General features: G+C 57.5%; 60 protein-coding genes, 1 tRNA gene, 2 other RNA genes, 1 pseudogene and 1 riboswitch (1 of these 65 only partly in view). Of the genes and pseudogenes, 36 read left to right on the top strand and 28 right to left on the bottom strand.

The features are described 5' to 3' along the window. The 3 genes and pseudogenes from RV1423_RS16110 to RV1423_RS16120 form a co-directional block, all read left to right on the top strand. A pseudogene (locus tag RV1423_RS16110) lies at nt 1-155 on the top strand (ABC transporter ATP-binding protein); the annotation flags it as partial. An 87-nt stretch (nt 156-242) separates the two neighbouring features. Then, complete coding sequence (locus tag RV1423_RS16115) at nt 243-968, top strand: ABC transporter ATP-binding protein (RefSeq protein ID WP_034298506.1); 726 nt, start codon at nt 243-245, stop codon at nt 966-968. Nucleotides 969-1,051: 83 nt separating this feature from the next. Further along, a complete protein-coding gene (locus RV1423_RS16120; protein WP_034298508.1) occupies nt 1,052-1,621 on the top strand; it encodes an NADPH-dependent FMN reductase in 570 nt (189 codons plus the stop codon). A 65-nt stretch (nt 1,622-1,686) separates the two neighbouring features. On the opposite strand, the gene RV1423_RS16125 is transcribed toward RV1423_RS16120, so the two are convergent. Beyond that, on the bottom strand, nt 1,687-2,151 hold the full coding sequence (locus RV1423_RS16125; protein WP_034298702.1) for a PA2169 family four-helix-bundle protein: 465 nt from the start codon (nt 2,149-2,151) through the stop codon (nt 1,687-1,689). Between the two features lie 71 nt (nt 2,152-2,222). Further along, entirely contained in the window at nt 2,223-2,420 is a 198-nt protein-coding gene (locus RV1423_RS29875; RefSeq protein WP_155835128.1) for a hypothetical protein, read from the bottom strand. Between the two features lie 232 nt (nt 2,421-2,652). On the opposite strand from RV1423_RS29875, the gene RV1423_RS16130 reads away from it, so the two are divergent. The 12 genes from RV1423_RS16130 (at nt 2,653) to RV1423_RS16185 (ending at nt 10,061) form a co-directional block, all read left to right on the top strand. Next, nucleotides 2,653-2,847 carry a hypothetical protein gene (locus RV1423_RS16130; RefSeq protein ID WP_034298510.1) on the top strand — a complete coding sequence of 65 codons (195 nt, stop codon included), beginning with the start codon at nt 2,653-2,655 and terminating at the stop codon, nt 2,845-2,847. Between the two features lie 33 nt (nt 2,848-2,880). Beyond that, nucleotides 2,881-3,096 carry a hypothetical protein gene (locus RV1423_RS16135; protein WP_034298511.1) on the top strand — a complete coding sequence of 72 codons (216 nt, stop codon included), beginning with the start codon at nt 2,881-2,883 and terminating at the stop codon, nt 3,094-3,096. A gap of 286 nt (nt 3,097-3,382) precedes the next feature. Continuing rightward, nucleotides 3,383-3,694 (top strand): YqjD family protein, encoded by a 312-nt coding sequence (locus RV1423_RS16140; RefSeq protein WP_034298512.1) that lies wholly within the window; start codon nt 3,383-3,385, stop codon nt 3,692-3,694. Between the two features lie 58 nt (nt 3,695-3,752). Next, nucleotides 3,753-4,307 (top strand): ferritin-like domain-containing protein, encoded by a 555-nt coding sequence (locus RV1423_RS16145; protein ID WP_034298705.1) that lies wholly within the window; start codon nt 3,753-3,755, stop codon nt 4,305-4,307. Nucleotides 4,308-4,446: 139 nt separating this feature from the next. Then, on the top strand, nt 4,447-4,824 hold the full coding sequence (locus RV1423_RS16150) for a hypothetical protein (RefSeq protein WP_034298513.1): 378 nt from the start codon (nt 4,447-4,449) through the stop codon (nt 4,822-4,824). 107 nt (nt 4,825-4,931) lie between these two features. Then, a complete protein-coding gene (locus RV1423_RS16155) occupies nt 4,932-5,249 on the top strand; it encodes a BON domain-containing protein (RefSeq protein ID WP_034298707.1) in 318 nt (105 codons plus the stop codon). 221 nt (nt 5,250-5,470) lie between these two features. Then, nucleotides 5,471-6,100, top strand: a complete 630-nt coding sequence (locus tag RV1423_RS16160; RefSeq protein WP_034298516.1) for a response regulator transcription factor — start codon at nt 5,471-5,473, stop codon at nt 6,098-6,100. 96 nt (nt 6,101-6,196) lie between these two features. Then, the gene (locus RV1423_RS16165) at nt 6,197-6,670 is read left to right on the top strand and encodes a response regulator (RefSeq protein WP_034298518.1); all 474 of its coding nucleotides are present in this window, start codon (nt 6,197-6,199) and stop codon (nt 6,668-6,670) included. A gap of 131 nt (nt 6,671-6,801) precedes the next feature. Continuing rightward, on the top strand, nt 6,802-8,814 hold the full coding sequence (locus RV1423_RS16170) for a PAS domain-containing protein (RefSeq protein ID WP_373419967.1): 2,013 nt from the start codon (nt 6,802-6,804) through the stop codon (nt 8,812-8,814). Nucleotides 8,815-9,020: 206 nt separating this feature from the next. After that, entirely contained in the window at nt 9,021-9,194 is a 174-nt protein-coding gene (locus RV1423_RS16175; RefSeq protein WP_034298522.1) for a CsbD family protein, read from the top strand. Between the two features lie 230 nt (nt 9,195-9,424). Beyond that, nucleotides 9,425-9,736 (top strand): hypothetical protein, encoded by a 312-nt coding sequence (locus tag RV1423_RS16180; RefSeq protein ID WP_034298523.1) that lies wholly within the window; start codon nt 9,425-9,427, stop codon nt 9,734-9,736. Between the two features lie 109 nt (nt 9,737-9,845). After that, entirely contained in the window at nt 9,846-10,061 is a 216-nt protein-coding gene (locus RV1423_RS16185) for a glycine zipper 2TM domain-containing protein (protein ID WP_034298526.1), read from the top strand. 151 nt (nt 10,062-10,212) lie between these two features. On the opposite strand, the gene RV1423_RS16190 is transcribed toward RV1423_RS16185, so the two are convergent. Both RV1423_RS16190 and RV1423_RS29095 read right to left on the bottom strand, forming a co-directional pair. Beyond that, on the bottom strand, nt 10,213-10,536 hold the full coding sequence (locus RV1423_RS16190; protein WP_231502321.1) for a hypothetical protein: 324 nt from the start codon (nt 10,534-10,536) through the stop codon (nt 10,213-10,215). 108 nt (nt 10,537-10,644) lie between these two features. Beyond that, on the bottom strand, nt 10,645-10,803 hold the full coding sequence (locus tag RV1423_RS29095) for a DUF3309 family protein (RefSeq protein WP_034298528.1): 159 nt from the start codon (nt 10,801-10,803) through the stop codon (nt 10,645-10,647). Between the two features lie 475 nt (nt 10,804-11,278). On the opposite strand from RV1423_RS29095, the gene RV1423_RS16200 reads away from it, so the two are divergent. The 9 genes from RV1423_RS16200 to RV1423_RS16240 all read left to right on the top strand — a co-directional run bounded on the left by RV1423_RS16200 (nt 11,279) and on the right by RV1423_RS16240 (nt 21,153). Continuing rightward, nucleotides 11,279-11,902 (top strand): ANTAR domain-containing response regulator, encoded by a 624-nt coding sequence (locus RV1423_RS16200; protein WP_034298531.1) that lies wholly within the window; start codon nt 11,279-11,281, stop codon nt 11,900-11,902. Between the two features lie 438 nt (nt 11,903-12,340). Continuing rightward, nucleotides 12,341-13,513, top strand: coding sequence for a CmpA/NrtA family ABC transporter substrate-binding protein (locus RV1423_RS16205; RefSeq protein WP_034298712.1), 1,173 nt, complete (start codon nt 12,341-12,343; stop codon nt 13,511-13,513). A gap of 35 nt (nt 13,514-13,548) precedes the next feature. Next, a complete protein-coding gene (gene ntrB, locus RV1423_RS16210; RefSeq protein ID WP_034298534.1) occupies nt 13,549-14,454 on the top strand; it encodes a nitrate ABC transporter permease in 906 nt (301 codons plus the stop codon). Between the two features lie 55 nt (nt 14,455-14,509). Next, a complete protein-coding gene (locus RV1423_RS16215; RefSeq protein ID WP_034298536.1) occupies nt 14,510-15,319 on the top strand; it encodes an ABC transporter ATP-binding protein in 810 nt (269 codons plus the stop codon). Between the two features lie 51 nt (nt 15,320-15,370). Continuing rightward, a complete protein-coding gene (locus tag RV1423_RS16220; RefSeq protein WP_051516721.1) occupies nt 15,371-16,051 on the top strand; it encodes a methyl-accepting chemotaxis protein in 681 nt (226 codons plus the stop codon). A 104-nt stretch (nt 16,052-16,155) separates the two neighbouring features. Then, nucleotides 16,156-17,070, top strand: a complete 915-nt coding sequence (locus RV1423_RS16225; protein ID WP_034298540.1) for a LysR family transcriptional regulator — start codon at nt 16,156-16,158, stop codon at nt 17,068-17,070. 119 nt (nt 17,071-17,189) lie between these two features. Next, nucleotides 17,190-18,056 carry an NAD(P)-dependent oxidoreductase gene (locus RV1423_RS16230; protein ID WP_034298542.1) on the top strand — a complete coding sequence of 289 codons (867 nt, stop codon included), beginning with the start codon at nt 17,190-17,192 and terminating at the stop codon, nt 18,054-18,056. Nucleotides 18,057-18,083: 27 nt separating this feature from the next. Continuing rightward, nucleotides 18,084-19,595, top strand: a complete 1,512-nt coding sequence (locus tag RV1423_RS16235) for an aldehyde dehydrogenase family protein (RefSeq protein ID WP_034298544.1) — start codon at nt 18,084-18,086, stop codon at nt 19,593-19,595. Between the two features lie 232 nt (nt 19,596-19,827). Next, complete coding sequence (locus tag RV1423_RS16240) at nt 19,828-21,153, top strand: DUF3100 domain-containing protein (protein ID WP_034298547.1); 1,326 nt, start codon at nt 19,828-19,830, stop codon at nt 21,151-21,153. Nucleotides 21,154-21,234: 81 nt separating this feature from the next. Here RV1423_RS16240 and RV1423_RS16245 read toward each other — a convergent pair whose 3' ends face one another. The 3 genes from RV1423_RS16245 to RV1423_RS16255 form a co-directional block, all read right to left on the bottom strand. Beyond that, nucleotides 21,235-21,609: a DUF423 domain-containing protein gene (locus RV1423_RS16245; protein ID WP_034298550.1), complete on the bottom strand. Its 375-nt coding sequence runs from the start codon at nt 21,607-21,609 to the stop codon at nt 21,235-21,237. 91 nt (nt 21,610-21,700) lie between these two features. Next, nucleotides 21,701-22,696 (bottom strand): ChuX/HutX family heme-like substrate-binding protein, encoded by a 996-nt coding sequence (locus tag RV1423_RS16250; RefSeq protein ID WP_034298552.1) that lies wholly within the window; start codon nt 22,694-22,696, stop codon nt 21,701-21,703. A gap of 547 nt (nt 22,697-23,243) precedes the next feature. Beyond that, nucleotides 23,244-25,775, bottom strand: a complete 2,532-nt coding sequence (locus tag RV1423_RS16255) for an EAL domain-containing protein (protein ID WP_034298554.1) — start codon at nt 25,773-25,775, stop codon at nt 23,244-23,246. Nucleotides 25,776-26,081: 306 nt separating this feature from the next. Between RV1423_RS16255 and RV1423_RS16260 the strand changes: the two genes are divergently transcribed. The 6 genes from RV1423_RS16260 to RV1423_RS16285 are packed head-to-tail and all read left to right on the top strand — an operon-like array spanning nt 26,082 to nt 32,291. After that, entirely contained in the window at nt 26,082-27,380 is a 1,299-nt protein-coding gene (locus RV1423_RS16260; RefSeq protein ID WP_034298557.1) for an ATP-binding protein, read from the top strand. Between the two features lie 45 nt (nt 27,381-27,425). Next, on the top strand, nt 27,426-28,775 hold the full coding sequence (locus tag RV1423_RS16265; protein WP_034298559.1) for an HD domain-containing phosphohydrolase: 1,350 nt from the start codon (nt 27,426-27,428) through the stop codon (nt 28,773-28,775). 43 nt (nt 28,776-28,818) lie between these two features. Further along, nucleotides 28,819-29,637 carry a response regulator gene (locus tag RV1423_RS16270; RefSeq protein ID WP_051516722.1) on the top strand — a complete coding sequence of 273 codons (819 nt, stop codon included), beginning with the start codon at nt 28,819-28,821 and terminating at the stop codon, nt 29,635-29,637. Nucleotides 29,638-29,643: 6 nt separating this feature from the next. After that, the gene (locus RV1423_RS16275; protein ID WP_034298561.1) at nt 29,644-29,967 is read left to right on the top strand and encodes a hypothetical protein; all 324 of its coding nucleotides are present in this window, start codon (nt 29,644-29,646) and stop codon (nt 29,965-29,967) included. Continuing rightward, nucleotides 29,964-30,818 carry an HDOD domain-containing protein gene (locus tag RV1423_RS16280; RefSeq protein ID WP_034298563.1) on the top strand — a complete coding sequence of 285 codons (855 nt, stop codon included), beginning with the start codon at nt 29,964-29,966 and terminating at the stop codon, nt 30,816-30,818. Before RV1423_RS16275 ends, RV1423_RS16280 begins: the two co-directional genes overlap by 4 nt. 30 nt (nt 30,819-30,848) lie before the next feature. Then, on the top strand, nt 30,849-32,291 hold the full coding sequence (locus RV1423_RS16285; RefSeq protein WP_081768850.1) for an ATP-binding protein: 1,443 nt from the start codon (nt 30,849-30,851) through the stop codon (nt 32,289-32,291). A gap of 165 nt (nt 32,292-32,456) precedes the next feature. Here the strand turns inward: RV1423_RS16285 and RV1423_RS16290 are convergent, their stop codons facing one another. The 11 genes from RV1423_RS16290 to RV1423_RS16340 all read right to left on the bottom strand — a co-directional run bounded on the left by RV1423_RS16290 (nt 32,457) and on the right by RV1423_RS16340 (nt 41,334). Further along, the gene (locus RV1423_RS16290; protein ID WP_231502326.1) at nt 32,457-33,644 is read right to left on the bottom strand and encodes a Tat pathway signal protein; all 1,188 of its coding nucleotides are present in this window, start codon (nt 33,642-33,644) and stop codon (nt 32,457-32,459) included. 177 nt (nt 33,645-33,821) lie between these two features. Beyond that, nucleotides 33,822-34,553, bottom strand: a complete 732-nt coding sequence (locus RV1423_RS16295) for a DUF2076 domain-containing protein (protein ID WP_034298567.1) — start codon at nt 34,551-34,553, stop codon at nt 33,822-33,824. Between the two features lie 596 nt (nt 34,554-35,149). Beyond that, nucleotides 35,150-35,225: transfer RNA gene (locus RV1423_RS16300), tRNA-Lys, on the bottom strand. A gap of 54 nt (nt 35,226-35,279) precedes the next feature. Further along, complete coding sequence (gene ybgF / locus RV1423_RS16305; protein ID WP_034298570.1) at nt 35,280-36,041, bottom strand: tol-pal system protein YbgF; 762 nt, start codon at nt 36,039-36,041, stop codon at nt 35,280-35,282. 5 nt (nt 36,042-36,046) lie between these two features. After that, nucleotides 36,047-36,571: a peptidoglycan-associated lipoprotein Pal gene (gene pal / locus RV1423_RS16310; protein ID WP_034298572.1), complete on the bottom strand. Its 525-nt coding sequence runs from the start codon at nt 36,569-36,571 to the stop codon at nt 36,047-36,049. Nucleotides 36,572-36,607: 36 nt separating this feature from the next. Further along, nucleotides 36,608-37,909, bottom strand: a complete 1,302-nt coding sequence (tolB, locus tag RV1423_RS16315; RefSeq protein ID WP_373419968.1) for a Tol-Pal system beta propeller repeat protein TolB — start codon at nt 37,907-37,909, stop codon at nt 36,608-36,610. Between the two features lie 3 nt (nt 37,910-37,912). Continuing rightward, a complete protein-coding gene (gene tolA / locus RV1423_RS16320) occupies nt 37,913-38,839 on the bottom strand; it encodes a cell envelope integrity protein TolA (protein ID WP_034298574.1) in 927 nt (308 codons plus the stop codon). A gap of 1 nt (nt 38,840) precedes the next feature. Next, nucleotides 38,841-39,269, bottom strand: coding sequence for an ExbD/TolR family protein (locus tag RV1423_RS16325; protein WP_034298576.1), 429 nt, complete (start codon nt 39,267-39,269; stop codon nt 38,841-38,843). Next, on the bottom strand, nt 39,269-39,970 hold the full coding sequence (gene tolQ, locus RV1423_RS16330; protein WP_034298578.1) for a protein TolQ: 702 nt from the start codon (nt 39,968-39,970) through the stop codon (nt 39,269-39,271). Before tolQ ends, RV1423_RS16325 begins: the two co-directional genes overlap by 1 nt. 123 nt (nt 39,971-40,093) lie before the next feature. Next, entirely contained in the window at nt 40,094-40,573 is a 480-nt protein-coding gene (gene ybgC, locus RV1423_RS16335; protein WP_034298581.1) for a tol-pal system-associated acyl-CoA thioesterase, read from the bottom strand. 11 nt (nt 40,574-40,584) lie between these two features. Next, on the bottom strand, nt 40,585-41,334 hold the full coding sequence (locus RV1423_RS16340) for an SDR family oxidoreductase (RefSeq protein WP_034298583.1): 750 nt from the start codon (nt 41,332-41,334) through the stop codon (nt 40,585-40,587). Nucleotides 41,335-41,491: 157 nt separating this feature from the next. Continuing rightward, nucleotides 41,492-41,595, top strand: a riboswitch (ZMP/ZTP riboswitch). 157 nt (nt 41,596-41,752) lie between these two features. On the opposite strand from RV1423_RS16340, the gene glyA reads away from it, so the two are divergent. Then, nucleotides 41,753-43,000 carry a serine hydroxymethyltransferase gene (gene glyA / locus RV1423_RS16345; RefSeq protein WP_034298585.1) on the top strand — a complete coding sequence of 416 codons (1,248 nt, stop codon included), beginning with the start codon at nt 41,753-41,755 and terminating at the stop codon, nt 42,998-43,000. A 119-nt stretch (nt 43,001-43,119) separates the two neighbouring features. Beyond that, the gene (gene nrdR / locus RV1423_RS16350; RefSeq protein WP_034298588.1) at nt 43,120-43,602 is read left to right on the top strand and encodes a transcriptional regulator NrdR; all 483 of its coding nucleotides are present in this window, start codon (nt 43,120-43,122) and stop codon (nt 43,600-43,602) included. Nucleotides 43,603-43,722: 120 nt separating this feature from the next. On the opposite strand, the gene ssrS is transcribed toward nrdR, so the two are convergent. From ssrS to RV1423_RS16365, 4 genes are all read right to left on the bottom strand, one after another. Next, nucleotides 43,723-43,901, bottom strand: a non-coding RNA gene (gene ssrS, locus RV1423_RS29100) — 6S RNA. Between the two features lie 182 nt (nt 43,902-44,083). Beyond that, a complete protein-coding gene (locus RV1423_RS16355) occupies nt 44,084-44,392 on the bottom strand; it encodes a cell division protein ZapA (RefSeq protein ID WP_197034951.1) in 309 nt (102 codons plus the stop codon). Beyond that, on the bottom strand, nt 44,392-44,616 hold the full coding sequence (locus RV1423_RS16360; protein WP_034298593.1) for a BRLZ domain containing protein: 225 nt from the start codon (nt 44,614-44,616) through the stop codon (nt 44,392-44,394). The genes RV1423_RS16355 and RV1423_RS16360 overlap by 1 nt, the downstream gene beginning before the upstream one ends. 163 nt (nt 44,617-44,779) lie before the next feature. Continuing rightward, nucleotides 44,780-45,697: a DNA-3-methyladenine glycosylase gene (locus RV1423_RS16365; RefSeq protein WP_373419969.1), complete on the bottom strand. Its 918-nt coding sequence runs from the start codon at nt 45,695-45,697 to the stop codon at nt 44,780-44,782. A gap of 148 nt (nt 45,698-45,845) precedes the next feature. On the opposite strand from RV1423_RS16365, the gene RV1423_RS16370 reads away from it, so the two are divergent. From RV1423_RS16370 to RV1423_RS29890, 4 genes are all read left to right on the top strand, one after another. Then, complete coding sequence (locus tag RV1423_RS16370) at nt 45,846-46,418, top strand: methylated-DNA--[protein]-cysteine S-methyltransferase (RefSeq protein ID WP_081768851.1); 573 nt, start codon at nt 45,846-45,848, stop codon at nt 46,416-46,418. A gap of 83 nt (nt 46,419-46,501) precedes the next feature. Next, nucleotides 46,502-46,681 (top strand): hypothetical protein, encoded by a 180-nt coding sequence (locus RV1423_RS29885; protein ID WP_155835130.1) that lies wholly within the window; start codon nt 46,502-46,504, stop codon nt 46,679-46,681. A 394-nt stretch (nt 46,682-47,075) separates the two neighbouring features. Continuing rightward, nucleotides 47,076-48,155 (top strand): HD-GYP domain-containing protein, encoded by a 1,080-nt coding sequence (locus tag RV1423_RS16375; protein WP_051516717.1) that lies wholly within the window; start codon nt 47,076-47,078, stop codon nt 48,153-48,155. Nucleotides 48,156-48,293: 138 nt separating this feature from the next. After that, nucleotides 48,294-48,503, top strand: coding sequence for a hypothetical protein (locus RV1423_RS29890; RefSeq protein WP_155835131.1), 210 nt, complete (start codon nt 48,294-48,296; stop codon nt 48,501-48,503). Nucleotides 48,504-48,888: 385 nt separating this feature from the next. Here the strand turns inward: RV1423_RS29890 and RV1423_RS16385 are convergent, their stop codons facing one another. The 6 genes from RV1423_RS16385 to RV1423_RS16405 all read right to left on the bottom strand — a co-directional run. Beyond that, nucleotides 48,889-49,545, bottom strand: a complete 657-nt coding sequence (locus RV1423_RS16385) for an ABC-type transport auxiliary lipoprotein family protein (RefSeq protein WP_231502328.1) — start codon at nt 49,543-49,545, stop codon at nt 48,889-48,891. Then, entirely contained in the window at nt 49,542-50,459 is a 918-nt protein-coding gene (locus RV1423_RS16390; protein ID WP_034298601.1) for an MlaD family protein, read from the bottom strand. Before RV1423_RS16390 ends, RV1423_RS16385 begins: the two co-directional genes overlap by 4 nt. A 2-nt stretch (nt 50,460-50,461) precedes the next feature. After that, nucleotides 50,462-51,256 carry an ABC transporter ATP-binding protein gene (locus tag RV1423_RS16395; RefSeq protein ID WP_034298603.1) on the bottom strand — a complete coding sequence of 265 codons (795 nt, stop codon included), beginning with the start codon at nt 51,254-51,256 and terminating at the stop codon, nt 50,462-50,464. After that, entirely contained in the window at nt 51,250-52,320 is a 1,071-nt protein-coding gene (locus tag RV1423_RS16400; protein WP_081768856.1) for an ABC transporter permease, read from the bottom strand. The genes RV1423_RS16395 and RV1423_RS16400 overlap by 7 nt, the downstream gene beginning before the upstream one ends. A gap of 458 nt (nt 52,321-52,778) precedes the next feature. Next, nucleotides 52,779-53,139, bottom strand: a transfer-messenger RNA (tmRNA) gene (ssrA, locus tag RV1423_RS29105). A 72-nt stretch (nt 53,140-53,211) separates the two neighbouring features. Further along, nucleotides 53,212-55,320: the 3' portion of a DUF748 domain-containing protein gene (locus RV1423_RS16405; protein ID WP_034298606.1), read on the bottom strand. 1,620 nt of this gene lie beyond the right edge of the window; only the last 2,109 of its 3,729 coding nucleotides appear in the window; the start codon falls outside the window, past its right edge; its stop codon occupies nt 53,212-53,214.

A 55,320-nucleotide genomic window follows, 5' to 3' on the forward strand; every position in this document is an offset into this window, starting at 1 on the left:
CCATCCTGCTGATCGAACACGACGTCAAACTCATGATGGGGCTGTGCAACCGCTTGACGGTGCTGGACTACGGCAAGCCGATCGCCGAAGGAGTGCCGGCCGACGTGCAAAAGAACCCGGCGGTGATCGAGGCGTATCTGGGCGCCAGCCACTAAATCGCGATCCGTCGTCCCGACCCAAGCCGGGACCCAGCGTGCGCTGGAACGACACCCTAATTGATGAAGCGAGTTCAAGAAACCACCATGACAACGAACATCTTAAAAATCGACGACCTCAGCGTGGCCTATGGCGGCATCCAGGCGGTCAAGGGCGCGAGCCTGGAAGTCAACGAAGGCGAACTGGTGACCCTGATCGGGGCCAACGGCGCCGGCAAGACCACCACCCTGAAAGCCATCACCGGCACCTTGCCCAACTGCAAGGTGCAAGGCCACATCAGCTACCTGGGCCAGGCCCTGAAGGGGCAGAGCTCGTTCCACCTGGTGCAGCAAAAGCTGGCGATGGTGCCGGAAGGGCGGGGCGTCTTTACGCGCATGAGCATTCATGAAAACCTGCTCATGGGGGCCTACACCAGCGACGACAAGGCGCAGATCCAGCAAGACATCGAACACTGGTTCACGGTGTTTCCGCGGTTGAAGGAGCGGGCCAGCCAGATGGCGGGGACCCTGTCGGGCGGGGAGCAGCAGATGCTGGCGATGGCGCGGGCCCTGATGAGCCACCCGAAGCTGCTGTTGCTGGATGAACCGTCGATGGGTTTGTCGCCGATCATGGTGGAGAAGATCTTCGAGGTGATCCGCACGGTGTCGGCGCAGGGGATCACGATCCTGCTGGTGGAGCAGAACGCCAAGCTGGCGCTGGAGGCGGCGCATCGCGGCTATGTGATGGAGTCGGGCTTGATCACCATGACCGGCAATGCCAGGGAGATGCTTAATGATCCGCGCGTCAAGGCGGCTTATCTGGGCGAGGGGTAGAGGGGGAATGCGCAAGTCTGGTGTAGCATGGGCTAGTATTTCCGCTGTTTTGCAGATTCAAATCCATCATAAAGGACATTGAAATGAGCGATACCCCGATCACCATTCTTGGCATTTCCGGCAGTCTGCGCGCAGGTTCTTACAATACCGCAGCCCTGCACGCGGCAGCCGAGTTGCTGCCGACCGGCGTGCGCCTGATACAGGCTGATATCTCTGATATTCCGCTTTACAACGACGATGTGCGCGCCAAGGGATGGCCACCTTCCGTCGAGCGCCTTCGCAAACAGATCGCCGAAGCCGACGCCATCCTGTTTTCGACACCCGAGTACAACTATTCGATTCCCGGTTTGCTGAAAAACGCCATCGACTGGGCTTCGCGTCCGCCGGAACAGCCGTTCGCCGGCAAGGCTGCGGCGATCATGGGAGCCAGTCCGGGCGCCATCGGCACCGCACGCGCGCAATATCACTTGCGCCAGATCGGCGTCTTCCTCGATCTCAAATTTCTCAACAAGCCGGAAGTCATGATAGGCGGCGCCGGCGACCGCTTCGACGCCAGCGGCAAGCTCACGCACGAGCCGACGCGCGAGTTCATCAAGACCTTGCTGACGGCGTTGCAGGAACTGGCGTTGCAACTCAAACAGTACAAGAAGTAGCCATATGGAGCTCGAAGAAAAAGCGGCCCGCAGGCCGCTTTTTCTATTGCGTCGGAAGTAAAGGCTTATGCTGCTTTCCTGGCCCGTACCTGATCGCGCAATGCGTGGACACGATCGTGGTTAACTATCACACCTTGGTACTGGCGTTCGATGATCAGGCGCACATCGCTCGGCAAGTCTTCCGCCAACGCTTTGCGATACGCATCGACGGCGGCATCTTCTCCACGTTCGCATTCGTTCAGGATGACCTCATCGTCCTTGCCCATGATCGCCGTCCTCAGGTTCAGCCACTGGCGGTGCAAGGCGCCGCTGACGCTGCTGTGGGTAACAGGATCGCCGCCAAGCGCGCGCACCATATTCTGCAATTCCAGCACGGTCTGGCCGCAGGCCTGCGAGCGTTCCAGGAATTGATTCTTGTAGTAGACCTGGCGCTCGGAAGCATCTTCGGCGCAGACGCGGAAACCTTCTTCGCCATCCCGGGAAATCTGAATCAGATCGTTCAGCGTGTCTATCAGTCTGTCGTTTTTCATCATGTGCCTTTCAGTGGAATTGAGGAAAAAAGAAAATGTTTTTCTTTTTCTTCTCATGCATCAGTGCACGCTCAGTGAGCAAAAAGATAGATCAGCACCAGCGCGAATGCCGGAACGCCGAGTATCCAGGCAAGGAAATATTTACCCATGACTTGCTTCTCCAAAATAAGGTAGGTCAACAAGGTGACCGGGTAGACGCGCATGCGGGTGCAATCTGCGGGCCTTTTGCCATCAGGTAATGGCATCGAACCACTACCCGATGTTTTCATCGTAGCGGCAGCAGCACGGCGCTTCCATCAGACTTATGCCGAACTTGTTGTAGGAGGGGAAGGGAAGAAGTCCGTAAGGAGCGCCATCGTGACCCATTGAAAGCCTTTGCCGGAGCGGCTTCTCATCTTGTCCTACAAGACAATTGGCGGGCGTCCTATACCTCTTTCCTGAGTGCATTGTTACGATACGTTTCAATGCTTCATCCCTGCCCGAATCAACAAGGAGCGCGCCATGAACAAAGATCAATTGCTTGGAAACATGAAGATATTCCTGGGGCGCCTGCATGAAAACCTGGCGCGCCTGACCGGCAGTCAGATGCGCCACCGCGATGCGCTGCAATTGCAGGAAGCCGGCAAGGTACAGCGCACATTGGGGGAGGCGCGCCGGATCATCAAGCGTTCAATCAAGCAGCAGATGTCGGTTTGACACGGCAGCGATGCAACAGGAACAGGAGCAACCATGTTGAACAAGCGAAATCTCTTGCTGGCGCTGGGATTGTCCGGCGCGGCCGTCATCGCGGTCCTGAACGTCTGCGCCAATCGCTTGCAGAACAAGGATGCGCGCCTCCAGCGCAAAGCGCTGCAACGTTGGGAAGGCGAGGGCGGCAATGTCGTGGCGCCGACCATGCCGACGGTCGCCGTCAAGGACGACTTGTCCCAGGACGCCACGCCTTGACCCTTAACTTAACGTTTGACGTGCATTGGCAGTTAGCGCCCTTGTCCTACAAGGCAATCAGCAGCAGTCCTATCGCTGTCGCAGCGGGCTGTCGGTATCGTTAAACCCCAAACAGAGACAACGCGGTTCGTTTCATCACACAAAAATACCGAAACGGGTGCAACCATGGAAAAACGGGTGATTTGCTGGTTATTGGGCATGCCCATGCTGATGCTGCTTATCCTTCAGTACCTCCTGTATTGAGCAGGTATTGACGCGGCCAACGAACAAGGAAGGAAAGAGAAAAATGCACGAAGAAAAATTACGAACCGTCCGCAGCGACGTACAGGCGCTGCTGCAGGAAGCGCAGGAACTGTTCACCGAGGCGGCTGTGGCGACCGGCAAGAAGGCGGAAGACCTGCGCGCCCAGGGAGAGGAAGTCCTGGACCGCGCCTTCATCAAGGCACAGAGCATCCAATCCTATGTGGTCCAGGCCGGCAAGGAAATCGTCGCCTCGACCGACGATTATGTGCAATCCAATCCCTGGCGCGCCATCGTCATCTCCACCGGTATCGGCTTGCTGATCGGCCTGTGCGCGTCGCGCAGTTGCGGACGATGAGAGTGCCGAATCTCCTATCTCCAGCCATATAGCCAACGGATAAAAGAGGAACATGATCATGCAAAGCAAACCATCGACGGTTCGTCGCATTGCAGACAAGCCGTTTCATATCGACCGAGAGCAGGTGCGCGAGGCAGCAAAGAAATTGAGCGACGGCGCCGTTACGCAGGGCTACAAGGGCAACCGCGAGGAAGTCGTGTCCATGCTCAACGATGCGCTGGCGACCGAACTGGTCTGCGTGCTGCGCTATAAACGCCACTATTTCACTGCGTCGGGGTTGGAGAATGAGCCTATCAAGGCCGAGTTTCTGCAACACGCGATGGAAGAAGAGGGACACGCCAACCAGATCGCCGAACGTATCGTCCAGCTCAACGGCGAACCGGACTTCAATCCGCGTCGGCTTTCCGAGCGCAGCCATGCGGACTATGACGATTCGAGCGACATCAAATCGATGATCCGCGCCAATCTGCTGGCCGAGCGTATTGCCATCGAAGCCTACCGCCAGATGATAGAACGCATCGGCGACGATGATCCGACCACGCGTCATCTGCTCATTTCCATCATGGCGAAGGAAGAGGAACACGCCAACGACATGAGCGACCTGCTGGATTGACTGCGCCAGTTCGGCGCGTAGCCGCAATTTTTTGAAGAGCGCAACAAGGATTGGCGCACTGATTGCGCCGCTTCCATTGCTGCATGGATGACGGGGTGCGCCATGGGCGATCCCCTTTTTTTAAACCAAGGGAGTTTCAATGAAAAAATTCATCGCCACCTGCATTTTCGCCTCCGCCGCTCTGGGCGCACACGGCATGGCCGGTGCGGCCGATGCCGTCAAGGCTCAATACAAGGCAGATGTTGCAGCGGCCGATGCGGATTACAAGGCCGCCAAGGCCAAGTGCAAGCCGCTCAAGGGCAATGAGCAGGATGTGTGCCGGAAGGAAGCAAAGGCGGCCCACGAAACAGCGGTGGCCGATGCCAAGGCCAAGCGCAAAACCACCGATGCCCGCAAGGACGCTTCCAAGACTTCCAATGACGCCGAATACCAGGTCGCCAAGGAAAAATGCGACGCCCTGAGCGGCGCGGAAAAGGATCGGTGCCAGACAGCAGCAAAATCTCAATACGGCAAGTAATTGCCTCCATGTATCTGTAGCTGCAAGGTCATGGAGAGGTAGCGATGCTTCTCCATAAAAACAATCGTAAGCAATCTGTCGTCGAATTTACCAACAAGGAGATCATCATGACTTTATCTTTGACCAAACGTTTTATGGGCCTTTTCCTCGCGCTGATGATGGTATCGCTGGTCGGCTGCGCTTCCGGGCCGAACAAGGAAGGCACCGGCGAATATGTCGATGACGCCGTCATCACCACCAAAGTGAAATCCGCCATCTTCCAGGAACCCAACCTGAAGTCGGCCGAGATCAATGTGGAAACCTACAAGGGCGTGGTCCAACTGAGCGGTTTTGTCAGTTCTGCAACGGCTTCGAGCCGCGCCACCGAATTGGCGCGCGGCGTCCAGGGTGTAAAGTCGGTCAAGAATGACCTGCGCCTGAAATAACGCAGCAAGGGCGGCGGTTGCGGCCGTCGCCCGAAAGGCGTCCGAATGGAAATCGGGAATCGTATTAATGTATAGTTAGCCGCGGAAGGCATCCGGAACTCCGGATCACTCGAACAGATGACAAGAAGGCTGTAGAAAAACAGACAGGAAATAACGCAGTTCGACTGCATTTGTCCGATCAAAAAAGAGATGCAGCATTGTTTTGGTGCTCGTAAAAAACTATGACAAAAATATTGGTAGTCGATGATCACGCAGTCGTGCGCGCCGGAGTCCAGCATTTCATTGCGGACATTCCGAATATGGAAGTCGGCGGCGAAGCCAGTACTGCGGAAGAAGCGATCCGCCTGGTGCGTACTCAGGAGTGGGATATTGTCCTGCTCGATATTGCGATGCCGGACAAGAGCGGCGTCGAAGTGCTGAAACAGATCAAGCGCGAGAAGCCGGCCTTGCCGGTCCTGATGCTGAGCATGCATCCTGAAAGCCGCTATGCGGTACAGGTATTGCGCAGCGGCGCCAGCGGATATGTGCAGAAGGAAGCGCTCGCGACCGACCTGGTCAGCGCCATCAACACCATCCTGCGCGGTCACAAATATATCAGTTACGGCGTGGCGGAGTTGCTGACAACGGATCCGGTGGATTCCGAAAAGCCGCTCCACGAGACGCTGTCGCAGCGCGAATACGAAATTTTTTACAAGCTCGGCCAGGGACAGGGCGTGACGCAGATTGCCGACGAACTGTGCCTGAGCGTAAAAACGGTCAGCACCTATCGCTCGCGCGTGCTGCAGAAGATGAATATGGCGAACAATGCAGACATCATTTATTACGCCATCAAGAACAATCTGATTGATTGATTGGCGGTTGCCGGGCGGCGCCCGGCAGGCGAGCACGGGTAGTGCCTGAGAAGGCGGCAACATGCCGATTCATTCGTGGCGTTTTGGATAGTTATCATGGAACATGTGCGGCAGGAATTAGCGAAGATGAGGGAAGATGCACCGGATGTGCCGTTGAAGATATTTCTCGTCGAAGATTCGGCGGACGTGCGCGACCTTATCATGGAGAGCCTGGCTGAAATCCCCGGCGTCGTGCTGGCCGGCTATTCGGACACGGAGCAGGATGCCATGGCGCGGTTGGAGAACGAAAACTATGACGTATTGATCCTCGACATCCAGCTCAGGCAGGGCAACGGCATGAACCTTCTGCAGGGGCTTGCGCGCTCCGGCAATCGCCGCCATGACGAACTCAAGATCATTTTCAGCAACCATGTCAGCTCGACTTACCGCCGTGTCGGTTTGCAGTACGGCGTGCAGTTCTTCTTTGACAAGTCTTCCGAATTCACCAAATTGCGCAGCCTGATCGAAAAGCTCGGCGGCAGAGGGGTCTTCCCAAAAAATGGCCCACCGCCAGGCCTTGCTCCGGCATAAGCTGTCGCCGTCTGCAACGCGGCCCTGAGATTCGCACAATGCGCCGGCGCAGTTCAATATAATGTGACTGCATGCGGTTGCGCGCCTGTTTGCGCAGTCAACGAAAAAATCAGGGATCCCAGCACATGCAAATGACGGCAGTACGAAACGATATCGGCGAGAGTTCTTCGTTGGAACATTACGTCGCCACGCAAGCGAATTTCGCCAGCATCGTTACTGCCGCAATGGGCTTGGGGACCATCATCGTGTTGTTCGGCGTCGTGGTGCTGATCAGTTGTTATGCACAAGACGATTACCGCAAGATACTTTCCGACCTGATCGCCGTGCAGGGCAGCACGGCGGCCGGTTTCATTCTTGCGGGAGTAACGCTGTACATACATTGCGTCAACGTCGGCAGGACCAGCCGCAAGCTGACTGTCGCCGCTCGTCTCACCGCCATGCTGCTGTTGCTGCTGGCCGCCGGTTTCTTGCTGCAGAACTTGTTCGGCGTGACGTTGCCGTCTGCCGCACTGCCGATTTTTTCGGCGACCGCCAGCGCGTTCGGCGCAGAGATCCATCCTCTGGCTGCGAGCTGTTTTCTCCTGATTGCATTCATCTTGCTGTTGCATGACCTGCGCATCCGCGGCGGCCATTATCCGGCCGAATATCTGGCTTTCGTGCTGATCGGACTGAGCGCCATTCCGCTGGTGGGTTATCTGTACGGCATCAGCAAATTGACCTTCCTGCGTTATTCCGCCGGTGTTCCGGTGTTGTCGGCGCTGGCATTCCTGTTGATGGGGGCGGCGCTGCTCATGGCGCGGCCGTCGCATCGGCTGATGTCCATCATCATCAGTCATGCGCCGGGAGGCAATATACTGCGCCGGCTGTTGCCGTCCATGCTGCTCCTGATCCTGATCCTCAATCTTCTTGTGGCCAAAGGCGCGGAACGCGGCCTGTATTCCGATCAGTTGATGCTGCCTTTTCTGACGCTCATCGACGGCGCCCTGGTCGTGTTCGCCTTCTGGCGTTTCGCCGGCAAGCTCGATCGCGAATATGGCGCGCGCATGCAAAGCGCCGCCAAGCTGGCCGAGACCAATTCGTTGCTGACCGCCGTCAGCGACAGCACGCGCGAACCGATTTTCGTCAAGAATCGCCAGGGCTTGCTGATCTTTGCCAATCCGGCCTTGCTGCAGCAGGTCGGCAAGACCTGGGAGGAGGCGATGTACCGCTCCAACCACGAATTGTTCCTGCCAGAAGACGTTGGCCAGATCGACGAGGATGACCGTCGCGTCATGGCGAGCGGCCTGCCGGAGACCATCGAGCAGACCTTGCATCTGCAGCATGGCGTGTTCACTTACCAATCCACGCGCGTGCCCTGGTTCGACAAGGCAGGCAATGTGCTTGGCGTGATCGGCATCAGCACTGACATTTCGGAACGCAAGCGCGCGGAAGATTCCCTGCGCGAACGCGAGACCCAACTGGAAAAAACCGTGATAGAACGCACCGCTTTGCTGCGCGAACTCACCAATCACCTGGAAACGGTGCGGGAAGAAGAAAAACGGGCGATCGCCCGCGAACTGCACGACAACATGGGAGCCTCGCTGACGGCGCTGAGCATGCATCTGGAGAGCGTCTACAAGATATTCCCCGACAACGACAGATGGCAGGAACGCAAGCCGCGCATGCAGGGATTGATGAATTCCCTGGTCAGCACCACGCGGCGCATACAGACGGAATTGCGTCCCAACATGCTCGATCTGTTCGGCCTCAAGGCGGCGATCACCGAGCAGCTCGACGAGCTTGCCGAGCGTACCGGCATGGCCTGCAAGGCCAGCCTGCCGGATGAAGACGTCGCCATTGGCCACGAGATGGAAATCGCCATCTACCGCATGCTGCAGGAGATGCTCAACAATGTCACCAAGCATGCCAAGGCAAGCAGGGTCGATGTCATCCTCGATGTCGACGAAGAGCAGGTGTCGCTCACGGTGCGCGACAACGGCGTCGGCATTCCGCAGGAACGCCAGGACAACAACAAGACGTACGGCTTGCGCGGGCTGCGCGAACGCGCCACGTTCTTCGGCGGCAATGTGGCGATCCGTTCCGTGCCTGGCGCAGGCGCGACCATCACCATCCGCTTGCCGCTGTCGCCTGCGACCGCAGCCTGATGTCCGACTCTGCCCCCTCGACCGCATCCGTTTCCGCTGACTGACTCCCTGTTTGCGCCTTGTCCTACGCTGCAAAGCGGGGCTGTCTTATGGTCGCTCGATCTCCTCCTCGTTAAGATGAATTATCGCGTTTTCGCTTGCGGAAACACGTGCAGTTGACTGTCCGAGACGACCGGTAGCTGCTCTCTCAACTTTCAGGAGCGATCATGAATAAAGATCAAGTTCAAGGCAAGGCAAAAGAGGTAGCGGGCAAGGTTCAGCAAAAGGCCGGAGAAATAGTCGGCAGCAAGAGCCAGCAAGTCAAGGGCGTTGCAAAACAAATGGACGGCAATGTCCAGAAAAGCTATGGCGATGCCAAGGAAACCCTGAAGGATCGCTGATCCGCAGATGAATAATGGGAGCCTGGGCTCCCATTTTTCCTTTCCCGAACATTGTTCCGTGTAGGAATTGTCTTACGGCAGAATCGGAAAAGCACGGCTGTCGAGCGGTACCTGATTTTGTCATGATGGGGCGGTACTTGGAACGTATTCCATCAATACAGGAACGTTTACTTGCTTATCAATTGAACATTCCCGCGTCGTGATGCGCACGGCATGCAGAGGGAGGGATCATGAAAAAAATATGTATCGTCGCTTCGATCGTATTGGCCGGCGCACTGGCGTGTTCTGCCGCCGTCGCCGACAGCGGGACAGCCTACGTTTCCCAAGCTGCAGCAAAGGGTAAGACGGGCGCGGGAAAATCGATAGTGGGAGCAATACGGGACAAGAAAAAATTCCTTTACCTCGACATGGTGCAGAGAAAACGTCCTGACGCCATCCGCAATGCCGTCATTGTGTACGAGCACATGCGGCCGAAAAAACGCGCATGCAATCCCGACGACGCGACAAGTGTAAGCGAATGTTTGCGCAGCCCGGCAGCGTGAAACTCTCCCAGCGGGCAAGGTCTAAAAAATATCTGCTCCTGATCGGGGCACGCGAAGAAATTGACTTGCTGCATTCGCAGCATCAACCATTTTTTAAAAAGGTGTCGTTATGAAAAAAATACATAAAACCGTGGTGACTTCGATCACTGTCTGTGCCCTGACGGTCCTGAGCGGTTGCAGCGGCATGTCGCAACGAGACAAGAATACGGCCATCGGCGCGGGTGTCGGCGCCGTGGGCGGCGCAGTCCTGACCGGCGGCAGCGGCATCGGTACCGCTGGCGGCGCGGCGGTCGGCGGCGTGATCGGTAATCAGATCGGCAAATAAGCGCGTCTGTCTCTGCGTCTGTGTCTGTCCGATGCAGCCAGAAGCAAAGGGGACCCAGGCGGTCCCCTTTGCTTTGTCCGCATTGCTTGTGCATGAGTCTGGTCGACGGACTCGATGCCTTGAGCACGGGCAGCGATGGTAAGGTGCCGCCCTATTCTGCGGCGGTTCTGGCCTTGAGGATGCGTTTTGCACGCGCCAGGTCGCTACGCATATGGTCGCGCGCTTCCTTGCGGCAGGCGCGGGCTGCACCGCCCTTGAGCGGTTTGCATTCCTGCAGTGCCTGGGCGCCGGCGGCGCGGGCTTCCTTCACCAGGTTCTGATAGTGCAGTTTTGCAGTGTCGTCGCTTTGATACCAGCGCTGTGGATCTTCTTTGGAAACGTCTTCTTCCGCGGCAAAGGCCGATGCATGGGCGGCAATGCCGACAGCCACCAAGAGCGGCAGTACAAGGCGTTTTTGGCGATTTTTTCTCATCATTGCGGGCTCCCATTCGATAGAAATGACAAGCGGCGCTGCACCTTGGTGATGCAACGCCGCTCATCATATCCTGTTTGCCGCCCGACGCGGCAGGAAAACCCGCCTCCTCTACAGTCGTCCCAGCAGTATCAGGACCAGCAGGATGACGACAACGACGCCGGCGATGCCGCTGGGGCCATAACCCCACGACCGGCTATGCGGCCAGGTCGGCAGGGCGCCGAGGAGGATCAGGATAAGGATAATCAGAAGTATGGTGCCGAGGGTCATGTTGTTCTCCTTGTTGTGCTGCGGGCATTGCAACGGTCGTCAACGCCATGCATCCCGCCGGGGCGTTGAACGCATGGCGCCGATGTCTGGAAACGCACTTTCGTTCTCCTGCGTGAATCGGAGATGACGCATGGATGTTAGCAGTCGTCATGGCCGGCGTAGATAGGCGTGCGCCTCGATTTCCTGTAAGAAAAGACGATTGCCGGAGTAGGGCATCCGGCATATTCTCGACGCTTGTGGGGCGTGGCTTCTGGTTTGATTTTTGCTTGCCGGATGTTGACTGATGTGTCGGAAATGCATCCCGGCGGTGCATTTGCAAATACCTCACAAAGTGATGGAAAGTGTCCTGCATTTCCAAATGGGTTACTATTCGCCCGGCTGCATCATGGAAATATTCGGGTGAACGTGCAGTCTCTCAGGCCCGTAACGAGTTCAGAATCGAATCACGATGTCCAGGCGAACATTGGAACCCCACATGCGCAATCTACGCATCGTCGTCGTCAACACCATTATCGACCATGCCGATGAGAGCGACGCTGTGCTGCAAGAGCAAGCCGAGCGCGGCAAGGCCTTGCGCATTGGTTTGCTGGAAGCGGGTTACGACATCGTCGCTTCGTTGCCGGCCGACCTCTATCTGCCTGAACGCATCGCCCAGTTGCAGCCCGACATGATCATCATCGACGCCGAGTCGGATGCGCGCGACGTGCTGGAGCACATCGTCATCGCCACGCGCGATGAACGCCGTCCCATCGTCATGTTTACCGAAGACGACGACACCAGTAGCATGGAAGCCGCCATGGAAGCTGGCGTCACCGCCTACATCGTGGCCGGCCTGCAGGCCGAGCGCATCAAGCCTGTGCTCGACGTTGCACTGGCGCGTTTCCGCCAGGAGCAGAAGCTGCGCGCCGAGCTGTCCGACACCAAGCACAAGCTGGCCGAGCGTAAGGTCATCGAGCGCGCCAAGGGGCTGCTGATGGCCAGGCACAAGCTTTCCGAAGACGAGGCTTACCAAAAGCTGCGCAGCATGGCCATGAACAAAAACCTCAAACTTTCCGAAATCGCCCAGCGCCTGCTGGATGTCGAAGACTTGCTCGGCTGACATTTTTCCGTCACAGCACACGGCATCTGCACCGCCAAATTGGTGCGTAGCACAAAGGCGGTGCGTCTGCGCTGCCGCTTTCTCCCTTGTTCCAGATATCTTTCCGAGGTCGCCGGAGACCTGTTTTTTCCTCTGGCGATGCGGCTTTTCAGGCTTTTCAAGCCGGCTTGGCATGTTCTTTGCTGAATGGTGGACATAGCGCAAGATTTGCGCAATGAACGATTCGGCCAATGGCGGTCGGATCATCCAAGACAAAGGCGTCTTTCGACATGACTCAGTGCATGCCGAAGGGACGCCTTTTTTATTTGCCGCTGAATAATGGGGAACGCGATGGAATTCAAAGAGCAACAATCGAACAAAGCCGTGGAAGCTGTCTGTGAAGTGGATTTCAAGCGTCGTCAATTGATTCAGACTGCAGGACTTGCAACGGGAGCGAGCATGTTGGGACTAGCCACGGGAGGCGCCTGGGCCGCCGGTTCGGACAAGCCGGAGAAGGAAGAAGTCAAGATCGGTTTTATTCCGCTGACCGATTGCGCTTCGGTGGTGATGGCCTCGGTGCTGGGCTTCGACAAAAAATACGGCATCAAAATCGTGCCCAGCAAGGAAGCTTCCTGGGCCGGCGTGCGCGACAAGCTGACCAACGGTGAGCTCGATGCGGCGCATGTCCTGTACGGGCTGATCTATGGCGTGCAGATGGGTATCGGCGGCCAGAAGAAAGACATGGCCGTGCTGATGAATCTCAACAATAACGGCCAGGCCATCACGCTGTCGAAGAAGATTGCCGACAAGGGCGGCGTCGACGGCCCGTCGCTGGCCAAGCTGATGCAAACCGACAAGCGAGAGTACACTTTCGCCCAGACTTTCCCGACCGGCACCCACGCCATGTGGCTGTATTACTGGCTGGCCGCCAACGGCATCAACCCGATGAAGGACGCCAAGGTCATCACCGTCCCGCCGCCGCAAATGGTCGCCAATATGCGCGTCGGCAACATGGACGGTTTCTGCGTCGGCGAACCGTGGGGCCATCGCGCCATCGTCGACGGCGTCGGCATCACCGCGACCACCACGCAGGATATCTGGAAGGACCATCCGGAAAAAGTCCTCGGCACCTCGCTCGACTTCGTCAAAAAATATCCGAACACCTGTCGCGCCATGATGGCGGCGATCCTCGATGCCAGCAAATGGATCGATGCATCGCTGGCCAACAAGAACAAGATGGCCGAAGTCATTGCCGACAAATCCTATGTCAACACCAGCAAGGATGTCATCGATCAACGCATCATGGGCCGCTATCAGAACGGCCTCGGCAAGACATGGGACGATCCGAACTACATGAAGTTCTACGGCGACGGCGCGGTCAACTTCCCTTACCTGTCGGACGGCATGTGGTTCATGACCCAACATCGCCGTTGGGGTTTGCTCAAGGATGATCCGGACTATCTGGCCGTGGCCAAGGCGGTCAATCAGATCGACTTGTACAAGGAAGCGGCAACCATGACGAAGACCAGCATTCCGAAGGATCCGATGCGCACTTCCAAGCTGATGGACGGCGCCGTCTGGGACGGCAAGAATCCGAAAGCCTATGCGGCATCGTTCAAGATCAAGGCCTGAGACAGTCGGCAGCAGCCCCAAGTGAAGGAATCGATATGAGCGCAGTCATGGAAACGACGATGAATGAGAATCTCAAGCCGGCGACGGCGACTACTACTGTTGCCGCCACTACTGCCGCCGCGCCTGTTCCGCCAAAGGTAAAGCAGGCGCGGAGAAAATTGCCGCTGGCCGGCTGGCTGATGAATGTGTTGCCGCCGCTGGCCGGCATCGCTTTCCTGGTGCTGGTATGGCAGATCATTGCGGCAAAGAACAGCAGTTTCCCGACGCCGCTGGTGACGTTCCAGGAAGCGCTGAAGCTGTTTTCCGATCCGTTCTACCGCACCGGTCCCAACGACCAGGGCATCGGCTGGAACGTGCTGGCGTCGCTGCAGCGCGTGGCGATCGGCTTCGGCCTGGCCGCGCTGGTCGGCATCCCGCTGGGCTTCATGATCGGCCGCATCCGCTTCCTGGCGGGCATGTTCGGTCCCATCATCAGCCTGCTGAAACCAGTGTCGCCATTGGCCTGGCTGCCGATCGGCCTGCTCGTGTTCAAGTCGGCCAACCCGGCGGCGATCTGGTCGATCTTCATCTGCTCGATCTGGCCCATGATCATCAACACCGCCGTCGGCGTGCAGCGCGTGCCGCAGGACTACATGAACGTGGCGCGCGTGCTGAACCTGTCCGAGTGGAAGATCCTCACCAAGATTCTGTTTCCATCGGTATTGCCTTACATGCTGACCGGCGTGCGCCTGGCCATCGGCACCGCGTGGCTGGTGATCGTGGCTGCGGAAATGCTCACCGGCGGCGTCGGTATCGGCTTCTGGGTCTGGGACGAATGGAACAACCTGAACGTGCCGCACATCATCATCGCGATCGTGGTGATCGGCGTGGTCGGCCTGATCCTCGAACAACTGCTGGTGGCGCTGGCCAAGGCCTTCACTTACGAGCAGGTCAGCAACTGAGTTCGATTTCAACCGAAACGACTTAACGCCTAACGAAGCAACCAGGGGGATTCTGATGGACATGCACAACAAGTTTATCGACATCAATGGCGTCGAAATGGTGTTCCACACCAAGAAGGGGGCTTTCCATGCGCTGCACGACATCAACCTGAGCGTGCAAAAGGGCGAGTTCATCACCCTGATCGGCCACTCCGGCTGCGGCAAGTCGACGCTGCTCAACCTGATTGCCGGTCTGCTCAAGCCGAGCGAAGGGCTGCTGCTGTGCGCCAATCGCGAAATCGCAGGGCCGTCGCCGGAACGCTCGGTGGTGTTCCAGAATCATTCGCTGCTGCCCTGGCTGACTTGCTACGAAAACATTTACCTCGGCGTGGAGCGCGTGTTCGGCGGCGCAGAAAGCCGCATCCAGTTGCGCGAACGCACCCGCGCGGCGCTGGCGCTGGTCGGCCTGACGGCGGCCGAAACCAAGCGTCCCAACGAAATTTCCGGCGGCATGAAACAACGCGTCGGCATCGCTCGCGCACTGGCCATGGAGCCCAAAGTCTTGCTGATGGACGAACCGTTCGGCGCGCTCGATGCGCTCACCCGCGCGCACCTGCAGGACGAGTTGCTGAAGATCGTCGCCAAGACCGGATCGACCGTCGTCATGGTCACGCATGACGTCGACGAAGCGGTGTTGCTGTCGGACCGCATCGTCATGATGACCAACGGTCCCGCGGCAACCATCGGCGAGATTCTCGACGTCGGGCTGGCCCGTCCGCGCGAGCGCGTGGCGCTGGCGCAGGATGCGCAATATGCCGGATACCGTACCGCGGTGCTCGAATTTCTTTACCGCAAACAGGCGCATCCGGCCAAAGAAGCGGCGTAAGGAAATCTTCCAGACTCAAGCGAAAGGAACACCATGGCGTCCGGGCACATCATGCTGCTGCAGAATGGCAAGACCGGCAAGGACGAAACCGCCGACGACACCAGGCCCTTGTCGGGCGAAGTGTTCGGTGCGCTGATCAATCTGTCGGGACGGCGTCGTTTCACGTCGCAGCGCCTGGTGCTGTATGCGGTGCTGGCTTCGCAACGCCACGAAGGCGCCGTGAAGATCGCGCGCGAAGCGCTGGGTCTGTTCCGCGGCGCGCACGCGGGACTGGTCAAGGGTTCCGACATCTTGCCCGGGATTTTTTGCGAAGAACTGCGCGAAGCCTATTTCGGCAAGCTCGACGGCGACGCGCAGATCGTCTATTTCATCGACCTGGCCGAACGCACGCTCAACGCCATCGAAGACGGCCTGCGCGATGCGCCGGCATTGCTCGAAGAACTGGTGCGCATCACCACGCCGTTATTGGGCATCCTGAACCAGATCACCACTGTGTACGAAGAGCAATCCAAGCGCCATGCCGTACTCATGAAGAAGCAATTGCGCGGCATCATGACCGACATCGAGACCATCGCCAAGCAGGCCAAGATGGTGTCTTTCAACGCTCGCATCGTGGCGGCGCGCGCCGGGCAGGCCGGCAAGGAATTCTCCGTGGTGGCCGGCGTGCTGTCGAACATCACCACCGAAATTGACGATCTCGTGCGGGTGGCGTTGAGCGGTGCCACAGCCTAGCGTTCGTTGCAGCCTGTATTACCACCTGAGGTTCGTCAATAAGGGAAAATTGAAAACTCTGTTCTAATTGAGGCAACTCAAAACAACACGGACAGGGAAGGGCAATGAAAAAGCTCAGCGAGCAGCGTCTCGTCTATTTCTTTGAAGCGGTCCAGTGCGGCAGCGTACGCGCGGCGGCCGACAAGCTCGATATCGCACCGTCGGCGGTGAGCCGCCAGATCGCGCTGCTCGAACAGGAAATCGCCATCCCTGTCATGGAACGGCACCGGCGCGGCGTGGTGCCGACCGAGGCGGGGCAGTTGCTGATCGATTACTACCGTGAGCAGGGCGCCCACCAGGCCGACCTGTTGTCCAAACTGCAAGGCTTGCGCGGCCTCAAGCGCGGCCATGTCAGCATCGTCATCGGCGAGGGTTTCGTGAGCGATTTCATGAGCCGGCCGATGGCCTATTTCTGCGAACGCCATCCGCAGATTTCCGTATCGCTGGATCTGGCCGGCACCAACGACGTGCTGCGCCTGGTGGCCGAAGATATTGCGGAAATCGGCCTGGTCTACAACCCGCCGACCGATCCCAAGATCGTCTCGCGCGCAGTGCAGCGGCAGCCGATGCTGGCCGTGGTCAGCACCGGCTCGCCGCTGCGCAACAGCAAGTCCTGCACCTTGCAGGAACTCAGCGAATATCCGATCGGGCTGATGCATTCCTCTTACGGCACGCGGCAATTGCTGGCATTGGCCGAGTATGCCGCGAAGGTCAAGCTCAATCCGGCGCTGACCACCAATTCCATCAATGTGCTCAAGCATTTCGTCAAATCGGGACTGGGCGTGACCCTGTTGCCGCGCTTTGCGGTGTCGACCGAACTGGCGGCGGGAGAGCTGTTCGCGATACCGCTCGAAGACGATGTGCTGACGCAGGCCGAAGTGCATCTGGTCACGCGTGTCGGCCGCAAGCTGTCGGTGGCGGCGAACCGTTTTGTGTCGTATGCGAGTTCGCTGATGCAGGCCTTTCAGGTCACCAGTTGATTCGCCGCGCATTTCCTGCGTTCTCTTAAATAGAACAAAGTCTGCTTTTCGATGTAATTGACGCTCGTTCACGCCGCTTGCACACTGGACCCGTCTGATTATTTTCAACGAGGAGCGGCATGAAGCATATCGGTGTGGCGGGTTTGGGCAATATGGGGCGCGGCATGGCGTTGTCGCTGCAGCGCGGCGGTTTTACGGTGTCGGGTTACGATCCGGCGGCGGTTGCGACCGAGGGCATCGCGCGCGAGGGCGTCGGGATCGTTGCGTCGGTGGCGGCGTTGGCGGCGGCCGTCGATGTGCTGATCCTGTCCTTGCCGACCTCGGATGTCGTCGAGGCCGTGGTGTTCGGCGCCGACGGTTTGCTGGCAGGCGCGAAACCGGGTTTGCTGGTCGTCGACACCACCACCGCCGATCCCGACAGTACGCGCAAAGTCGCGGCAGCCCTGGCGGACAAGGGCGTGCGCTTCATCGATGCGCCGGTCAGCGGCGGTCCCAAGGGCGCGGCGACAGGTTCCATGACCATGGTGCTGGGCGGCGCTGCAGAAGACATTGCTGCCGTGACGCCGGTGCTCGAAGCCATGAGCGCCAAGCGCATTCACGTCGGCCCGGTCGGCGCCGGCCACGTCACCAAGCTGCTCAACAACCTGATGTGCGGCGCGCACCTGATCGTCGCCGGCGAAGCGGCGCGCATCGCCGCCGCCGCCGGACTCGATCCGCAACAGATCTTCGAAGGCATCAATGCCGGCTCCGGCCGCAGCGGCGTCACCCAGGCCAATTATCCGACCTGGATTTCCAACGACGCCTTCAACTCTGGATTCACGATGAAGCTCATGCGCAAGGATTTGCGCCTGGCGATGGGTTTGCTGGCGGATCTGGGCATGTCCGCGCCGCTGTCCGGCGAAGTCGGCCGCTTGTGGGCCGCCAGCAGCGCGACCTTGGCCGATGGCGAGGATTTCAATCGCATCGTGCAATTCATTGAAAAATAAATCACCGAACATCGTCAGGAGCGTTATATGAAATTGAATGAAGCGGAACAATTGTTGGCGGCGTTTGCGCCGTTTTTTCAGGGCGCCGGATTTGTCGGCTCTTACGTCGGCGGCAAACTGGTGCAAGGCAGCGGCGACCTCATCGCCTTGCAGAACCCGGCCACCGGCGCGGCGACATTGAGCTACCGCGACGCCGGCGCCGAGATCGTGCAGCAGGCTGCCGAGGCCGCACTGGCGGCGCAGGTGGAATGGTGCAAGCTGACGCACGCGGCGCGCGGCCGCATCGTCTTCGCCATCGGGCAGAAAATCCGCGGCAACGCCGAAGCCCTGGCGCAACTGGAATCGCTCAGCGCCGGCAAGCCGATCCGCGATTGCCGCGGCGAAGTCGGCAAGGTCGCCGAGATGTTCGAGTACTACGCCGGCTGGAGCGACAAGTTCTACGGCGATGTGATTCCGGTGCCGAGTTCGCATCTCAACTACACGCGTCGCGAGCCGGTCGGCACGGTGCTGCAGATCACGCCGTGGAATGCGCCCATTTTCACCTGCGGCTGGCAGGTGGCGCCGGCGATCGCGATGGGCAACGCAGTGTTGCTGAAGCCTTCCGAACTGACGCCGTTCACCTCGCTGGCGGTGGCTGCGCTGGCCGAACAGGCCGGCGTGCCCAAGGGGCTGATCAACGTGCTGGCCGGTTACGGCCATACCGTCGGCCAAGCCGCCATCGATCATCGCACCATTAAAAAGGTGGTGTTCGTCGGTTCGCCGCAGACCGGCAAGAAGATCGCCGAAGCCGCCGCGCGCCGCCTGTTGCCATGCGTGCTGGAACTGGGCGGCAAGTCCGCCAATATCGTGTTTGAGGATGCCGACCTGAAGCGCGCCTGCCTCGGCGCGCAGGCGGCGATCTTTTCGTCGGCGGGACAGAGTTGCGTGGCCGGTTCGCGTTTGCTGGTCCAGCGCACCGTCTATCAGGAATTCGTCGCCATGCTGGCCAACGGCGCCGGCAGGATCAAGGTCGGTCAGCCGTCGGATGCGCAAACCGAAGTCGGTCCGATTTCCAATCGCAAGCAATATGAACACGTGCGCAGCATGATCGCCGACGGGCTGCGCGGCGGCGCGCGGCTGGCGACGGCGGAGCAGGACTTTGCCGAGCCGGGCTTTTTCATCAGACCGACCGTGCTGGCCGATGTCCGCAACGACATGGACGTGGCGCGCCGGGAAATTTTTGGCCCGGTGGTGGTGGTGATCCCCTTCGACACTGAGGAAGAGGCGGTGGGCATCGCCAACGACAGCGATTTCGGCCTGGCCGGGGCGGTGTGGACCAACGACGTCGCCCGCGCGCACCGCGTAGCGGCCGGCGTCAATGCCGGCACTTTCTGGATCAACGGCTACAAGACCATCAATGTCGCTTCACCGTTCGGTGGCTACGGGCAAAGCGGTTATGGCCGTTCCAGCGGCGTCGAGGCGCTGTATGAATACACGCAAACCAAGAGCGTGTGGGTGGAAACGGCCAAGGAACCGGTCGCGACTTTCGGTTACGTTTAAGCTGGAAAAGAGTGAGGAAAAGGGCGGCAGCCCTTTTCCTGCGATGAGAACGTTTGCATTTTTCATTGCGAAGGAACGGCGCGCAAGGCATTATTGACGCCGGGCAATAAGATCGCGGGAAAACCGCAAATAAATCGTTGTACAAGGAATAGACGCACCAGGGAGGGCCGCTCGACATGGCGGCTTGTTCATCGTCCTCATACAACACAGGACTCAAGATCCGGAGGGAAACATGCAAGCAGCATCCGCCACACCAGCACCTGTCATCCAGCCTGGCCTGTCCAGTTGGAAGTTATACGTTTATGCAATCGTGATCCTGGTGGTCGCTGAACTGATCGGTTCGGTGGCCTTCAAGGTGGGACCGGGAAAAGTTGTACTCCTGCCGATGGTCTGGGCGCTGATCATGGGGGCGGTCATCGGCAGCCTGCAATCCAGAATGGGACCGCTGGCGCTGACCCAGCCGTTGCAGTTCCGGGCGGCGGCGATCCTGCAGCCCGCTTTGCTGCTGTTCGTCGCCAAGCTGGGCCTGATGGTCGGCAGTTCGCTGCCCAAGATCATCGGCGCCGGCTGGGCGCTGGTATTCCAGGAGTTCGGCCACTTCGTCGGCACCATTCTGATTGGCTTGCCGCTGGCGCTGCTGCTGGGCATCAAGCGCGAGGCGATCGGCGCGACGTTTTCGGTGGGGCGCGAACCTAGCCTGGCGATCATTGGCGAGCGCTACGGCATGAACTCGCCGGAAGGGCGCGGCGTGCTTGCCGAATACATTACCGGCACCTTGTTCGGCGCGGTGTTCATCGCCATCTTCGCCGGCTTCATCACCAGCCTGAACATTTTTCATCCGGTTGCGCTGGCGATGGGGGCGGGCGTCGGTTCCGGCAGCATGATGGCGGCCGCAGCCGGCGCGATCGCGGCGCAGCAGACGCCGGAGATGGCCAAGGACGTGGCGACCTTTGCCGCTGCCAGCAACCTGATCACGACCACCATCGGCACCTATTTCACGCTGTTCATTTCGCTGCCGCTGGCGGTGTGGGGCTACCGCGTGCTGGAACCGATCATCGGCCGCACGACCGCATCGTCGACCATGCCGGACGACAACCTGCTGGCGCAGACGCACCATGAAGTCGCCGACCTCAACCTGGCCGGCCGCGTCGGCGCCTGGGTCTTTGCGGGCGTGCTGACCATCATCGCCAACTGGATCGCCTACAAGGTGGCGCCGCTGGAATCGGTGGGCTGCATCGTGATCATGATTGCCGCGGTGTTCGTCGGCGACCTGCTGTGCAACCTGACCGGCAAGAAGATCCCGGCGGTGTGCTGGGTCACGCTGGTGGCGATGTTCCTGACCTCGCCGGCCTGTCCGTGGGCGGAAGCCGTCGCGGCGATCACCGGCAAGATCAACTTCCTGGCGGTGATCACGCCGATGCTGACTTTCGCCGGCCTGTCGATTGCCAAGGATATTCCGGCGTTCCGCAAGCTGGGCTGGCGCATCGTGCTGGTGTCGTTTGCGGCGAACGCGGGGACCTTCATCGGCGCTACGCTGATCGCGGAATTCTTTCACTGACCTCCACTGATTGTTGGCGCAGGCACAATGCAAAACGGCCGGTGCATCAGCACCGGCCGTTTTCTTTTCTTGCTTCTGAATTCACTGCGCCTTGTAGGCCGCCCATGCCACCAGCAGCCACGACGCCAGGAAAGCCAGGCCGCCGATCGGCGTGATCGCGCCGAGGAAGCGGATGCCGCTCAGCGCCAGGAAGTACAGGCTGCCGCTAAAAATCACGATGCCGATGAACATCGCGCTGCCCGCCCAGCCAAGAACGGCCGGACCGAATTTCGGGATCAGCAGGGCTACCGCGAACATGCCCAGCGCATGCACCATCTGGTAGATGACGGCGGTCTGCCAGATCGCCAGCATGTCGGGATCGAGGATCTGCTTCAGGCCGTGTGCACCGAAGGCGCCGGCAGCGACGGCAATGAACATGTTGAGGCCGGCCAGGATGACGAGAAGACGTTCGCTCATGAGTGATTTCCGAAAAAAGAAGTGCGGCTATTCTAATGGTTTTGCCGCGACCGCTCGACAACGGGCGCGGGCCCGCCCTGTCCGCACCGGATCAGACGCCGAATATCGGCATCAGGCGCATGATGGCGTCGCGCCATTCGCGCGGTTCCGGCTGGCCGTTGGATTTCTTGCTGAGGAAGCTGGCGATGTGCGCGCCCTGGCGGTTGAACAGTTCCAGCGATGTGATGATGCCGTCGGTGGTCGGTTTTTTCGCGACCCAGACCGAATCGATATGGTCTTCGCGCAGTTGCATGCGGAAACCGGAGTTCATGATCTTCAGGCGTGAATCCTTGATGCGGATGTTCTTGATCTTGCCGTAATAAGCCTGCACGATGCCGGCGTTGCCGACCTGCGCCATGATCGACGTGCCGAACTCGGTCATGCGCTGCAGGATGACGCGCGCGGAATCGTTGGCGACCTGGTAGGCGAAGGCCTTGCCGGCAAGACGCAGCTTGCGCAGGCGCTGCCGATCGAATGCTTCCTGACGTTGGATGAAGTCGTCGTGATTATGGGTGTGGGCCCACTCCGCGCGCAAGGCGTCGACATCGATCTGCTTGACGTCGGCGCTGTCGCCGTCGTCCTGCGGCAGGACCAGATGCAGCGGGGACACCTGTTCGGCCGCCGCATGATCGCTGACCAATTGCCTGAAGGACGCAATGTCGCCGTTTTCACCCAGCACAATCTTGTGCAGCATGCTGCCGTAGCGGTCGAAGAACTGCAGGCTGTATTGCTTGCCGCCGCTGCAGGCGTCGTGTTCTTCCAGTGCGTAGCCGTGTTCCCATTGCGGATAGAAAATGCGCAGGTGCATGGCTTCGGCAGGCGCGAATTCAATCTCGTTCTTGACGTACAGCGCGCCGCTGACATTGTCCTTCTCGAGCAGAGCTGAGGAGTTGCGCGTGACTTCGGTGAGGTCGCCGAGTTCGGTCAGACGGTTCAGCAACGGTGCGAATTCGCCTTGCAGCCGCGTGGCGTGCGGGTGCAGGGCTACGCGTTGGACGTCGGTCAGGTTGGGCAGTTGTTGATCGTCGAGAGGACGCAGACGCATCATGATCTTTCCTTCTTCGTTTCCGGCTGCGGGTGGATATTCCCTAAGCTGCGGATTGGTTTGTATCCTGTCCCGCCAGCCGGTTCTTCCGCTTGCCCGTATGCTTGATTCCGTCCCATATGGGGGCGGGTTGCCAATATGCAAGTTGCCGATTGCGCGGCGAAGATAGGGGAAACCGTCGCCGGGAATCGTACGAGACTTTTCAAATGAGAACAATTCTCATCAATTATTGTGCATGCACGAGGAAATAGCAAGGACGGTTAATCTTTTTTACAGAATATTGAGAGGGAGTCTTTGTGACCGGGATGTTGAAAATGTGTCATTGTGTAATTCAACTGGCGAGCGATGTTGCGCTGCGATAGAGTGATAACCGTCTCCTCCAGTTCTCCTCATGAATTGGATTCAGCCCCGGCCTGCGAAGGTCGGGGCTTTTTTTATCCCGGCAATTCGGCGCATCGAACGAAAAGGCAGCATATGCATTGTGCGGCCTTCTGGACGCTATTGCGCCGTGCCTTGAGTGTGCTTATTCAAGACGGCTTGAAATCCTGCGCTACTTGAGCGCGGCTTCAAATTTTTCAAACGCTCCCAGAATCGTTTTTTCCAACTCGTCGTTATCCCATGGTTTGACAAGAAATTTATAAATCGCACCCTGGTTGATGGCGTGGGTGACACTGTTGAGGCTGGCATGGCCGGTCAGCATGATCCGTACGGTGTTCGGATACATAAATCTCACTTTTTCCAGGAGTTCCGTCCCGAGGACGTCCGGCATCTGCTGATCTGTCAGGACTACTCCGATCTGATGGTTGGCAAGAATATCGAAAGCCTCGGCTGCATTGTTTGCCGTGAATATCTGATAGCCGGAACGGCTGAGCACGCGCTTGATCGCCGCCAGGATGTTCACTTCATCGTCGACCACAAGCAAAGAACGTGCATAGGGACTGCGCCTTATGCTGTCCAGGGGCAAGGAAATGTCGCGTTCAAGGAGAGATATACAGTCCTTGGCCGGGAGCGGAACGCTGAAATAATATCCCTGGATCTTGTCGCATCCCTCCGCATGCAGTATTTTCAGTTGGTTGGCGGTTTCGACGCCCTCAGCGACGACCTCCAGATGCAGGCTTTTGGCGATGGCGATGATAGACCTGCAAATGGCAAGATCGTGTGGATCGTCAACCAGATCGCGGACAAAAGATTTGTCAATTTTGAGCCGGCCGACAGGAAACCGTTTCAGATAGCTGAGGTTGGAGTAACCGGTACCGAAGTCGTCGATGGATAGCGTGACGCCGAGTTTGCGCAAGTGAACCATGATCGCAATACTTTTTTCGGGATCGTCCATGGAGACGCTTTCCGTCAGTTCCAGTTCGAGATATTGCGGATCCATTTGGGACTCTGAAAGGATCTGGCCAATCAGGCCCTTCAGATTCTTTTCAGTGAATTGCATTGCCGACAGGTTCACGGCAATGGTCACCGGATTGAATCCCTTCCGCTCCCATTCCTTGCATTGCAGGCAGGCTGCCCGCAAGACCCATTCTCCCACAGCGAGAATGAGGTCCGACTCTTCCGCGAGCGAAACAAACTCTGCCGGCATCAGCAGTCCGTGTTCAGGATGATTCCATCGGACCAGGGCCTCAAATCCGGTGATTTTTCCGTTCTTCAAAGACACCTGCGGCTGATAGTGCAAGACCAGTTCATCTTGTCGTATCGCTTCACGTAGCTGATTGCTCAGCACATGGCGTTTGGCGATCTCCTGATTGAGTCCCGGTGAATGGAATTGATAGTGGTCATGTATCTTTTCTTGTGCCCGATGCAAGGCGATTTCTGCAAAATGCGATAGGGTCTCACTCGTTTTTCCGTCGTTGGGGTAGATGGAAATTCCAATTTTTGGCTGGAGATGAATGCTTTGCTGTCCGGGAATCGAATAGGAGTTTTCCAATATCTGGATCAGTTCCTGGACGATAAGATCAATCTCGCTTTTCCTGACTTCTTCCAGCAAGACGGCGAATACGCCCTCTGAGTGTTGGGTGACGGTCGCTTGCTCCGAAGGTTTCCAGGATTGCAGGCGCTGCGCCACTGCGATTGTCAATGCGATGCCGGCCTGGGCGCCGAAAGCATCGCGGATTTTTGCGAGACCGTTTAACTCGACCAGCAGCAGAGCCACCAATCCTCCGTGGGATTCATGACGACGTATGGCTTGCTCAAGACGGTCCCTCAATACGGCGCGATTCGGCAATCCGGTGATATGGTCGAAATGGCTGAGATGATAAATTTTTTCTTCTGCCTCGCGCCATTCCGTAATGTCGATTCCGCTGAGGATAAAGATGGTTTTGAAGTGGCGATTCTCAAGAACGTTGAGAGAGCAGAGAACCGAACGGACTTGGCCGTCATGCGTCAGCCATTGGCTTGGATATTGCATCGGGAATGCGGATTTATCCTGCTGGCATCGTTCCCTTTCGCTTTGCGCCTGTGTCGGAGTGAAAAATATGTCCCAGAAACATAACCCCAGGACATTTTCGCTGGCATACCCTGTGGACTTCTCCCCGGCCTGATTGAATCGGAGAATGCGTCCTTCGGCGTCAAGCATGACCCCTATTGCCCCCGCGGTATCAAAGACGGTGGAAAGCAAGTTGCTTTCCGCGGACAATATTTCTTCCGTTCTTCTGCGGATGGAGCGTTCGTGTGATTCCTGCAGCGCCCGACGTACAGACGATGGCAAGCGGGCAATATTGTTTTTTAGAACATAATCGTAGGCGCCGAACCGCAGCGCCTGGATGGCCAGTTCTTCGCCGATGGTGCCGGAGACAAAAATGAAAGGGATGGCGGGAGCTTTCTCCTTGGCTATTTGAAGCGCGGTCATGCCATCAAAGCTGGGGAGCGAAAAGTCGCACAAGATCACATCGGCATGGCGGCCGATCGCTTCTAAAAAGGCCGCCTCCGTGTCCACCCGCTCCAGCGTTGAGCTCAGGCCGGAACGCTCAAGCATCTCATGCACAAGCGCCGCATCTTCTACGACGTCTTCGACAAAGATAATGCGGAGGTTTTCTTCCGAGTAAGAAGGATGCTCTGAAAAGGCCGCTTCTTTATACATGGACTTCCTGCCGAAGAAAGAATGGTCGGACGCATATTGCTGCCAGCAGCGGACCCGCTTGCGGCGGGTTTGTTCGTTTCATGTTATTCCGATAAGAACCTAAAGACAATCCATGCCCGTGCGGTCGCCTCATTCGGCAAGTGGATCAAATTGAATTGCCTGCGAAGGTCTTTGCTGATAATAATACGACCATATGGACCAGCTTCATCGAAGTGTGCATAAGAGCAAGAGTCGGAAAAGAATGAAACGATAAATATCGACCCCGATTTTGTTACCGCGTATCTGTAAGGCCATACCCTATAGATCATGACTCAACAATTTGAAACCTTCGAATCGAACTCGCCGGTCGCGCAGCCGATGGAAATTACGCAAAGGTTTGAGTATCTGATCGCCAATACTCCTGCGATTATATACAGCAGTGTGCCTTCCGGTGATTTCAAGATGACGTTCGTCAGCGAAAACGCTTCGAGGGTATTGGGATATGCGCCGCAGGAGATGGTTGACGATCCCAATTTCTGGTTCGATCATATCCACCCCGATGATGCGCCGAACATCTTTTCCAGCCTGGCCTTGTTGTTTGTGGAGGGGGAGCGGGCCTATGAGTATCGTTTCCTGACAAAAGACAAGCGCTATTTATGGATGCATGACAGCCTGCGCTTGATTCGGGATGAAAATAACAACCCGATCGAAGTCATTGGCTCGTTGACCAATATCACCGAGCGAAAATTGATGGAGGAAGCCCTGCATCGCACCGGAGAAGAGCAGCGCAGCCTGATAGAGAAACTGAAGGAGGCCCAGGCCCAGTTGCTGCAGTCTGAAAAGATGGCGTCCATTGGTCAATTGGCGGCGGGCGTGGCGCACGAGATCAATAACCCCGTCGGATTCGTCAGTTCCAATATGAAGTCGCTGCAGACGTATGTCGACAAGCTGCTTCTGGTCGTGAGTCGTCAGGAGCAATTATTGCAGGGAGACGAACTCGGCGAGGACTTGAAAAAGCAGGCGAAGCAATTGAGCGTCGAGGCCGATCTGGCCTATTTGCGAGACGACGTTGTCGACCTGATCGCCGAATCGCTGGACGGCCTCAAGCGGGTCAAGGATATCGTGCAATCGCTAAAGGATTTTTCGCATGTCGGCGAGAGCGATTGGCAAATGGTAGACATCGCGAAGGGCCTGGAAAGTACGATCACCATCGCCAACAATGAATTGAAATACAAGGCGGTCATTGAAAGGCATCACGGCGAGCTTCCATTGGTAAAAGGTCTTGCGTCACAGTTGAATCAGGTATTCATGAATCTCTTGGTCAATGCGGCCCATTCCATTGCCGAAAGAGGAACTATCACCATCCGTACGGAATGCAGGGATGAGTGGGTGTACATCAGTGTCCAGGATACGGGGTGCGGCATACCGGCTGAGAATCTGTCGCGGATTTTTGAGCCATTTTTTACGACCAAGCCTGTCGGCAGCGGCACCGGCTTGGGTTTGTCCTTGTCATACGGGATCGTCCAGAAGCATGGCGGTCGTATCGAGGTGCAAAGCGAGGTCGGCGTCGGTACTTGTTTTACGGTGTGCCTGCCCGTCAATCAACCGCACGTCAATATAGGTTGAATCAGAGAAAATAATTGCGATCAGATAACACAGAGGGCCTCACGAATGTCGAATATCGTCACTGCATCAGAACAATCTCATGTGGAAAAAGCAGCGCCGCCTTCCGTCATACTGCTGGTTGATGACGAAGCGAGCATCCTGTCGTCTCTCAAGCGCGTGCTCAGGCCCAAAGGCTATACCCTCATTACTGCCGAGAGCGGCGCCGAGGGATTGAGGCTGCTGGAGGAGCATGCTGTCGATCTGATTATCTCGGACATGCGCATGCCGGAAATGACAGGCGCGCAGTTTCTCGGGAAAGCGAAAGAGCGATATCCGGAGATCACGCGCATCTTGTTGACCGGATATTCCGAGATTACGTCAACGGTATCCGCCATCAACGAAGGAGGCATTTACCACTATCTGCAAAAGCCCTGGGACGAACAGGATCTTCTGCTGACGATACAGCGCGCACTTGAACAGCAGCATCTGAAAAGGGAAGCGGCGCGGCTCAACGAAGTGGTGCGAAAGCAGAATGAAGAGCTGCTGACATTCAATGCCCGGCTTGAAAAGCAGGTACAGGCGCGCACCGAGGAAATCCGCCAGACGGTCATGTTTCTGGAAAACAGCCAGGCGGAAATCAAGCTGAATTTCCTGACGATGCTGAAAGTCTTCTCAAACATGATCGAATTGCGATCCGGCATGCTGGGTGGACAATCCGATCGCGTCAGTGCTCTGTGCCGGAGAATCGGCAAAAAATTCAAATTGACGGATGCGGAGATACAGGATCTGGCGATTGCCGGCCTGCTGCATGCGATCGGCAAAATCGGACTGCCCGACGACCTGATTCGCAAACCGCAGGAAAAGATGTCCGGCGAGGAGTCGCGGGCTTTTATGGCGCATCCCGTCAAGGGGCATATGGTATTGACGCCCGTAGCGGCGTTCAACCACGTAGGGGATCTGATCCTGTACCAATATGAACGCTACGACGGGCGCGGCATGCCGGATGGCATCGCCGGCGACAGCATTCCCCTGGGTTCTCGCATTCTTGCCGTCGCGCGCGATTTTGAAGCATTGCGTTCCGGCGCGATTGCGACCTTGCCGCTGCCGCTGGATAAGTCGATTCAGGTGATTAAATCGCAAAGCGGACATCGCTACGACCCGATTGTGGTCGAGAACTTTGTCGAACTCGTCAATGACGGCGACTCGCTGCTTGCGGAACGGTCGCGCGATATCAAGTCCCGGGACCTTGAGGTCGGTATGCAATTAGCCGAGGATCTGCGTACGCAGGAGGGCGTCCTTCTTATTGTCCGTGATTCGCTGATTACAGAAAGCAATATTCACCAGATCCGCAAGTTTGAACAATTGGAAGACACCGCTTTACAGATATCGGTCAAAGTGCTGGAAAAAGATGCTTAATACATATGCTTAATGTGCATGTTTAATGCGGGAGTGGGAAAACATGTCGGAAGAACCGGTTTCTGAGTGTCCTCAACGTACCTTGCTGCTGGTCGATGATGAAGCCAATATTTTGTCGGCCTTGAAACGCCTGCTGCGTCAGGACAAGTACGACATCGTGACCGCAAATAACGGCCAGGAAGCATTGGAGGTTTTAAAAGAACGATTGGTAGATGTCATCATCACCGATCAACGCATGCCAGGCATGACGGGAGTGGAGTTTCTGCGTCTTGCGAAGGAATCTTATCCGGACACTATCCGTATCGTATTAAGCGGTTATACAGAGCTGCAATCCGTCACCGATGCCGTCAATGAAGGGGCGGTTTACAAATTCCTGACCAAGCCGTGGGATGATGTTCAACTGCGCGGCCATGTTGCGGAGGCATTCAGGCGCAAAGAAATGGCGGATGAGAATTTGCGTCTTCATCAGCAATTGCAGGTCGCCAATCTTGCCTTGGAAGCGACCAACCGGGAACTGGACAAGCTCTTGCGAGAAAAAGAAGAACGTATTGAAACGGATGAAGTGAGCCTCCAGATTACGCACGAGATTCTGGAGCATGTCAGCACGCCGATTCTGGGTATCGATGACGAAAAAAATATCGTGTTCGTCAACGCCGCAGCACAAGCATTGTTCGGGAGTTCGCATATGATGCTCGGCATGAAGATGGCGCGCGACACACCGGATCTGGAGCGGGCGTGGAACCGGACAAGTACGGAGATCGACATTAACGATGAGCGATATAAGGTGCTGACTCATCCTATGGGACGAAACTCCCGTTCTAGGGGGAAACTCATGACACTTATCAAGATAACCACTCCTTAAGATTTTATGGCTGCCAACGACTCCACAAAAGAAGTGCTTCTGGATGCCGCCTTGCCGGGAATGATGTTGGCCGAGGCTGTCCTGGATAAAGCCGGTGCGCGCCTGATATCACCAGGTGTGGAACTCACAGCCAAGTCGATCGAGGCATTAAGGCAACGCGGAGTAAGGCATGTCCGCGTGGAGCGGCCAGCGACGGATGAAGAGCAGAGCCGGTCCTTGGTACAGGCGTTGCAAAGACTGGATGTGCTGTTCCAGACCAGTCAGGATAGCGCGCCAAACCAGTTATTGCTAGACTGCTTGCGCTCTTACCGGACAAGGAGAGCGCAATGAGTCCGTTGACCAGTGAAGAAATCACCGACGCCGTACTCCAGCTTCCGTCGTTGCCGAATATTGTCATTGAGCTCATCAATGCATTGGATAACAGCGATGTGGATACGAACACGCTGGCGCAAAAGATATCGCATGACCAAGCGCTTACCGCCAAGGTATTGGGGTTGGCCAATTCGTCGTTCTATGGCATGCAAAGTAAAGTGGGATCGATTCCGCACGCGGTCGCCGTATTGGGATTTAACAGCGTGCGCTCGCTGGTTACCGCTGCTGCGGTGGTCGAAACCTTCTCGGCCGGAAAATCGCAGGGATTGGACTACGCAGAGTTCTGGAAGCACTCCATTGCCACGGCCCTGGCTGCCAAGGCGATCGCCAAATGTCTCGGCCTCAATCAGGATTCGGCTTTCATCGCAGGGCTGTTGCACAACATAGGCCGTCTGGTCCTGGCGACTTATTCGCCCATGCGTTATCAGGAAGTTTTGAGCTGGCGCTCAGTACATGACGGCGACCTGATTGCGGCGGAAGTACATATACTGGGCATCGATCACAAGACTGCAGGGAGAGCGGTTCTCCAGCACTGGAAGTTTCCTTCCTCGATCGTCGATACGTTGAACGCTGCAAGCGAAACGAATCCTCATGAACATCATCGGGCTGCGTCGCTGGTGGCGGTTGCCGACGCCATCGCTTATGGACTGGACCTGAGCGGAGGAGAGCATGATCGCGTACCGGGCATTTCGCAAATGGAATGGGATTTGCTGGGACTGCAGGAGACTGCCTTGATGGAAATTTTCGAGGCGACCGAAATGCAATTTGAAGAAGCCTGCATGATCTTGGTGGCGACCGCCAAGGTCTGATCGGATCGAGTCTATCCGGAGGAAGACGCCGTGTCATTTGTCAGCCCGCAAAACGCAGTATCCGAACCGCAAATATCCGAGTTCTTTGATGGTTGTCCGGTACCGGCATTTGCTATCGACAGCAATCATGTCATCACGCATTGGAACAAGGCTTGCGAGCATATTCTCGGCGTCCCGGCTTCGCAAATGGTCGGCACCAAGAATCAATGGAAGCCGTTCTATCTCTACGAACGTCCTGTTCTTGCCGATCTCATCGTCGCCGGCTCCCTCGAGAATGTCGTTGGCACGTACTATCACGACGATGACAAATTTCGTAGTTCCGCCGTCATTCCCGGCGCCGTAGAAGCCGAGAAATTCTTCCCCCACCTTGGGCCGGGCGGACGATGGCTGTATTTTTCCGCCGCACCGTTGCGTGCAATTTCCGGAGAGATTGTCGGCGCTATTGAAGTTCTGCAAGATGTCACTGCACAGAAGTCCGCGGAACTGGACCTGAGAAGAATGCATCAGGAACTGGAATTGCAGGTGGTAAGGCGTACACATGAACTCGCCGCGGCGAATGAAAAAATGGAAGAGGATCTCCGTCGCCGCACGGCGGCGGAGACTGAACTGGTTCGGCGAAACGCAGAGCTGACCGATGTGAACCGTAAATTATCGATGACGCGGGAACAGCTCATGCAGTCAGACAAGTTGGCGTCGATAGGGCAGCTTGCGGCGGGAGTCGCTCACGAGATCAACAATCCCATCGGCTATATTTTTTCCAATTTCAGCACCCTTGAAACCTATATCGACTCTCTGCTGAGAATTCTCGATGCGTATGAAAAAGCCGAAAGCAACCGCGATTCGGCAGAGGCGGCCAACGAATTGAGCACGGTGAAGAAAGAGATCGAGATCGACTATCTGAAAGAAGACATTCCGGCCTTGATGAGCGAATCCCGGGAAGGTATCACACGCGTCAGAAAGATCGTTCAGGACTTGAAGGATTTCTCCCGGACCGATACCGCATTGGAATGGCAATGGGCCAACCTGCATCATGGCATAGACTCCACCTTGAATATTGTGAATAACGAGATCAAATACAAAGCGGACGTCGTCAAGAATTATGGAAATTTGCCGGACGTCGAATGCTTGCCAAGCCAGATCAACCAGGTTGTCATGAATCTGGTCGTGAATGCGGCGCACGCAATCGAAAAAGGGCGCGGCACGATATCGATCACGACCAGCTTGGTGGGCAAAGAGGTCCAGATCGAGATAGGAGATACGGGGGCCGGGATTGCGCCTGAGAATGTCTCGCGAATATTCGATCCATTCTTTACGACCAAGCCCATCGGGCAAGGAACGGGGCTAGGCTTGTCCTTATCGTATGGGATCATGCAGAAACATCATGGAAGCATCAGCGTCAGCAGCGTGCTCGGACAAGGGACGACGTTTACGCTGCGCTTGCCTGTCAAACACGAGACTCAGGAGGAGGCTTAGACCGTCTGGGTCTCAGATCATCGAGGGAAGCTGATGCGCGCGACATTACTTGTATCGTCTGGCTGCTTCACGCTTGAGATTCGGGGGAATCAGTTTGCTATGGCAGCCTGGATCTACTCAATACGTCAGGGCGCGGCTAGGACTCGCCGATACGCTGCCGCCATTTCAAACAAGTACGGCCTGAACAGGTCGACGCATGGACAGCGGCATCGCAGGCCCGCGGCCGAATCGCACAACCAGATCCGGCCGCTGGTTGCCGAGGTCGAACGCTGAGGCGAAGTGGGGGCGGATCGCCCCGACCTCGATGGGCTGATTTAGGTGGGCGTTGCGCAGGCCGAGCGCGGTGGCCTGCAGCGCAAAGCGCTCGTAGCAGCGGCCTGCCTCGATCCAGTGCGCCTTGTCGTTCGCTTCGGACACAAACACGGCAATGCCTGAGGAGTTGCGGATCTGCCTGGCGTAGCGCTCGTTCTCGGAACTGGCTTTGTAGAACAGGCCCATCAGCAGACTTCCCAGCCAATGCGGCATGCCTGGATAGCCGGTTGATCCGGAGAGGAGGCCGTCGCCTGTGCGTTCCGCCTCGGCAGCGCTGAAGCGGATCCAGGTTTTCAGTTCCGCGACGAATGCTGTGTCGGCCATCTGTGCGGTGTTCGCCGCCACCACGTACTCCAACACCTTTTCGATGGCTGCGCGCTCGGTCAGTAGCATCAGCCGCACGCCATTGCCGGTTCCTGCTCGCAGAAGGAGCCGAAGTTCTTCGTTCGAAATCGGTTTGCCGTCGTAGTCGCTGCGGGTGCATTGGCGTTCGGTAATGGCCTGGAACAGCGGCGTAACCGAGGCCCTCGTGGTTTTCAGGTCCACGGTAATGTCGCCCAGGCCAGCAGGGTCAAAGTGGACTTCGGCCTGCAGGCCGACAGAGAGCGCGGCATGAACCAGGTTCTCGATGGCGCAGCCGAGAGAGACGTAGAGATGGTGGTCGTCGGGATCGACGACCTGGCAGCGCCGCGATAGATCCGGGGCGATCACGATGGCCTGGTCCTGTAGGCGGAAAGTCCAGCATTGCGTGTTGTGGCTGGATGGCGCGAGCGTGGCGTAGCGCACCAGTTCCCGCATCAGAAGGGCACGGTCACCGTCGCCTGCAAGCGGGCGGCGCAGGGCGCGCGCGACGTCTTGCTCGTTCGCACCCGATGAACATGCGACCAACGCCGGCGAGAGGGCGCTGCAAGCGACGGCACCCAGAACGACTTTTCTGCGCATCAGCATGGCGGCTTCTCCTGGCGTTGGCACGCGGCATTCCGAAAGCAGCGAGGCGACGATCCGCTTCTGATCTGACGGCTTCTCATTCGTGATAGGCATGGCGAGGTCCTCGATTTGTCTTTGGGGTCATTTGCAGTGCCATACGATCAGGCAACAAGGGCCTCTTCGCGGTGTTGAGGGTGGCATTTTGTGCGGCAGTCTTGTCCGGCTATCTCAGACACCTCCTATCGACGTAACCCGCAAGTGGCTTTCTTTCTTGCCGGCCATGCAGCGCGATCACACCATGGAATCATCGTAACCGCCGCTGTCGCTACTGTCGGCAAGGTCAATGTTGCTGAGGTCCGCAAAGGCATCGCTGGATGCTGCTTCATTGCTGCTGTCGTCGCGGGCCTGGGCACGATCCTTGTCGGAATCGCCGCCGTAGTAGTTGTTGACGGTGGTGTTTTCGACGTTTTCCACCGGTGCGCTCAATCCATTCTGATGCATCAATCCGGAGCCGCTGCCGCCATTCATCAAATGTTCGATTCCTTGGAACAAGAAAGCGCCACCGGCCACGCCGGCTGCAGTAGCCGCGACGGTACTCAGAGTGCTTCCCAGGCCGCCACCGAAAAAACCCGAGGAGGGAGTCGGCGTGGCTGGATATTGCGGAGCCGCCTGTACGGGTGCAGGCGCCGGTGTATAGCCGGATGCATAAGCAGGGAATGGGGCGGGACGTGCAGCCGCCGCAGGCGCATTGCCCCAGGCATTGCTGTCGAGAAAACCACGCGCCGGGGCTGCGCCTGACTGGAAGGCTTGCAACTGGCTTTGCAACGACGCTATCTGCGCCTTGGACGCCGTGAGTGCCTGTTCCATCAACAGCGCTCGTTGTACCAGCAGGTAAGCTGCATCCGGCTGTTGCGCAACAGCCGCCGCGATCATCGCATCGGCTTGCGGGTCTTTGCCGATACCACGTACCTGCGTCAGTTGATTGAGAAAATCTTGCAGCGCTTGCGTTTCTTGAGGACTCATGATGCTGGCTCCCTGCTTGTGCAATATAGACATGAAAATGTTAAGCCGCCTTCAGACGGCCAGGAGCTTATTATGCGCGTGATATCCCCATGCGTTTGTGACGGCAATTGCAAAGTTCGAAACAGCTTGTAACATGGCCGAGGCGTGGCAGAGAAATGAAATGAGCCAGCGCGGCTATCAGCGGCACGTCGTTTCGGATAGAAAGGTGTCATTCAATCAGGATGCACTTGACTTGATGTCCTGATTGAGCAGGCAGAACATTAAGTGGATCCTCGCTATTGCTTTACGTATCAGGCTAGCCGGATTGCGTGGGAGCCATCGAACTCAGCGTGGCATACAGCGCTGGCGAAAATGGGAATTCAAGATTTCCGGTTTTATGATTTACGTCACACATGGACATCGTGACATCGTCAGGCAGGAACGTCTCGCGATGAACTGAAAGAATTTGGTGGCTGGAAATTTTCCCAGATGGTGGACCGTTACGCGCGATGCAGCAGCAAGAATCGCCTGTGGAAGGCACGACAAAAAAGCTGTCGCGTTTTGTCGTGTTCAAAAAACGAAAGGGTCTAGATTTTCATCTAGACCCTTGGTATTTCTGGTAGGCCGTGCGGGACTCGAACCTGCGACCAACGGATTAAAAGTCCGCTGCTCTACCAACTGAGCTAACGACCCGAAAGACCGCTATTATATGCAAAATCGATCAATCGTGTCAAACAGGTAGGAAAACTATTTCAACGTCGCCAATTTTTCTTTTCCCGTTTGCGCTGCCGGACTTTCCGGGTACTTCGCAATCAGCGCATCCCAGGCTTTCTTTGCCGCCGCCTTGTCCTTGAGCTCCACGTAAGAACTGCCGATGTTGAGCATCGCGTCCGCTACCTTGGGGCTGTCGGGATAGTTTTTGACCACCACTTGCTGAGCCGCGATCGCTCCCTTATAGTCGCGTTGCGCATACAGGGAATTGCCTACCCAGTATTGTGCCGACGGCGCATAACCGGATTGCGGATAGCGTTTCAGGAAGTCGTTGAAGGCTGCACCGGCACCCTTGTAGTCGCCGCCTTTGAACATGTTCAGGGCGGCGTCATAGGTTTTTTGCTCATTCAGGTCGACGCTGGCTTCCTTGCCGTCGATGGTGACTTTTTGCGGTTCCAGTTTGCGCAGGCGGGCATCGAGGTCGACGTAAAAGTCTTTCTGGCGCTGTTGCGTGTTGGCCAGTTCGTTGCTGAGGACTTCGACCTGGCCGCGCAGCTTGGCGATTTCCTGGCGCAATTGGTCGCCTTGGTCGGACAGGCTCAGCGCACTGTTCTTGTCCGATTTATTGGCGACGTCCTTTTGCAGGGCATCGACTTTGTTGCGCAGGTCGAGGATGGCCTTGCGCGCTTCGTCGTCGTCAAACAAGCCTGCATGCGCCGTCATCGGCAGGCTGGCGACAGCGGCCAGCACGGCCGCTGCGGAAACCGACTTGAGCGCGGTTTTCAGGGAAGTGCGCATAGGTCTTATTGGTAAGCGATGTCGGCGCGGCGATTTTCAGCCCATGCCGCTTCGTCGTTGCCCAGGGCCTTCGGCTTTTCCTTGCCGAAGGAAACGGCTTCGAGCTGCGCATCAGACACGCCCAGCAGGACTAACGCCTTGCGCACGGCTTCGGCGCGCTTCTGACCCAGCGCCAGATTGTACTCGGTGCCGCCGCGATCATCGGTGTTGCCCTGGATGATGACCTTGCGATCCTTGTGCGAGGTCAGGTACTTGGCGTGCGCTTCGACTACCGAACGGAATTCGTCCTTGACGGTGTAGCTGTCATAGTCGAAATAGATGCTGCGCTTGGAGAGGATGCCTTGCGGATCGTTCAGCGGATCAGCGTTGGTGTTGACGGTGTTGACGGCGCGTGGATCGACGCCGTCGGTCGCGCCTGTGGTGGAACGGCTTTCAACCGGTGCATTCTTGTCGTCCAGTTTGGTGGACGAGCATGCCGCCAGCAGCATGGCTGCGGAAAGAACGATTGCGAAAGAACTGAATGTGCGCATCTGATACTCCTTGTCGTGAATGAATGTGAATAATCTTTATTTCATGAACGGTCCCCAGGTCGGCTCCCTGACATCGCCGATCTGGGTTGTTAAGCGCTGTTTGATCCGGCCATCGACGGAAACGATGGCCAGCGATCCGCGACGGCCCGATTCCGTCGCGTACATGATGTATTTGCCGTTAGGCGCAAAGCTGGGCGACTCATCTTTGACGGTGTCGGACAGGCGTTGTTCCTGGCCATTGGTCAGATCCATCGCATACAACTGGAATTTGCCTTCGCGGCGGGAAATATACGCCAAAGTCTTGCCGTCCGGGGAAATTCTCGGGCTGATGTTGTAGCTGCCGCTGAATGTCACGCGCTGGGCGTCGCCGCCATTCGGGCTGACTTTGTAGATTTGCGGGCCGCCGCTGCGGTCGCTGGTGAAGTAGATGGCATTGCCGTCTGGAGAGAAGCGCGGCTCGGTGTCGATGCCGGCGGTATTGGTTAGGCGGCGCAGGCCGCTGCCGTCGGCGTTGATGATGTAGACCTGAGTCAGGCCGTCGCGCGTCAACGCCACCGCCAGGCGCGAACCGTCGGGCGACCAGGCCGGGGCCGAGTTGCTGCCCTTGAAGTTGGCCACCAGCGTGCGCTGACGCGTCACCAGGTTCTGGATGTAGATGACCGGTTTCTTGGCTTCGAAGGAAACATAAGCCACCTTGCCGCCGTCAGGCGACCAGGCTGGCGAGATGATCGGCTCGTTGGAGCGCAGCGCGACCTGCACGCCTTCGCCGTCGGCGTCGGCGACTTCAAGGCGGTATTCCTTGCCGGAGCGTGTCACGTAGGCGATGCGGGTGGAGAAGATGCCGGGGATGCCGGTCAGTTTTTCGTAGATGTCGTCGGCGATCTTGTGCGCGGTCAGGCGGATCAGTTGAGGCTGGCTGGCGAACGACAGCGCCGACAATTGGCTGGCCTTGATCGTGTCGAACAGGCGATAGCGCACATCGAAGCGGCCGTCGGCCAGGCGCTGCACGCTGCCCACGGCCAGTGCATTGGCGCCGCGGTTCTTCCAGTCGCCGTAGTTGATGGCGGAGGCATCGGACAGCGCGTCGTTGTTGTCGATCAGTTTGAAGACGCCGCTGCGCGTCAGATCGGCCTTGACGATGGACGTGATCTGTTGTGGCGCACCTTCTTCACCCGGGAAGGAGGCAATGGCAACCGGGATCTGGCTGGCGCCGACGCCGGAAATTTCAAAACGCAATTCCGCGTGCGAGGCAGGCGCAATGGCAATACCCACGGTGGTCAGAGCAATGCCGGCCAGGCGGCGAAAACTGAGCGGTAAGTTACGCGAGTGTCTCATCATCGGTTACTGATCTTTCGGTAAATGGGTGAAAGTGAAGCTGTTCGGCACCCTGCCGTCCTTGTCGGGAGGGAAAGGTTGCGATTTGTTAATCGCTTGTAGGACAGCTTCGTCAAAACCCGGAATGCCGGATGTTCTGTTCTTGCGGATGCTGCGCACCATGCCGTCCGGCAGCAGTTCGACAGTGTATTCTACCGCCGGGTTCGCACTTAACTCGCCGGGCACATCGAAGATGGTGTTGGAGCGGATCTTCGCGCCCAGCTTCCTGCCGTAATCGGCCGCGCCGCGCGGACCTTGCGATTGGGCCGCGGTGCCGGTGCCGCCGCTGGCGCTGGTGGCTTGGCCCATCATGCGTTTCAGGTCATCCTGGCGACGCTGTTCGGCAGCCTTGTTGTCGGCGGCTTGCTGTTTCTGTTTCTTCTCGGCAGCCAGTTTGTCTGCTTCGACTTTCTTCTTGGCTTCGGCATCTTCCTTCTGCTTGGCGAGCTTCTTGTCGGCTTCCAGCTTCTCTTGTTTTTCCTTCTTCAGGAGGCGGTCTTCTTTTTCGCGTTCGAGCTTGGCTTCTTTTTCCTTCTCTTCACGCGCTTTCTTTTCTGCCTCCTTGCGCTTCTTTTCCTTCTCTTTTTCCAGTGCAATATCGGGCTTCACTACAGGAGGTTCTTCGACCTTCGGTGGGGGTGACGGCGGCTTGACTGGTTCAGGTGTCGGCTGCGGAGTCGGTTTCGGCGGTTCAGGCTCTGGTTCGGGTTGAGGCAGCGGAGCGGCTTCCTTGACATTCGGATCCCATATTTCCGCTTCGACGGTCAGCGGCGTCTGGCTCTGCCAGTTGATGCCGAACCAGAGGAAGCCCAGCAAGGCCAGGTGGACCACCACCGCCAGCGCAATGGCGCGCCAGCGGCCCGGTTGTCTCGGTACTTGATAAGGAGCGCTCATATTACTTCGTTGCCAGTCCCACTCGGGTGATGCCCAGCTTCTTGGCTGAGGCGATGACCTGGATCACTTCGTCGTATTTGATGTCTTTGTCGGCGGAAATCATCACCGGCATCTCCGGGCTGTCCGCATGGAGCGCCTGCAGCTTTTGCGTCAGGTCGGGGCGGCTGGAGGCTGTCTGTGTTTCGCCGCGCTTGGGACCGTTGACCTTGATGGTGGCCTTGGCGTCGGGCTTCAATGCGATTTCGATGTATTCGTTGGGTGGCACGGTCGACTTGCCGGCGGTCGGCAGGTTGATGACGCTCGGGTCGTTGACCGGCGCGGCCACCATGAAAATGATCAGCAGCACCAGCATGACGTCGATGTAGGGAACGACGTTGATTTCAGACTTGAACTTGCGGGTGCGTCCCCCGCGCATGGTTGGGCCTGCCATTAGCGTGCCTGACGTTGCAAGATGTTGGAGAACTCTTCGATGAAGCTTTCGAAGCGGATCGCCAGGCGGTCGATGTCATGCGAATAGCGGTTGTAGGCAACCACTGCAGGGATCGCGGCGAACAGGCCGATGGCGGTGGCGATCAGCGCTTCGGCAATGCCGGGGGCAACCGCCGCCAGCGTCGCCTGTTGTACGTTGGCGAGGCCGCGGAAGGCGTTCATGATGCCCCACACGGTGCCGAACAGGCCGACGTAGGGCGATACGGAACCGACGGACGCGAGGAAGGCCAGGTGCGATTCCAGCGCATCCATTTCGCGCTGGTAAGCGGCGCGCATGGCGCGCCGGGCGCCGTCCAGCAAGCCGCTGGAGTCGATTGCCGCGCCTTTGCCGACTTGCGCCTTGGCTTTGTTGAATTCGCCCATGCCGGCCTGGAAGATGCGTTCCAGGGCGCCGCCGTGGCCGCTGCCCTTGCGACGGTTGGACAGCGTGTCCTGGTATAGCGCGATCAGGTTGCCGCCGGACCAGAACGAGCGCTCGAATTCTTCGGTCTGGATGCGTGCGCTGCGAATCGTGAACATCTTGCGAAAGATGTAAGTCCAACTGAAAACGGACGCCGACAGCAAGAGCAACATGACAAATTGCACAATGACGGATGCATTGGTGATCAGGGTGAAGAAGGATAGATCTTGAGTGACGTTCATGGGGGAGAGGAGTCGGGGTTCAGTCGGAGATGTTCAATTGTACGTGCAAAATTTTTCAATTAGCTGACGGCAGGCATGAAGAGCATGTTGCAGCGGTCGCGTAGATCATCGATTGGCAGTCGGTCATGGTTGGATCGCGTATGAATTCCCCTTGAGGCGGGCCAGCATTTCTCCAGGAATGGCCTGGGGGCGGAAGCTCGCCGCGTCGACGCAGACGATGACGATGTGGCCGCGCGCCAGCAATGTTTGTTCTATTCCCTGAGTGCGCCAGGCTTCCTGGATGAAAGTCATCGACGCGTTGCGGAACTGTTCGACCACGACGGTCAGTTTCAGTTCATCGTCCAGCCGCGCGGGTGCAAAGTAATCCACGGCGGTGCTCTTGACCACGAAGATCAGCCCTGCGGATTCGGTCAGCGTTTGTTGGGAGTAACCCAGCGCGCGCAGCCATTCGGTGCGCGCGCGCTCAAAGAACTTGAGATAGTTGGCGTAAAACACGACGCCGCCGGTATCGGTGTCTTCGTAGTAGACCCGGACCGGCCAGGTAAAGGCGTCGTTGCCGACGCCGTTGCTGCTGCTATTTTTTTTATCGGATGAATCTGACATTACGGCGTTTTTTACTGGACCCGTTTGATGTTCAACGGTCCGAAACCTTGGCAAGTTGGCATCAGTTCGATGTAATTAATGTTGACGTGCGCCGGCAGGGTGGCGACCCAGTATGCTGCTTCGGCGATGTCTGCTGCTGTGAGCGGGGTGGTGCCTTCATAGACCTTGGCTGCGGCGCTGTCGTTGCCTTTGAAACGTACGTTGGAGAATTCGGTGCCGCCGCACAGGCCGGGTGCGAGGTTGGTGGCGCGCACGCCGGTGCCCACCAGGTCGGCGCGCAGGTTCAGCGTGAACTGGTCGACGAAGGCCTTGGTGGCACCGTAAACATTGCCGCCTGGATACGGATAGGCGCCGGCAATGGAGCCGAGGTTGATGATGAGACCGCTGCCGCGCTTGACCATGCTCGGCAGGATATGGTGCGTCATGGTCACCAGGCCTTTGACGTTGGTGTCGATCATGGTTTCCCAGTCTTCCAGCGCGACCTGATGCGCCGGTTCCAGCCCGAGCGCGAGGCCGGCGTTGTTGATCAATACGTCGATCTCCTGCCAGCCTTGCGGCAGACTGGCCAGTGCGGAACCGATGGAATTTTTGTCAGTGACGTCCAGCACCAGCGGCAGCACCTTGTCGCCGAATTCGGCGGCCAGCGCTTCAAGGCGATCCTTGCGGCGGCCTGCGGCGATCACTTTATGACCATTTTGCACAAATTTGCGCGCCATTTCGGCGCCGAAACCGGCTGTTGCACCTGTAATCAAAACGATCATCTGTATTCTCCCTATTTGCGTCGGATTATGCATTTCTGCATCCATAACCCGAAATTGTAGCCCAAAGCGCCGCTGAGCGAGATGCAACGCTTGCACTTGACCGGGTGGAGGCAAATCTTGCCGAATCCGGAGCCTTCACTTACAATGCGCAAACCATTTCGTCTCACGTGACTGGCGAAAAGTCCGGACCCCGTTCCGGCACAAGATGGATATCCATCGGGAAGCGTGAGATTTCATTAGCCGTGCGCCTGGGCAGCCCTGAATGGAACGTAGATTGAGGCTGCCTGCAATTCCCTATTTATCATCGGCCCTCATCGATTTGGAAGTCACTTCAAGTCGGCATTGCCTATTGTGCTTATTATCTTTGGGCGGCACCGGCTGATGTGCTTCAGGCGCACCCTTATCCATTGGAGAAATCATGTTTGCAAAGAATCACACTATCGCGAATGTCGACCCCGAACTGTGGTCCATCATCCAGAAGGAAAACGTCCGTCAGCAGGAGCATATTGAACTGATCGCTTCTGAAAATTACACTTCGCCTGCCGTTATGGAAGCGCAAGGTACGCAACTGACCAACAAATACGCCGAAGGCTATCCTGGCAAGCGTTACTACGGCGGTTGCGAGTTCGTCGACATGGCCGAACAACTGGCAATCGATCGCCTGAAGCAGTTGTTCGGCGCCGAAGCCGCCAACGTGCAGCCGAACTCGGGTTCGCAAGCCAATCAAGGCGTGTTCTTCGCCATGCTGAAACCCGGCGACACCATCATGGGAATGTCGCTCGCCGAAGGCGGTCACCTGACGCACGGCATGGCGTTGAACATGTCCGGCAAGTGGTTCAATGTCGTCTCCTACGGTCTGAACGACAAGGAAGAAATCGACTACGAAGCCATGGAGCGTCTGGCGCGCGAAAAGAAGCCCAAGCTGATCATCGCCGGCGCTTCCGCCTACGCACTGCGCATCGACTTCGAACGTTTTGCAAAGATCGCCAAGGAAATCGGCGCCTACTTCATGGTCGACATGGCGCACTACGCCGGCCTGATCGCCGCAGGCGTTTATCCTAACCCCGTGCCGCACGCCGACTTCGTCACATCGACCACGCACAAATCGCTGCGCGGTCCGCGCGGCGGCGTGATCCTGATGAAGGCCGAGCATGAGAAGGCCATCAACTCCGCAATCTTCCCGGGCATCCAGGGCGGTCCGCTGATGCACGTCATTGCCGGCAAGGCCGTGGCGTTCAAGGAAGCGCTGTCGCCGGAATTCAAGGTCTATCAGGAACAAGTCGTCAAGAATGCCGACGCACTGGCCAAGACCCTGATCGAGCGCGGCCTGCGTATCGTATCGGGCCGCACCGAATCGCATGTGATGCTGGTCGACCTGCGCGCCAAGAAGATCACCGGCAAGGAAGCCGAAGCTATCCTCGGCGCCGCGCACATGACCTGCAACAAGAATGCCATCCCGAACGATCCCGAGAAGCCATTCGTGACTTCCGGTATCCGTCTGGGTAGCCCGGCGATGACCACGCGCGGCTTCAAGGAAGCGGAAGCCATCAAGGTCGGTAACCTGATCGCCGACGTGCTGGACAATCCGCATGACGCGGCGACCATCGAACGCGTCAAGGGGGAAGTCAAGAAGCTGACCGACGCTTTCCCGGTTTACGCCGCGTAATGCGACAAGCAGTTCAGTAAAGTAGTTGTCTCATCCTGCGGCTTTCGCTGTTGCGAAGGCCGCAGGCGCAGTAAGATGGTCTCCGGTATCAACCCTGTGGTCTGCTTCTACTTGCCTCTATGAAATGTCCCTTCTGCAATCATGACGACACGCCGGTGTTGGACACGCGCGTCTCGGAAGAGGGCGATGCGATTCGTCGCCGTCGTCGTTGTGCCAATTGCGACAAACGTTTTACGACGTACGAGCGCATTGAGCTGACGATGCCGGTCATCGTCAAGAAGAATGGCAGCCGCAGCGAATTCGATTCTTCCAAATTGCGCGCCAGTCTCATGCTGGCGCTGCGCAAGCGTCCGGTGTCGGCCGAAGCCGTCGACGCCGCGATCCAGAGCATTCAGGAAAAACTATTGTCCAGCGGCGCCCGCGAAGTGGTGTCGGGGCAGGTCGGCGAACTCGTCATGCGCGAACTCAAGCGCCTCGACAAGATCGCCTACATCCGTTTTGCATCGGTCTACAAGAGCTTCGAAGACGTCACCGAATTCCAGGACGCGATCGCCGAAGTCGGCCATGAGCGCAAGGCCGCAGCGAAAAAGCGCAACGACTGAATACGGGTCCGGTTGCCTTGTCTGCGGCTTCTGTGGCGCCCTATTCTCTTCACGGCATTGCTCAATCATAATCAGCAAGGCATAAAAAAAGCGACTGTATTTCTACAGTCGCTTTAGTGTTCAGTCCCGCCTGTGCCGCTATACCGGCATCCCGAACCAAACGGTTCAAGGTGGCTACGGTTAGTTCAATTTCGGGTTCATCGGACTAGCGACGCTCACGCCCATCAAACAAATTCCCGCAACCTATGCTCATAAATGGTTCAAGGAATATATGGTATTCGCGAACACGGCAGGAGACTTAAGTCTACTCTATTCGCCATCCTTGTCAAAGCCTTTGCGTAAAAATTCGAAGGTATTTTCGCTCAGGACGCGAAGTGGATTTTCATGCGCCCGACCGATGACGATAGCGCGCTGCGAATGAGTTTCCCGCAGACCAATTTTTGAAAACGGCAGAGCTGGGAAAAGTGGTGCAGGAGCAGACTTAAAACAATTTCTCTTGCGGCGCCAGCGCTTCATCCAGAACGGTATGCATGGCAGCAATGCTTTGCTTCCATTCTGCTACCGTCAGTCCCGCAAACGGACCGTCGCCCGGCTGCGTCGACAACAGCTCGGCCGCAATGCCGAGCGCCGCCATTACGGCGATGCGATCGTTGCCCTTGATCTTGCCTGCGTCGCGGATCGCGCACATTTTTTCATCAAGATAAGCGACGGCTTGCCGCAGCGTGGCTTCTTCGTCTTCCTTGCATACCAGCGTGTAGGAATGGCCCATGATGGAAACGTTAAGCTGCATCACGCGGTCTCCTCTTCATTGAGCGCCGGTGTTGCCGTCGGCAGTTTTTCCAGCAAGGCGGCCACACGTTGATGGGCTTCCTCCATGCGTCGCGACAAATCCGCGTTCTCGTTGGTCAGCGCGGAGACGTTAAGACGCAGGTCGGCGTTTTCGCGGCGCAATGACTGAGTCAGGGCGGCAAGTTGCGCGACTTTCTCTGAGAGTTGGTGGAATTCGGAGCTCATGGCCTCAGGTGTAGTGCAAAAGATGTGCGCCATTATATTCTGTTGGCGACGTCCGGCACGACAAATAGCGAATCGGTTGCAGACGGTTACAGAATTGACGCTAGATTGTCGCAAAGACTGCTGTGCGTCTATTGCCAGAAAATCAATTTCTTTGCGGGAGAATTCAGCCGTCGCGATGTCGTTCCTGTCGGTCGGCAATATCGTTCCACAAATGCATGGCGACGTAAGCCCGCCAGGGACGCCATGCTTCCGCCCGGATCCGTTGTTGCGCCGGTTTGAGCAAGGCGGGGTTGCGTTCGGTGATGGTTTGCATGAGCACCAGATCGGTCGCAGGCCATGCGTCCGGATCGCGCCAGGCACGCATGGCGACATACTCGACGGTCCATGGCCCAATCCCGGGCAGTGCAATCAACGCTTTGCGCAAAGCCGCGACATCAGCGTCGGGAGCATCGACCGGGACTTCGCCCGCAGCAACCGCCCTGGCGAATCCTTGCAGAGAGGCGATGCGTTTTCCCGGCATGCCGATAGCCGTGAGATCTGCCGAAGCTAACGCATATGGCGATGGAAACCGCCACGAGGTCGCTTCATGCGCGTGACCTTCCATATGTTCCCCGGCGCGTTGCACCAGGCGTCCGACGACGGTGGTCGCGGCCTTCACGCTGACCTGTTGGCCGACGATGGTGCGCACGACCAGTTCGAAAGCCGACCACGCGCCGGGCACCCGCAAGCCGGGCGCATTCCTGACCAGCGGCGCCAGCCACGGATCGGCGGACAGATGTGCGCGTATCGCCTCCGGTTCGGCATGCAAGTCGAACATCCTGCGTAAAGGTGCAATCAACGCGTCGGCATGGCGACTCACATCGCCGGCGAATACGGCAACCAGGCAATCGTTCTTCGGATGACGCGAGATGGCCAGCGTTCCGCAGTCGCCGTTCCAATCGATCGCGCGCAGGTAGGTGCCGTTTTCGACTGCTTCCACGCCTGCGGTAGCGCGTCCGTCGAAGAAGCGCAGCAAGCGTGCCCAGTCGAATGGCGGCTGGAACGGAAGTTCTCTGGTCGCGGTGAGAGCGTGTGTTTTCACTTGCATGTCCATGCGCTGGGCGGAGGCATCAAAAGCTCGATCATATATCGCTTCCATCGCTGTAAAATCGACTCCATTCAAGAATCGGTTTGCCGATCCTGCAACGCCAGCGGGTTGCAAGCAGGTTCTCGCAATGAAAGGACGGTAAATGGAATATCTCTGCAAAGTGATCGATTCGCCTACGGGTAAGCTGACGATGGTTGCAAGGAATTCGAAACTGGTCGCCATTCTGTGGGAAAAGGAGCGGCCCAATCGGGTGCGGCTCGGGCCGATGACGGAAGATGCGAACCACCCTGTCCTCGTCGAAACGGCGAAGCAACTGGCGGATTACTTCGCCGGCAAACGTAGGAGTTTCGATGTACTCATGGAGTTTTCCGGCACCGATTTTCAGAAGAAAGTCTGGTCGGCGTTGCTGACCATTCCTTTCGGCGAAACGCGCACCTACGGCGATATCGCCCGGCAAATCGGCAATGAAAAAGCGATCCGCGCCGTCGGTGCCGCCAACGGTAGAAACCCGATCTCGATCATTGCGCCTTGTCATCGCGTCATCGGCGCCACGGGCGAACTGACCGGCTTCGCTGGCGGCTTGCATGCGAAAAAGTTGCTGCTGGCGCTGGAAGGCCATGACGTCGGCGCCAATGGACAGACAGTCGCAAGCATCGCTCTGCGCAGCACAGCGACGCGTAGTCCGGGAGACATGCGCCAGGCCCCCTTATTTTGAGATCGCTGTTTTGTGCCCCGGCGACATGCTCAAGGCCGTCGTCGGTCCATTTCGCCCAATGTGATGATCGTCATCTGGGTGCGATGGCAATTGCATTGCAGATGCAAGCCGGTGTGCTCGTTTCTGCGGGCCACATCCTGGATCGCCGTGACTCTTCCATGCTCAAGCATGGTCACCGGCAGCGCCATTCGTTCAACAAAACACGTCAGAACGAAGATGGCCCGAGAGTCATGAAAGAAGAATTTCTTCTGTCTTCAAATTGAATTATTTCCGTATTTTGTGATACATTTCCGTGTGGAAATAAATGGTGATGGTCGCAGCCACCCGGAATTCCGGGTGCCAAGGTTATCGGCATTCATAAGCTATAAATACAGAGGCCATGTTTCTGGAACGGTGCATCAATGAAAGAACAATGGCCCCGTATCAGTCGAACACGCGACCGAACCATGCAAATGGCCGGAAGGCAGATGCAAAAGACTGCCCGATGGATAGTCTCAAGCCGTTGAGCAACCGGCTCTGAAATGCAGTTGTTCCCCCGCGCAGATCCAATTTTAATCGTTACAACATGTTGCTCGGCAGTCCTGCGCGTTTTGCGCCCAGAGGAATTATTCGATGAGTAAGCGTATAAGCATAACGGACATACAACTCGGAGAGCCATTGGCTTGGGATGTATACGATTCCGCCGACAATTTATTGTTGCGTAAAGGATTCGTGATCCAGAACGAGTTGCAGATAGAAGCGCTCGTCAGGCGAGGATTGTATGTCGCTGCAGACTTTTCCTTGCGCTCGAACCATACACCGATGGTCGAGGCGCCGTCGGCGCTGCGATTGATCAATGACGCCAACAGGCGACTAGCCCGCCTGCTCTATAACGTCCACAACGAAACTGATCTTGAAACCAAGATTGCGGATATCGTTGCGATGATCACGCGTGCGGTCGACGTCAACGAAAACGTCGCGTTGGCCACCATTCTGCTCAATCGCTCGGCGGGCATCTATTCAGTACGGCACTGCATCGACAGCGCCATCGTCTGCCTGCTGATCATTCGCGAAATGGCAATACCGAAGCAGGAGGTGGCCAATATCCTGGCGGCAGCCGTCACCATGAACGTCGGCATGTTGCGCCATCAGGAACAATTGCAATCGCGGGCCAGCCATTTGACCGAAGAAGACAGGACCATCATCAGAAACCATCCGCAAATAGGGATGCGTTTGTTGAAGCAGGCGGGCGTGAAAAATGAGACTTGGCTGAGGCATGTCCTGATGCACCATGAATGCGAGGATGGAAACGGTTATCCATTCGGCATCCTGGGCGCCGATATCCCGGTGGGGACCAAGATCATTTCGATTGCGGATCGCTATTGCGCGAAAATTTCTCCTCGCGCTTACCGCAAGGCCTTGTTTCCGAACGCCGCGCTGCGCAAGGTTCTGCTGGAAGAAAAACAAACCATAGATCAATCGCTGGCAACGCCGGTCATGCGGGCGCTGGGTATCTATCCGCCGGGCACGTTTGTGAAACTGATCAACGGAGAGACGGGCATCGTGACAAGAAAGGGCCAATCGACCACGACGCCCATCGTCCATTCATTGATCGGGCCGCGCAATGCAGCGCTGGCGTTTCCCATCCAGCGAGACACTTCATTGCCGCTTTATGCCGTGCGGGATCTGGTCTGCGAGTCAAAAGCAGCGATCAATATTTCCATGCAACAACTCTGGGGTGAGGAGGCCAGCCTGTGAATTTGATCATCGTCCCAGGATCGTTTGCAGCGGTTCATCGTCTATAGCCAGGACCCAAAAGAAATAAAAATGAGGAATTTCCTTAACGACAAAAATGTTACAAATAGTGCAATATATGGTTTTCACTCGGGGAAAACCATGGACGACGCGACAATATTTGCCAGGGAAATTTCCTATGTCAGCGCGACGATTGCCGAATTCGAACGATTGCTTGCGACGGAACTGCCGTTGGCGGAACGTGAGCGCATTGAGCAATCACTTAAAAATCTCTACGCAACCCGGGAAGAGTTGCGCGACGGTCTTGAGCAGTTATTGAGCATCAGGACGCGCCGCTCGGAGAAGGAATAGGGCGGTAGATTTGAGCGGCGCCGCCCGTTCAAAACCGGACGCGGCGTCGATCTCTTGGTTCCATGCCAATACAAGGGCCACTCACAACGGTGTAATGCCGTTCCGTTAAGTTTCAAAAGCTTGTCAGCCCATCACAACTGTCGTATTGACGAAAGTCAGGGCCCAGTGTCGTGTCGGACGTCGTCACGACACTGGGCCCCAGCGTGCGCTGGGGCGACGGCTGGAAAAACAGGCTTAACCGAACGGCATTACCCTCACGGGATGACCCTTGTGTTGGCGAGGATGACGGTCATCGTCATTTCCAGTGTTTCGCAAATAGCCGGTCCGGCAATGGCGCCAAGGCATCTGAAATTCAGTCGATGGCGCTTTGCGCAAAATGAAGATGTCATGGTTTTGTCGGCGGCAGTCCGGTTAGCCATGCGACCACCTCGCTCGACAAATTGTCGCCGGCCACGCCGAAGGCAATGACGACTTGGGAGATCTGCGTGCCGGTCGCTCGTTGGACGGCCTCGAAGCTGCGCGCGGCGACGATGCGTCGTGTGGTGCTGTCGATCAGTTGCGCATCGAAGACGATATGCACGACAGGCAAGTCATTGTCGTATTCGCTTTGAAATGCGCGCAAGGTTCCGCCAAGCTCCTGATCCACTCGCACATTACTGTCGTCGCTGCTCAGATAACGGATATGGCCGTCGGCGGCAAAGGCCTGCAGCAGCCGGTTGCGCAACAGGACAGGTGCGGGATCGCTCCAGCGCACCGCGCCGTAAGATTGCACCAGATTTGCTTTCGGCAAGACCAGAATGCGGTCGCTGTCGATCACCCGGCTGCTTTGCGGCGTGACCACACGTAGCGAACGCATGCTGCCGGTTGCTGCGCCGCTGTTGCCGGTCGTGGCGGGTAACTGATACACCGCCAATGGCTCGGCATTGGGCAAAATGGAACACCCGCTAGCCATCGCCAGTGCCATCATGGACGCCAATGCGACAAGACGTCGGCGCGTGAACAGGCTCGCCATGGCAGGCGAAAGAAGAAGGCTGTGACTCATGGGTGGAACTCCTGAATTTTTTCGCTGCCCAGCAGATAGGCGCCGGGGTTGTCTTCCAGCTTGCGGCTGATAGCGCGTACCGAGGCCAGCGTGGCACGCAATTCGCTGACTGCGGGGCCGAGCTCGGCCACGCCTTGTATGCCGCTGTTGAGGACTTGCTTGTTATCGTCCAGCAGACGCTCGATCTGCGCGCTGCTGGCTGCCAGCGAAGCCATCGCTTGCTGTGCATTGTTCAGCGCATTGCTGCCCTGGTTGGTCAGCAGTTTATTGGCTTGGGTCATGGCACCGTTGGCCTGGCGCGCGGCGCTCGCCACTTCTTGCGACAGATCGCCCAGCGCTTCTCGCTGAGCAGCCAGCGCATCGGTGATGCGTTCCACATGGGCCAGGGTTTGCGTGAGGTTGTCGGTATTTTCCGGCGACAGGGCGCGTTTGGCGTTGAGCAATACATCATTGACATTGGTCATCAGATCGCCGCCATTGGCCAGCAGCGTATTGAGAGGCGAAGGTGTGGCGATGATCACCGGATCTTCGTCGTTGACGCTGACCAGTTTCGGGCTTTGCGGAGTACCGTTGGTGAGCTGGATCACCGAAGTGCCGGTGATGCCGGTCAGGTTCAGAATGGCTCCCGTGTCTTGTTTGATAGGGATATTGCCCTCGACGCGGATGCGCGCCAGCACTTTGCGCGGGTCTTGCGGGTCCAGCGTCAGTTTGACGACATCGCCCACCTTGATTCCGCTGTACTGGACCGCGCTGCCGCGCGTCAGGCCGCTGACGGCTTCATTGAATACCACGGTGTAATAATTGATGTCGCGGTCGGAATGCGATTTATTGAGCCAGAGACAAAACACGAGAGCGGCGGCGCTGATGAGCACCGTAAATAAACCGATCAAGACATGATGGGCGCGAGTTTCCATAATCAGTGTTGCTCCTGCAAAGAGTGTGCCGCATTGCCGGCAGCGCGTCCGCGCGGCCCCAGAAAGTAATCGCGCACCCACGGATTGTCGGTGGCGGCGACGGTAGCGATATCGGCGGCCACCAGCACGCGTTTGTCGGCCAGTACGGCAACCCGGTCGCAGATTGCATAAAGGGTGTCGAGATCGTGCGTGACCAGAAATACCGTCAGGCCCAGCGCATCGCGTAAGGTCAGGATCAGGCGGTCGAAGGCTGCCGCGCCGATGGGGTCCAATCCCGCCGTCGGTTCATCGAGGAACAAGATATCAGGATCCAGCGCCAGCGCCCGGGCCAACGCGGCGCGCTTGATCATCCCGCCCGACAAGGTCGCCGGCAGCTTGTTGCCGGCATCGGCCGGCAAACCCGCAAGCGCCAGTTTGACCTTGGCCAGATGCTCGGCTTCAGCACGTTCGAGATTGCCGTATTCGATCAGCGGCAGTGCAATATTTTCTAATACGCTGAGCGAAGAAAACAAGGCGCCGCGCTGGAACAGCACGCCAAAACGCCGTTCGAACACGGAGCGACGTTGCGGTGGCAGCGCCGACAAATCCTCGCCGAAGACGCGCACGGTGCCGGCCGCAGGATGTTGCAAGCCGACGATGCTGCGCAAGAGGACCGACTTCCCCGTGCCGGAACCGCCGACCACGCCGAGAATTTCGCCCCGCCGCACTTGCAGGTTAAGCTTGTCGTGCACGGTCTGACTGCCGAAGCGATTGGTCAGGCCGGCGACGTCGATGATCACTTCGGGCGTCGCTACCATCCCATCTCCATGTAAAACAGAGCGGCCAGTGCATCGATGACAATCACCAGGAAAATCGATTGCACCACGCTGGAGGTGGTGTGCGAACCTACGGATTGGGCGCTGCCGCTGACCTTGAAGCCTTCCAGGCAGCCGATCAGCGCGATGACGAAGGCAAATATCGGCGCTTTCGCGATCCCCACCAGGAAATGCCGGACACTGACATCTTGCTGCAACAGGGACAGGAACATCGCAGGACTGATTTGCAGGCTCAGTGCACACACCAGGGCGCCGCCCAGCATGCCGGAGAGCATGGCGATAAAGGTCAGCGCCGGCATGGCCACCAGCAGCGCCAACAGGCGCGGCAACACGAGCAAGGCCATGGGGTCCAGGCCGAGGGCGCGGATGGCGTCGATTTCTTCATTTGCCTTCATCGAGCCGATTTGCGCGGTGAAGGCGCTGGCTGTGCGTCCAGCCATCAGGATGGCGGTCAGCAGCACGCCGAATTCGCGCAGGAAGGAAAACGCCACCAGGTCCACGGTATAGATGCTGGCGCCGAAGTCAGCCAGCACGGTCGCTCCCAGAAACGCCACCACTGCCCCCACCATGAAGGTGAGCAAGGCCACGATAGGCACGGCATTGAGACAGGTCTGTTCGATTTGCGCGACGACTGCCGTGAGCCGCCAGCGCGAGGGATGCACGAGACTGGTCGCTAACGCTTGCAGGCAGAGCCCGGTGAAGCCGAGCAGCGCAATGGCATTGGCATACAAATCTAGCATGGTGCTGCCGATGCCGGCCAGCACATCGCCGGTACAGGAAGTGGCAGCGGGTGTCGGCGTCTCCGGCTGATTCAGCGCCTGCGCTACGGTCGCCAGCAGCGAACGCCAGGCCGGCGTCAGTTCGTCGCCATGCTGCGCGACTTGCTGCGCACGCGCAACGCCGATCAGTTCCACCAACAAGGCGGCGCCTGCCGTATCGAGCGCAGTCAGCCCGGAAAAACTGAGCAGCTCGGCGCCATTGGTCTGCATCGCCGTCATTTGCGTTTGCAGGCGGCGATAGTTGGCCAGCGTCCAGTCGCCCTGCATGCGCAGCAACGGCGCGCCGGCGGCTTGTTCCAAAGAGACGCTCGCAGCGACGCGTTCAGGCGCGGTCAGCGACAAAGGCGTCTCCGTAGCGAGAGAGAAGGGGTGTCAGATTTTTGTGCGCCATTGGCATCTGTTCTGCGGTCAAGGGACTGTTCGACAAGGAATGCGATGAAATGATATCGGGAAAATTGTCATGCAAATCAAGAAAGTCGGCTCGCTGTTCCCGTTTTCTCGCGTTCCGATTTTACGCCGCGCTTGTCGTGCTGTATATCGGTGCGACAGTCGATGTGGGTGGGGTGGTGAGTGCGAATTGGAAGGGGGCGTCAGAGCGTGAGAATATGGCGTCGTGTGTCGCAACCACTTGCGTTGCGCGTAATCTGGAGGCAAAAAAGACCACGAAAAACACCGGATATCAATGTCTTACGTGGTCTTTGATGGTCTTTCGTACTACGGTGTATTGGTGGAGCCGGCGGGAATCGAACCCGCGTCCGCAAGCACTCTACAGACAGTTCTACATACTTAGCGCTGCCATTTGATTTAACCCGAACGACGCGGACGCGCACGCTTCGTTAAGGCGAGTCACCTTAAGTTTAACTTCAAATCAAGTGACCCGATTCAAAGCGATTCTCTGTAAATGACTCTACTGCTGTTGCCAGCCCACCCCAGAGACGAGATGGTGTAGAGCTAACCGCGATTAAGCGGCTAGTGCGTACGAGTTATCGTTAGCAGTTATTTAATTTCTGATTGGATTTACGAGGTAGTCAGGCCTCGGTATGCCCTGCTCTGCTTTGCAACCCACGTCGAAACCAAGTCGGCCCCATGCAGATCTGCATTATAACTCAGTGTGGAGGCGGACCATCGGTTTATCAAGGGTTGTCAGGCGTTGCCGCGTTATTGTTGCAGGCTCAGGTCGACGCGGCTGGTCTGGCCCTTGTCCTTGATGCCGTCGGCATTGAGTTTGGGGGCGATCAGAAAAATGCGGTCAGCCGAGATGATACTTTGGTCCTGCAGGTAGTTGCGCACCAGATCGGCGCGGCGCTGGGCCAGGTTGCGCAGGTCGTCCTGGGTAATCTCGGTGTTGTCGACGATCAACTTTTGCATTTCTTCCGGCGGCAGCGACTTCGCGAAGCCGATCACGTTGCGCGGCTTCTTGAATTTCTCGTCCTTGTAGACCTTTTCCATATATTTGGCGCGATCGGCATCGCTGAGTTCGGTGTCCTTGGCTGAGGGCTGGCCTTCTTTCTCGATGATGTCCTTGCGCTTGAGGGCGCGCATCTTGCGATTGAGGATTTCCTTGCGCAGGCCGGCGTCGTCCACGGCGGGATCGGCGCGCCCCATGACGTCGATCTTGAGGGCTGGACGCTGGTGCAGGGCGTAGCCGAGGGTGTCGAGTTTCTTTCTGATATCGGGGGTGATTTCGGATGAGCCCGGTTCGAATTCGATATAGCTGAGTTCAGCGTTGCTGTCGCTGCCGAACATGGAACTGATCAGCGCGAACGGCGAGGTGACGGCCTTGACGATCAGGTTCACGAAGACGCGCATGATGATGCCGCCGATCGAGAATTGCGGATCGGACAGCGAACCGGAAATCGGCAGGTTGAGGTTGATGTTGCCGTCGCGGTCCTTGAGCAGCGACACCGCCAGCATCACGGGCAGTTTGGTGACGTTGGGGCCGTCGACGTGGTCGCCGAAGGTCAGTTGTTCGATGCGCACGTCGTTTTGCGCCACCAGCTTGTCATTCTCTATTTTGTATTGCACGTCCATCGACAGCTTGCCCTTGGTGATCGGGTAGCCGGCATATTTGGCTGAATAGGGTGTCAGGCGCGGCAGTTGCACGCCGTTGGCGCTGGCCTTGATGTCGAGGAACATTGGCTTGAACAGCGGATTGAGCGTGCCGGAAATCTGCAACGGCGCGTCATTGTCGATCTTGCCGCGCAGGTCGATGGTGGCGGGTTGCGGCTTGTCGGATGCAATGCTGCCGATGCTGCCGCTCATGCCGGTCATGTTGGCGGTGTAATTGGGTTTGACGAAGTTGTCGGTGAAGTTGATGTTGCCGCGTTGCAGGATGGTCTGGCCGATGCGGATCACCGGTGCATTGGGATCCGGCGCGGCAGGCGTGACCGGCGCAGTCGAGGTGGTGGTTTTGGCGACGGTGGTGGACGGTTTGCCGTCGCTCGCTTCAGGAGCGGTGACGGAACTGTGCGGCTGATCCTTGGAAACGATGATGTCTTGCAGATTGAGCTTGCCCTGATCGGACAGGATGGTGCGGGCGTAGAAATCGGACAGGGAAATTTTCTCCAGCGTGACCAGCGGTTTTCCGCCGACCCTGGCTTGGATGCCTTGCAGGTTCAATGTCCGCCAGCGCAGGAAGTCGGTCGAGGTCAGCTTGTCGAGGACGCGGAAATTGTTGAGATTGGCCGAGCCGTTGTATTGCAGCGCTAGCGTCTGTTTGTTGATCGGGGGCGTCACTGCCAGTTTGCCTTTGATGCCGAGCGTGCCGCTGGTCAGCGTGACGTTCAGGTAATCGGTGAAATAGGTCTGGAACGGTGCGATCGGCAGGTCTTGCGCGTCGAGCGTGAGGTCGATGGTTTTCAATTGCGGCGCAGCCTGGCCGTTGACGGAGAGTTTGCCGTTCTTGTTGAGCCTCGCCTGTAGCGAGAATTTTGTGGTCTGATCGAGTTGGCTGGAGATGTTGTCGATTTTCAGGTTGATGCCCTCGGCGCGCAGTTTTTGTGCTGGCGATGTGCCGCTGTCTTCATAGGCGATGGCGCTATCGGTGATCGACAGGCTGTGCAGTCTGGCTTGCCAGGGGGCGGGCGTCGCGTTCCCGGTTGACGTTTTTGCAGGAATGGCGGCATGGGCCTCCTTGGCGGGTTCGCCGCCGGTTGCCGGTTTTCCGGGAGGCACAAGCAGGTCTTGCAGGTTCAGTGCACCCTTGGCGTCGCGCCGCAGGTCGCCATTGAGACCGACGATGCGAAAGGCATCGGCCTCTGCTTTACG

This window comes from Herbaspirillum sp. RV1423, assembly GCF_000577615.1.
Classification (GTDB): domain Bacteria; phylum Pseudomonadota; class Gammaproteobacteria; order Burkholderiales; family Burkholderiaceae_D; genus Herbaspirillum.

Excerpts from the sequence above, each read along its gene's own strand:
- RV1423_RS16115 (WP_034298506.1), top strand. The coding sequence starts at position 243 with ATGACAACGAACATCTTAAAAATCGACGACCTCAGCGTGGCCTATGGC.
- RV1423_RS16120 (WP_034298508.1), top strand. The coding sequence starts at position 1,052 with ATGAGCGATACCCCGATCACCATTCTTGGCATTTCCGGCAGTCTGCGC.
- RV1423_RS16125 (WP_034298702.1), bottom strand. The coding sequence starts at position 2,151 with ATGAAAAACGACAGACTGATAGACACGCTGAACGATCTGATTCAGATT.
- RV1423_RS29875 (WP_155835128.1), bottom strand. The coding sequence starts at position 2,420 with ATGAAAACATCGGGTAGTGGTTCGATGCCATTACCTGATGGCAAAAGG.
- RV1423_RS16130 (WP_034298510.1), top strand. The coding sequence starts at position 2,653 with ATGAACAAAGATCAATTGCTTGGAAACATGAAGATATTCCTGGGGCGC.
- RV1423_RS16135 (WP_034298511.1), top strand. The coding sequence starts at position 2,881 with ATGTTGAACAAGCGAAATCTCTTGCTGGCGCTGGGATTGTCCGGCGCG.
- RV1423_RS16140 (WP_034298512.1), top strand. The coding sequence starts at position 3,383 with ATGCACGAAGAAAAATTACGAACCGTCCGCAGCGACGTACAGGCGCTG.
- RV1423_RS16145 (WP_034298705.1), top strand. The coding sequence starts at position 3,753 with ATGCAAAGCAAACCATCGACGGTTCGTCGCATTGCAGACAAGCCGTTT.
- RV1423_RS16150 (WP_034298513.1), top strand. The coding sequence starts at position 4,447 with ATGAAAAAATTCATCGCCACCTGCATTTTCGCCTCCGCCGCTCTGGGC.
- RV1423_RS16155 (WP_034298707.1), top strand. The coding sequence starts at position 4,932 with ATGACTTTATCTTTGACCAAACGTTTTATGGGCCTTTTCCTCGCGCTG.
- RV1423_RS16160 (WP_034298516.1), top strand. The coding sequence starts at position 5,471 with ATGACAAAAATATTGGTAGTCGATGATCACGCAGTCGTGCGCGCCGGA.
- RV1423_RS16165 (WP_034298518.1), top strand. The coding sequence starts at position 6,197 with ATGGAACATGTGCGGCAGGAATTAGCGAAGATGAGGGAAGATGCACCG.
- RV1423_RS16170 (WP_373419967.1), top strand. The coding sequence starts at position 6,802 with ATGACGGCAGTACGAAACGATATCGGCGAGAGTTCTTCGTTGGAACAT.
- RV1423_RS16175 (WP_034298522.1), top strand. The coding sequence starts at position 9,021 with ATGAATAAAGATCAAGTTCAAGGCAAGGCAAAAGAGGTAGCGGGCAAG.
- RV1423_RS16180 (WP_034298523.1), top strand. The coding sequence starts at position 9,425 with ATGAAAAAAATATGTATCGTCGCTTCGATCGTATTGGCCGGCGCACTG.
- RV1423_RS16185 (WP_034298526.1), top strand. The coding sequence starts at position 9,846 with ATGAAAAAAATACATAAAACCGTGGTGACTTCGATCACTGTCTGTGCC.
- RV1423_RS16190 (WP_231502321.1), bottom strand. The coding sequence starts at position 10,536 with ATGATGAGAAAAAATCGCCAAAAACGCCTTGTACTGCCGCTCTTGGTG.
- RV1423_RS29095 (WP_034298528.1), bottom strand. The coding sequence starts at position 10,803 with ATGACCCTCGGCACCATACTTCTGATTATCCTTATCCTGATCCTCCTC.
- RV1423_RS16200 (WP_034298531.1), top strand. The coding sequence starts at position 11,279 with ATGCGCAATCTACGCATCGTCGTCGTCAACACCATTATCGACCATGCC.
- RV1423_RS16205 (WP_034298712.1), top strand. The coding sequence starts at position 12,341 with ATGTTGGGACTAGCCACGGGAGGCGCCTGGGCCGCCGGTTCGGACAAG.
- ntrB (WP_034298534.1), top strand. The coding sequence starts at position 13,549 with ATGAGCGCAGTCATGGAAACGACGATGAATGAGAATCTCAAGCCGGCG.
- RV1423_RS16215 (WP_034298536.1), top strand. The coding sequence starts at position 14,510 with ATGGACATGCACAACAAGTTTATCGACATCAATGGCGTCGAAATGGTG.
- RV1423_RS16220 (WP_051516721.1), top strand. The coding sequence starts at position 15,371 with ATGCTGCTGCAGAATGGCAAGACCGGCAAGGACGAAACCGCCGACGAC.
- RV1423_RS16225 (WP_034298540.1), top strand. The coding sequence starts at position 16,156 with ATGAAAAAGCTCAGCGAGCAGCGTCTCGTCTATTTCTTTGAAGCGGTC.
- RV1423_RS16230 (WP_034298542.1), top strand. The coding sequence starts at position 17,190 with ATGAAGCATATCGGTGTGGCGGGTTTGGGCAATATGGGGCGCGGCATG.
- RV1423_RS16235 (WP_034298544.1), top strand. The coding sequence starts at position 18,084 with ATGAAATTGAATGAAGCGGAACAATTGTTGGCGGCGTTTGCGCCGTTT.
- RV1423_RS16240 (WP_034298547.1), top strand. The coding sequence starts at position 19,828 with ATGCAAGCAGCATCCGCCACACCAGCACCTGTCATCCAGCCTGGCCTG.
- RV1423_RS16245 (WP_034298550.1), bottom strand. The coding sequence starts at position 21,609 with ATGAGCGAACGTCTTCTCGTCATCCTGGCCGGCCTCAACATGTTCATT.
- RV1423_RS16250 (WP_034298552.1), bottom strand. The coding sequence starts at position 22,696 with ATGATGCGTCTGCGTCCTCTCGACGATCAACAACTGCCCAACCTGACC.
- RV1423_RS16255 (WP_034298554.1), bottom strand. The coding sequence starts at position 25,775 with ATGTATAAAGAAGCGGCCTTTTCAGAGCATCCTTCTTACTCGGAAGAA.
- RV1423_RS16260 (WP_034298557.1), top strand. The coding sequence starts at position 26,082 with ATGACTCAACAATTTGAAACCTTCGAATCGAACTCGCCGGTCGCGCAG.
- RV1423_RS16265 (WP_034298559.1), top strand. The coding sequence starts at position 27,426 with ATGTCGAATATCGTCACTGCATCAGAACAATCTCATGTGGAAAAAGCA.
- RV1423_RS16270 (WP_051516722.1), top strand. The coding sequence starts at position 28,819 with ATGTCGGAAGAACCGGTTTCTGAGTGTCCTCAACGTACCTTGCTGCTG.
- RV1423_RS16275 (WP_034298561.1), top strand. The coding sequence starts at position 29,644 with ATGGCTGCCAACGACTCCACAAAAGAAGTGCTTCTGGATGCCGCCTTG.
- RV1423_RS16280 (WP_034298563.1), top strand. The coding sequence starts at position 29,964 with ATGAGTCCGTTGACCAGTGAAGAAATCACCGACGCCGTACTCCAGCTT.
- RV1423_RS16290 (WP_231502326.1), bottom strand. The coding sequence starts at position 33,644 with ATGCCTATCACGAATGAGAAGCCGTCAGATCAGAAGCGGATCGTCGCC.
- RV1423_RS16295 (WP_034298567.1), bottom strand. The coding sequence starts at position 34,553 with ATGAGTCCTCAAGAAACGCAAGCGCTGCAAGATTTTCTCAATCAACTG.
- ybgF (WP_034298570.1), bottom strand. The coding sequence starts at position 36,041 with ATGCGCACTTCCCTGAAAACCGCGCTCAAGTCGGTTTCCGCAGCGGCC.
- pal (WP_034298572.1), bottom strand. The coding sequence starts at position 36,571 with ATGCGCACATTCAGTTCTTTCGCAATCGTTCTTTCCGCAGCCATGCTG.
- tolB (WP_373419968.1), bottom strand. The coding sequence starts at position 37,909 with ATGATGAGACACTCGCGTAACTTACCGCTCAGTTTTCGCCGCCTGGCC.
- tolA (WP_034298574.1), bottom strand. The coding sequence starts at position 38,839 with ATGAGCGCTCCTTATCAAGTACCGAGACAACCGGGCCGCTGGCGCGCC.
- RV1423_RS16325 (WP_034298576.1), bottom strand. The coding sequence starts at position 39,269 with ATGGCAGGCCCAACCATGCGCGGGGGACGCACCCGCAAGTTCAAGTCT.
- tolQ (WP_034298578.1), bottom strand. The coding sequence starts at position 39,970 with ATGAACGTCACTCAAGATCTATCCTTCTTCACCCTGATCACCAATGCA.
- ybgC (WP_034298581.1), bottom strand. The coding sequence starts at position 40,573 with ATGTCAGATTCATCCGATAAAAAAAATAGCAGCAGCAACGGCGTCGGC.
- RV1423_RS16340 (WP_034298583.1), bottom strand. The coding sequence starts at position 41,334 with ATGATCGTTTTGATTACAGGTGCAACAGCCGGTTTCGGCGCCGAAATG.
- glyA (WP_034298585.1), top strand. The coding sequence starts at position 41,753 with ATGTTTGCAAAGAATCACACTATCGCGAATGTCGACCCCGAACTGTGG.
- nrdR (WP_034298588.1), top strand. The coding sequence starts at position 43,120 with ATGAAATGTCCCTTCTGCAATCATGACGACACGCCGGTGTTGGACACG.
- RV1423_RS16355 (WP_197034951.1), bottom strand. The coding sequence starts at position 44,392 with ATGCAGCTTAACGTTTCCATCATGGGCCATTCCTACACGCTGGTATGC.
- RV1423_RS16360 (WP_034298593.1), bottom strand. The coding sequence starts at position 44,616 with ATGAGCTCCGAATTCCACCAACTCTCAGAGAAAGTCGCGCAACTTGCC.
- RV1423_RS16370 (WP_081768851.1), top strand. The coding sequence starts at position 45,846 with ATGGAATATCTCTGCAAAGTGATCGATTCGCCTACGGGTAAGCTGACG.
- RV1423_RS29885 (WP_155835130.1), top strand. The coding sequence starts at position 46,502 with ATGGCAATTGCATTGCAGATGCAAGCCGGTGTGCTCGTTTCTGCGGGC.
- RV1423_RS29890 (WP_155835131.1), top strand. The coding sequence starts at position 48,294 with ATGGACGACGCGACAATATTTGCCAGGGAAATTTCCTATGTCAGCGCG.
- RV1423_RS16385 (WP_231502328.1), bottom strand. The coding sequence starts at position 49,545 with ATGAGTCACAGCCTTCTTCTTTCGCCTGCCATGGCGAGCCTGTTCACG.
- RV1423_RS16390 (WP_034298601.1), bottom strand. The coding sequence starts at position 50,459 with ATGGAAACTCGCGCCCATCATGTCTTGATCGGTTTATTTACGGTGCTC.
- RV1423_RS16395 (WP_034298603.1), bottom strand. The coding sequence starts at position 51,256 with ATGGTAGCGACGCCCGAAGTGATCATCGACGTCGCCGGCCTGACCAAT.
- RV1423_RS16400 (WP_081768856.1), bottom strand. The coding sequence starts at position 52,320 with ATGCAGGGCGACTGGACGCTGGCCAACTATCGCCGCCTGCAAACGCAA.